This window comes from uncultured Agrobacterium sp. (genome assembly GCF_913777885.1).
Classification (GTDB): Bacteria; Pseudomonadota; Alphaproteobacteria; order Rhizobiales; family Rhizobiaceae; genus Agrobacterium.
Map to the genome: position 1 here is coordinate 225,364 of NZ_CAJYTV010000003.1, position 55,510 is coordinate 280,873.

Genomic DNA, 55,510 nt, shown 5'->3' on the forward strand with positions numbered 1-55,510 from the left:
CGCCAAGAACCGCGTCAAGCTGCTACTCAACCTCTTTCTCGTTGCCTACGGCGCGATCCCGCGTGGCGGCAATGCGGATATCGTTCTCGAAAACCCGGAAGGCGATGCCCGCTTCGAAATCACCGTCAAAGGCCGGATGATGCGCGTGCCTGCCAAATTCGCTTCCATCGCCGCAGGCGCGGAAGAAGAACCGATCGACGCGCATTCCGTTCAGCCTTACTATACGCTGCTGCTTGCCGAAGAGGCCGGAATGGTAATCGAATATAAGGTGCATGAGGACCGCGTGGTCTTCACGGCCTCCATGGCTCAGGCTGCCGAAGCGGCCTGATTGGATAAATGGGTGGGCCACCGTTAAGTTGGCCCATTTCCTTTGCAGTGTAGAAGCGGCGTTGGCTTTAAAGCGATTGCCCTTTCACTGGCATCGTGACGCGCTTGCTGGGCTCGTCAAAACCACTTCACCATCACCTCGTTGGCATAGGACTGTTCGCCAATCCGAAACGCGGTCTGACCGTCCCGCGTGAATCCGAGGCGCTCGTAGAAGACGATGGCGTCCCTATTCTCGCTATTCACGGCGAGCCACACGCCCTTGCATCCTTGCTCACCGCAGAGCTTGAAAGCTTCAGCAAGAAGCCGCTTGCCGATGCCTTTTCCCTTATGCCTCGGCTGAACGTAGAGCGTTGCGATCTCCGTTCCTGGACCGTTATCGGCAGGAGCGGGGCTGCGAAGCGTGACGCGCACGAAGCCGTCCATGCCTTCGCTGTTTTCGGATATCAGGATGATCTCGTTCTTATCATCGATGAGCGTTTCGAATTTTTCCGTGGTGAAGGCCGATAGCGCGTAATCGGCGAAGAATTTCGATACACCGTTTTTAAGATAGGTGCCGATCCAAACCTCGATGGACAGTGCGGCAAGGCTAGAGGCGTCGTCTTTGGACGCCGTGCGAATCATCATCACATCCTCTTCTCCTGCAGCATCGGCCTGAAAAATCGACGTCGAATTTGGCAAAGCGCTATACGTCTATCGAAAAAGCTCTGGCATCCATGGCGCGTCCAACGCAATGCACGGCACTCTATGGTCGCGCTATGCGCGGACAAAACAAAACCCGCCGTTTGCACGGCGGGTTTGTCATGACAATCATGCTTGGGAGGCATGTTGAGGGGATGATCAGGCAGTCTCAAGAAATTCGGCGTTGCCATCCGGCTCGCGAAGCACGTAGCCGCGGCCCCAGACGGTTTCGATGTAGTTCGCGCCGCCTGCCGCGTTTGCAAGCTTCTTGCGCAGTTTGCAGATGAACACGTCGATGATCTTCAGTTCAGGCTCATCCATGCCGCCGTAGAGGTGGTTGAGGAACATTTCCTTGGTGAGCGTGGTGCCCTTGCGGAGCGACAGCAGCTCCAGCATCTGGTATTCCTTACCCGTCAGGTGAACCCGCTGGCCGCCGACTTCAACTGTCTTGGCATCCAGGTTGACGATCAGCTCGCCGGTGGCGATGACCGACTGGGCGTGACCCTTGGAGCGGCGCACGATGGCGTGGATGCGGGCAACAAGCTCGTCCTTGTGGAAGGGCTTGGTCATGTAGTCGTCTGCGCCGAAGCCGAGGCCGCGCACCTTATCTTCGATACCGGCCATGCCCGACAGGATGAGGATCGGTGTCTTGACCTTGGACAGGCGCAGCGTTCTCAAGACCTCATACCCGGACATGTCCGGCAGGTTAAGATCGAGAAGGATAATATCGTAATCGTAGAGCTTTCCAAGATCCACGCCTTCCTCGCCGAGGTCGGTGGTGTAGACGTTGAAACTTTCCGACTTCAACATCAGCTCAATGCTCTGAGCCGTTGCGCTGTCGTCTTCAATAAGTAGAACCCGCATAATTATCCCCTTTGCCGCCCGCGGTCAGTAAATGAATCCCTTTTGCGCGATGCGGATCCAGACGTTGCCTGATTTGCAGGCTGCCACCAAATGGTTAACAAATTCTTCTCTCCTTTGGCAAGGTGTGGAGAATTCATTAAATAGTTCGGGCACTCTGCTGTTTTTCAACGTGAATCCCTCATCGCCAAACATGAACCAACGAATGAGGAAAACCCCGTAAGTGATTCAATCGACTCTACCATTGTCGTGCCCAGTGTTTTTTTGGGCTTGGCATTTACCGACCCTTAAATGATCCGCCTTATCATTAACGATGCCCGTAAATGAAAAGTTAACAGCGCAGTTTTTTTATTAATGTCGGGTAACTTTTGAGAATCATTCCGGCACATGCCGGAGTGGCGGGTTGGTTCCTGTTTGAACCGGGGTCTCGCTATCCATGGAGTATTGAGTATGAAGTCGCGTGACAGCCTAGTTCGCCTGAAGGAATTTCAGGTCAACGAAAAACGTCGTCAGTTGCAACAGCTGCAGTCGATGATGTCCGAATTCGAACGGATGGCCAAGGAATTGGTCCATCAGATCTCTCTCGAAGAAAGCAAGTCCGGGATCACGGACCCCAGTCATTTTGCCTATCCGACTTTTGCCAAGGCCGCACGCCAGCGTGCCGATAACCTGCAGGTTTCGATCCGCGAGTTGAAGATGCAGCAGGAAGCCGCCGAAGCCTCTCTGGAAGAGGTGCAGGCCGAATATGAAAAGGCTGCTGCTCTCGAAAACCGCGATACGGCTGTTCGCGCCCGCGCCTGACGCTCTTTGCGTTAACAAAGGCGCGTTAACCTGACGTCATTGACGGCGGCCAGCTGATCAGGAGGCTGCTTTCAATGACGCTTGTGCTCTTAATCTTAATGATTGCGATCCGCCGGCCGATGCCTGGCGGATTTTTTTATGGCCTGAACTATGCCGTCGTCATTGCTGCGCCGGTGCGCATGATTTGATTGCGCCTCCTTGGCCCGAAGAGGTGCTCATGAGCGCATATGTGCGACGTTGGACGGTTACGACTGCATAGCAAGCGCGGGAGGGGGAGGTGTTACCTGACGCCGGCGTGGCAAAGCGCCTGTGAAGCTCGCAGACCTTTTCGCATGGCGGGTAAACGGCACTCCCAAAAACGAAAACGGCGTCACACCGTCCCGTGTTCACGGGATGGGATGACGCCTGATCCGGATTGGCAGGACGCAACCAAGTGCGCCCGTGCCGAAACGTCTAGTGGCGGTACTGCTGAATCCGCGTGGTGCGCAGGCCAGCAAGGCCATGATCGGCAATCGAAGACTGCCAGGACAGGAATTCCTCCACTGTCAGCGTATAACGTTCACAGGCCTCCTCAAGGCTCAGAAGACCCCCGCGCACGGCGGCGACGACTTCGGCCTTTCGGCGGATGACCCATCGACGTGTGTCGGCGGGCGGCAGATCGGCAATCGTCAGGGGGCTGCCATCGGGGCCGATGACATATTTAACTCGTGGGCGTATCATTTCGGTCATTGGACACTCTACACAAACTCAAGACCATATGCTGCGCACTTTAGGGAGGTACCTTTAAAAATTACCTAAGCAGTTGGAGAGAATTTTTTAACAATTTGAATGATTTCGCCGGGTTTGTTCGTGTTTTGCGAAACATCAGCCCAAAAATGGGCGCTTTGGCGCTGTCCGGACGCCCAAAATTATTTTGCGCGGGGCGCGTTTTTATTGCTCTTGCCGATCGGAGTGAGACGTCCATCCCCTTATCGCGGGGGGGCGCCCCAGGCGATGAAGTCGGGATTGGCGAGCATATCGTCATTGCTGCGGTCGATCTCGTAACGCAGCGGAAGGCCCGCCATATCGAGAGTGATGCCGCCTGCCGCGCGCAGCACCGCATCACCGGCCGCTGTGTCCCACATCATGGTGCGGCTGAAGCGCGGATAAACATCGGCAGCGCCTTCCGCCAACATGCAGAACTTCAGCGAAGAACCTATCGAAATGCTGTCGATCAGACCATTGTCCGCGACGAAAGCTTCCGTCTTCGGGGTGCAGTGCGAACGGCTGATCACCGCGACGGGTAGGGCAGGTTTGGCGCGGCAGCGAATGGAGTGGTTCGATGCCGGTTCGAAGTCGCCCGAGATGAACAGCTTGCGCGCTCTTTCGCCTTCACCCGTCCAGGCGACACCGAGCGCTGGCGCATAGACCACGCCGATTACCGGTTTGCCGCTTCGAATAAGTGCGATGTTGACAGTGAAATCCTGTTTGCCGGAAATGAATTCCTTGGTGCCGTCCAGCGGATCGACGAGAAAGAAATCGCTATCGACTTCAGGCACATGGCCGGTCGTTGCGGCTTCTTCCGCGACCACGGGGATATCGCGATAGTCGCGCGCAAGAGCCGAGAGAATGATGTCTTCGGCGCGCTGATCCGCCTCGGTCACGGGCGAGCAATCATTCTTATAGGTAACGTGCGGACCTGCGGCATGAACCGCCATGATTTCCCTGCCGGCGCTTAAAGCCGCCGCGATCAGACTTTCCAGCATCTTCAATCCTTCGAGCCCGATCCCGTCAGACCGTAGTGGCCGCAATTGGTTTGCGCTTAGATATTCGAGAGCGTCGTTACTCTACGCATTATCTGCAAAGCGTTGGTTACGCCGGAAGACGGTTATGGTCAAATATATCTATTTGGGGGCAAGCAGGACGTTCTGCGCGCTTAAATTTTCGGGCCTGTCTGCCGCTTTCATGAACTTTTTGATGCCGATTGTGGCAATCCACGAGTGAACATCATTTTTTGTGCATATTTCCACCTTTTTGGCTTCACATTTTTAACGAACGCGATAAGGGTTTGCGTCAAGAGGGACAAAAAACGGCAATGAGAGCCCTCATGAAGCAACATAAACGAGACGCGTTCCAATTCGAGAACGTGTCCAGGGGAAAAATATGGAGTATTTTATCCAGCAGCTCATCAACGGGCTGACTCTTGGATCGATCTACGGCCTCATCGCTATTGGCTACACGATGGTCTACGGCATCATCGGCATGATCAACTTCGCCCACGGCGATATCTTCATGCTTGGCGGCTTTGCCGCGCTGATCGTCTTTCTCATTCTCACCTCCTTCATTGCAGGCCTTCCAGTCGCCCTCCTTCTGTTGGTGATGATGGTCGTTGCGATGCTGGTGACGGGCCTGTGGAACTGGGCGATCGAGCGCGTGGCCTATCGTCCGCTGCGTGGCTCTTTCCGCCTCGCGCCGCTGATCACGGCCATCGGCATGTCGATCGTGCTGTCCAACTTCATCCAGGTCACGCAGGGTCCGCGCAACAAGCCGATCCCGCCTATGGTGACCGATACCTATCATTTTGGCGCGATCACCATTTCGCTGAAGCAGCTGTTGATCGTGGCGATCACATCGGTTCTGCTGTTCGCCTTCTGGTACATCGTCAACAAGACACCGCTTGGCCGTGCACAGCGCGCCACGGAGCAGGACCGCAAGATGGCGGCATTGCTCGGCGTCGACGTCGACCGGACGATCTCCGTCACCTTCGTTATGGGCGCCGCGCTCGCTGCCGTCGCCGGTACGATGTACCTGATGTATTACGGCGTCGCCTCGTTCAATGACGGTTTCATCCCCGGCGTCAAGGCCTTCACGGCCGCGGTTCTGGGCGGCATCGGTTCGCTTCCGGGTGCCGTTCTCGGCGGTCTGCTGATCGGTCTGATCGAGTCGCTCTGGTCGGCGTATTTCTCCATCGCCTACAAGGACGTGGCCGCCTTCGGCATCCTGGCCTTCGTGCTGATATTCAAGCCGACTGGCATTCTGGGCCGTCCGGAAGTCGAGAAGGTTTAAGCATATGGCAAATATTCCTTCCGACAACGCCGCCGAGCAGAACGTCATGGCCAGAGCGGTGAAGGAGGCCATCATTGCCGGCTTCGTCTCGCTTGGCATGTTCCTTCTTTATGTCGGCATCGTCACCTATCAGGATATCAACAATCAGTTGGTCTGGGGCACGCGCTGGGGGCTTCTGGCGATCTTCGTCGCAATTGCCGCCGTCGGTCGCTTCATCGTGGTCGGTGTCATCGAGCCGCATCTCGACCGCCGCAAGCTCGCCAAGTCCAAGGCTGGCATTCTGGAAATCTCCGAGGAAAAGAATTTTTTCCACAAGCATTTCCTGAAGATCGCGCTGGTTTTTCTGCTGGCCTATCCCCTCGTTGCCGTCTACTTCAAAGGCGCTCAGGGCTCGCTGATCTTCGTCGACAATTTCGGCATCCAGATTCTCATCTATGTGATGCTGGCCTGGGGTCTGAACATCGTCGTCGGTCTGGCCGGTCTGCTCGATCTCGGCTATGTCGCCTTCTATGCAGTCGGTGCCTATTCCTACGCGCTGCTCTCCAGCTATTTTGGTCTATCCTTCTGGGTGCTTCTGCCGCTTGCGGGTATCCTTGCCGCCTTCTGGGGCGTCATTCTCGGCTTTCCTGTGCTGCGCCTGCGCGGTGACTATCTGGCCATCGTCACACTTGCATTCGGCGAAATCATCCGTCTTGTGCTTCTGAACTGGACGGACGTGACGCGAGGCACCTTCGGGATCTCCGGCATTGCCAAGGCATCGGTGTTCGGCATCTGGTCTTTCGATGTCGGGGCGCCGAACAACTTCACCAAGGCTTTCGGCCTGCCGATGTCGTCGGGTTACTACAAGATCTTCCTCTTCTACGTGATCCTGCTTCTGTGCATGCTGACGGCCTACGTCACCATCAAGCTGCGTCGCATGCCGATCGGTCGTGCCTGGGAAGCGCTGCGCGAGGACGAAATCGCCTGCCGCTCGCTCGGTATCGATACGGTCAAGACCAAGCTTACCGCATTCGCAACGGGTGCGATGTTCGGCGGCTTTGCAGGCTCCTTCTTTGCTGCGCGCCAGGGCTTCGTGTCTCCGGAAAGCTTCGTCTTCCTGGAATCGGCGGTTATTCTGGCGATCGTCGTTCTCGGCGGCATGGGCTCGCTGACCGGTATTGCTATTGCTGCAGTCGTCATGGTCGGCGGTACCGAGCTTCTGCGTGAAATGGAATTCCTGAAGCATGTCTTCGGCCCGGATTTCACGCCTGAACTCTACCGCATGCTGCTCTTCGGCCTAGCGATGGTCATCGTCATGCTGTTCAAACCGCGCGGCTTCGTTGGCTCGCGCGAACCCACGGCCTTCCTGAAAAAACGCAAGTCTGTCTCCGGCAGCTTCACCAAGGAAGGTCACGGCTGATGGCGTCCGGAAACACTGCGATGAACAAGAATACCATCCTGAAGGTCGAACATCTGTCGATGCGCTTCGGCGGTCTGATGGCGATCAACGACCTCTCCTTCGACGTGAAGCGCGGCGATATCACCGCGCTGATCGGCCCGAACGGCGCTGGCAAGACCACCGTGTTCAACTGCATCACCGGTTTCTACAAGCCGACGATGGGGATGATCACCATGGTGCGCAGCAATGGCGAGGAGCACCTGCTCGAGCGGTTGCCGGACTTCGAAGTGACCAAGAAGGCCAAGGTTGCTCGTACCTTCCAGAACATCCGCCTGTTTTCAGGCCTGACGGTTTTGGAAAACCTGCTGGTGGCCCAGCACAACAAGCTCATGAAGGCGTCGGGCTACACCATCCTCGGCCTGCTCGGTCTTCCCGCCTATACGCATGCGGCGGAAGCATCGATCGAAAAGGCCAAGTACTGGCTGGAGAAGGCCGATCTCATCGATCGTGCCGACGATCCGGCGGGCGATCTTTCCTATGGCGCGCAGCGGCGTCTGGAAATTGCCCGTGCCATGTGTACCGAGCCTGAACTTCTTTGCCTCGACGAACCCGCCGCCGGTCTCAACCCGAAGGAATCGTTGGCGCTCAACACCCTGTTGCGCAGCATTCGTGACGAGGGAACTTCGTTGCTCCTGATCGAACATGACATGTCGGTCGTCATGGAAATCTCCGACCACGTCGTGGTGCTCGAATATGGGCAGAAGATTTCCGACGGTACGCCGGATCATGTGAAGAACGATCCAAAGGTCATCGCCGCCTATCTGGGTGTCGAGGATGATGAAGTGGAAGACGTGATTGCAGAAGAACTCAACGGGGGAGCCGTCTGATGTCTGACACTCTCCTGAAAATTCAAGGCGTTGAAACTTACTACGGCAATATCCGCGCTCTTGCTGGCGTGGATGTCGAGGTGAAGAAGGGCGAGATCGTCTCTCTCATCGGCGCCAATGGTGCTGGCAAGTCGACGCTGATGATGACGATCTGCGGCGCGCCACAGGCCCGCCATGGCGAAATCATCTTCGACGGCGAGGACATTACCCGTGTGCCGACGCATATGATTGCGCGCAAGCGCATCGCCCAGTCTCCCGAAGGACGCCGGATTTTCCCGCGCATGTCGGTGCTGGAAAATCTGCAGATGGGCGCCAATCTCGACAACCTGAAATACTTCAAGGAAGACGTCGAGAAGGTCTTCACGATGTTCCCTCGTCTCAAGGAGCGTCAAAGCCAGCGCGGCGGAACGCTTTCGGGCGGCGAGCAGCAGATGCTGTCTATCGGCCGCGCGCTGATGTCGCGTCCAAAGCTTCTGCTACTGGACGAGCCATCGCTCGGTCTGGCTCCTCTGATCGTCAAGGGTATCTTCGAGGCGATCAAGAAGCTCAACCAGGAAGAGGGGCTGACCGTCTTCCTCGTCGAGCAGAATGCTTTTGCCGCCCTCAAGCTTTCGGACCGCGCTTACGTCATGGTCAATGGCAAGGTGACGATGAGCGGTTCCGGCAAGGAGCTTCTTGCCAACCCTGAAGTGCGCGCAGCCTATCTCGAAGGCGGTCGTCACTGACGGTGAAAACTGTGCGGGGATCTCCGATACCCGTGCTTTGACAAAGCGCAAAAATTTTTATGATTTTGTGCCGTTGCCCATGAAAAAGTGCTTGCTTTCGAAGGCGTTGGGCGCAAATCTGCTAAAAGCCTGTCAGACTGCCTAGCTGGTTTGGCGGAGCAAAAACAAACAATAAAGCTTGCCGGAAAACGGTCGAGCGAAAACGGAAAACAGGGCCGTTCGCGATTTCGTCGGCGGCGCTGATTGGGGAAAATATGCAGGGCCTTTTTTTCGAAACCGATAATGGCGTTCGCTATGTCTTGCGCGCGCTTGTCGTTCTTCTCGGCTTCTGGACAGCCTGGCGCACCGGTAAGTCCGTGGCGGAAGGCTGGGGCAACTACTGGCAGGTGGTGATTTACGCACTGCTTCTGGGCTGCGTCATGCGCTTTCTGCACTACGCGCTCTTTGCCGGTCCCCTGCTGAACGGCTTCTACTATCTAATCGATGTCGTGGTTCTCCTCGCCTTCGCAACGGCTGGTTTCCGCATCCGTCGCACGCGCCAGATGGTCGATAACTACTACTGGCTTTATGACCGGACCTCGGCATTTTCCTATAAGAAGAAACATTGACAGACGGGTTTTTCTGAAATCAGAATTCCCTCCTGAGTGGAACAGCTTGGACAGTTAATTTGGGTGCTGGACAGGTCAAGAAAATCAACCCAATCAAAGGAACTGGGAGTAACATAATGAAGAAGTCTCTTCTTTCCGCAGTTGCGCTGACCGCAATGGTCGCGTTCAGCGGTTCGGCATGGGCCGATGTCCTCATCGGCGTCGGTGGTCCATTGACTGGCCCGAACGCTGCTTTCGGCGCTCAGCTCCAGAAGGGTGCGGAACAGGCCGCAGCGGACATCAACGCGGCTGGCGGTATCAATGGCGAGAAGATCAAGATCGTTCTCGGTGACGATGTGTCCGACCCCAAGCAGGGCATCTCTGTTGCCAACAAGTTCGCAGCCGATGGCGTGAAGTTCGTCGTCGGTCACTTCAACTCCGGCGTTTCCATTCCGGCATCTGAAGTCTATGCCGAAAACGGCATTCTCGAAGTGACGCCTGCTGCCACCAACCCGGTTTTCACCGAGCGCGGCCTGTGGAACACCTTCCGCACCTGCGGCCGTGACGACCAGCAGGGCGGCATTGCCGGCAAGTACCTCGCAGACCACTTCAAGGATGCCAAGGTCGCCATCATCCACGACAAGACCCCCTACGGTCAGGGCCTTGCCGATGAAACCAAGAAGGCTGCCAACGCCGCTGGCGTGAAGGAAGTCATCTATGAAGGCGTCAATGTTGGCGACAAGGATTTCTCGGCCCTCATCGCGAAGATGAAGGAAGCCGGCGTTTCCGTCATCTATTGGGGTGGCCTCCACACCGAAGCCGGCCTGATCATCCGTCAGGCAAAGGACCAGGGCCTCAAGGCCAAGCTCGTTTCCGGTGACGGTATCGTCTCCAACGAACTGGCTTCTATTGCAGGCGACGCTGTTGAAGGCACGCTGAACACCTTCGGTCCTGACCCGACCCTGCGCCCTGAAAACAAGGAACTGGTCGAGAAGTTCAAGGCTGCTGGCTTCAATCCTGAAGCTTACACGCTTTACTCCTATGCTGCCGTTCAGACGATTGCAGAAGGTGCAAAGGCTGCCGGTTCTCTCGACGCTGAAGCCGTTGCTGCAGCGCTGAAGAAGGGTACGTTCAAGACTGTTCTCGGCGACATTTCCTTCGACGAAAAGGGTGACCCGAAGCTTCCTGGCTACGTCATGTACGAATGGAAGAAGGGCCCAGACGGCAAGTACAGCTACTTCCAGCAGGGCATGTAATCTACTCTGTCAGTCTGAGATTGATGAAGCCCGGCAGCGATGCCGGGCTTTCATGTTTCTAGGGGCATGCAACGGATTTCATCGTCGCTCAGACCCCCCATGGTCCATTGAGGGACAAGCGCCCGGCTCTTGGCGGGGAGGAGACTGCGCGTCAGAAAGTCTAACTCCAATCCTTTCAATCACAATAATTTAGAAAAATGTGATGATGAGCGGAACTGCCTGCGTTGCGCCACGTTTTCTGCGGCCTCAATTCAGGAGTTCATCAATGAAAAAGCTTGTTGTTTCCGCAGTCCTCGCCGCCGCGACTTTCTTCTCGGTGACGGCACCATCCTTTGCTGAAACCGTGACGGTAACGACGACGCAGCGCGTCATGCGCGAGCCAGTGCGCGAAGAGTACCGCCCTCGTCACTACCGCCACGCACCGCGCGACTGTTTCGTCAAGAAGGAACGCATTCGCCGCCACGGTGAGATCATCGTCCGCAAGACCCGCGTTTGCCGTTAATGGAGTTGCCTGTTCTCCCTTCCGATGCGTGTCGGAGGGGAAACAGGCGTGGCGTTTTAAGAAAAAGACTAGGGTAGGCGGCGATCGTTCCGCCTTCTTTAATTTCATGCTTCGGCTCAACGCAGCAGCAGGTGAGCGCCTTCCTTCCCCAGGGAAGAATTTCTTTCAGCTTGTCGCAGTATCTCAAAGCGCACTCAGCATGAAATCTACCCGTTCCTCAATATTCGTCTTGGGTAAGATGACGACGTCGTATCCCAGATCCTTGTAGTCGCGACACAGCCGCTCATACTCTTCCAGAGCCTCCTCGAACCCGTGACGACGTTCGTTGTCTGTCACGTATATTTCGGGCCAGGGAGGCGTCAGGAACACCTGTGTGTGATAGCGAAACTCGGTCCGTAGCCTCTCGTACCAGTGCCAGTCTGAGAGAGTTCGTAGCGCGGAAGCGGCGTCGATGAGGCTGCGGTCGAAGATCGAGACGCCGGAACGTTCACACGCTGCCTTGTAGTCCTGTTTAGCCAACGCGATCGCCTGCTCAAGGAACGATTTGAGATCGAGCCAGGGGAGGCCGGTGCCTCCCGCGTTCAACTGTTGTTCGACGACCCGTCGGCCTGGCTCTTCCACCGTGGCGAAACCATGGTGTGAAAGTTGTGAGAGCAGTGTGGATTTTCCGCCTCCAGAGCAGCCGGACAGAATGATGAGCTTGTCCATGTTGGTCCTCCTTAAGAATCGGTGTCGTCCCACGCAAGCACGCCCACATAGACGGCGCTGGACAGCGATGCATTGACACTGTGATGACGCGGTCAGGCTTGCAGATGAGTTGCTGTCACTCCGAGAAAGTCGAGATGCCGACCGAGGCAGTCTCAACTATCGTGCAGCACATGGGCCGCCTTTACTGCGGCGGAGGCACGGTTTTCGACGCCGAGTTTGACGTAGATCTGTTCCAGATGCTTGTTGACCGTGCGGGCCGACAGGCCAAGAATCTCGCCGATATCGCGGTTGGATTTGCCCTTGGCGATCCAGACCAGCACTTCCGACTCCCGTGTCGTGAGCGAGAAACGGTCGCGCAGGAGAGCATCGCCGGACTTCTCGTTGGTGGTGGTCAGGCGGAAGAGATACTCGTCGGCGCCGACTGCGCCCAAAAAGGTGAATTGCAGTGAGGGGCGCTCGGCATGGGTGATGACGAGTGGCGTGTCTCGCGCGCTCGTCTGGGTCATCCAGTCGCCGATAGTGCGCGACACGATGTCGAGACCATCATTGCTGCCGGTTGCGGCATTGATGAGGCGGGTGGCCTGCGGTGTCGACCAGAGGATCGTCCCATCGGCGCGCACCGCCAGCAGGTGGCGACCGGCGGCATCAAGCGCCACGCGGGCGCTTTGAGCAGATCTCGCATTGGAGAGGTGGACGCGCAGTCTGGCGCGCAGCTCGTCGATATTGATCGGCTTGCTGAGATAGTCCACACCGCCGCATTCGAGTGCGCGCACCACATGCTCGGTTTCGGTAAGGCCCGTCATGAAGATGACCGGCACCTGCGCCACGGCGGCGTTGGCCTTCAGGCGCAGGCAGGTCTCAAAACCATCGAGCCCCGGCATGACGGCATCGAGAAGGATGAGATCGGGCGTGACGCGCTCGACGATGTTCAGAGCCGCCTGACCGGAGGTCGCGATCAGCACCGAGAAGCCGGACTGTTCCAGAGCCTCGGTAAGGAAGCCCAGCGCTTCCGGGCTGTCATCCACCAAAAGGACGATATCGCGGGGCTGCAATGGTCTATTCATCCGTGCCCCTTGCTTGCGTCAAAACTGTTCAGATAATCGGCATAGCCGGCGAGATCGAAGGCGCGGACGAAGCGGCGTGCCTCTTCGGTGAAGGCCAGATTTTCCGGTTGAGAGGCAAGAGTGTCGAGCTTCGCCTCTATGCCACGAATATAGCCTATTTCGCCAAGCGCTAGCAAATCCTGCAAATGGACTGGCTCCGGTGGGCGGATCGCGCTCGGTTTCTCCTCCTTCGCGGAGAGGTTCACCGGCGGCAGATCGGTGTCATAGACCCATTGCAGGCCAAGATGCACGGCAAGCCGGTCGCAGAGCTTGCGGATATCCACGGGCTTTGCCAGCGCATCATTATGGCCATCCGTACCCGCACCGATGATTGCCGTGTCGCCGATATTGGCCGAAAGCATGATGATGGGAGCGGTCTGGCCTGCGTCACGCAGCCTGTCGACCAGCTGCCAGCCGCTCATGCCCGGCATGGAGATATCGATGAGGAAGGCATCCGGCTGCATCGCTTCCATCAGCGCCAGGCAGTCCGGCCCGCTTTGCGCCGTCAGCACGACGAAATCGAGCGGCGAGAGCACCTCCATCATCAGGTCGCGGTGATCCTCATTGTCATCGACGACGACAACGGTGCGGCGTGGACCGGCATAGGAAACGATTTTCTTTTCCGGCGCGAGTGCCGTGCTAGGCCTGTCGACCGAGGAGAGCATCAGCCGCACCCGGAAGGTCGAGCCGACGTCCTTCTGGCTTTCGACAGAAATCTCGCCACCGAGCGTGTTGGTCAGCAGTTGGGTGATGGTGAGCCCAAGGCCAAGGCCCGGCATGGGCTTGATGCTTTCGGCTTCGCCGCGCTGGAACGGCTCGTAGATGCGGGCGAGATCCTTTTGCGCGATACCGCGCCCGGTATCGGTGACGGTGAAGGTGGCGACCTGGCTGCGATAGCTGACGTCGAAGGTGACGGTGCCTTTGTCGGTGAACTTGATGGCATTGGAGAGCAGGTTAACGAGGATCTGGCGCAGGCGTTTCTCGTCGCTGCGCACATATTGCGGCAGGCCTCGTGCGCGCTCGTGGCGGAAGGCCAGCCCCTTGGCTTGCGCCTGCGGGCGGAACATATCAACGATCTGGTCGAGGAAATCCTGAATGTTGATCTCGTTCGACTGCACCTGCAACCTGCCCGCCTCGATCTTGGAAATATCCAGCAGGCCATCGATCAGGCCAGAGAGGTGATCGGCGGAGCGGCGTATCACCTTGATGGCGGATTGGCGTGGTGCCGGGATGGTTTCATCCCGCTCAAGGATCTGGGCGTAGCCGAGCACGGCATTGAGCGGTGTGCGCAATTCGTGGCTGAGGCCTACCACATAGCGGCTCTTGGCGCGGTTGGCTGCTTCCGCCGTTTCCTTGGCATATTGGAGGGCGGCATCCGTCTTCTGGTGTGCGGCGATTTCTTTCAACAGCAATGTGTTCTGGCGCGAGGATTCTTCCTCCGCCACCACCCGGCTGTCATGGGCCAGCACCAGGAACCAGCAGACGATGCCGGCAATGACGGCAAAGACGAAGAAGACGATGAGAATGGTACGATTGACGACGTCCGCGGTCGCTGGCGTTCCGGTGCCGACCTGATGAGCAATCAGCGCCAGGATGCCGCCAAGAGCTGCGACAGCGAGTGCGGAGAATATGGTGTAGCGACCGAGCCGCGTCGAAAGTTTGACGACGAACTGTTCGGGAAGGAAACTCTTTGCGACCTGTGCCGTCTGGTAGTTCAGCCGGGCTTTCGGTTTGCACATATCGTGGCAGCGGCTGTCCAGCGAACAGCAGAGCGAACAGATCGGACCGGCATAGGCGGGGCACCAGGCCATGTCTTCCGGTTCAAACGGATGCTCGCAGATGGAGCAGGTGATGCTGGAGAGTTCCTTCCACTTCTGGCGCGGCTTGCGTGCCAGATAGAATTTTCCCTTCGTACCCCAGGCGATCAGCGGCGAGGCGATGAAAGCGACGACCAGGGTGATATAGGGCGCGAGCGAGGCTGCGAGCGTGCCGAACAGACCGAAATGGGCGGTAAGCGCAATCGTTGCCGAGAGCGCCATGGCACCGACTCCGACGGGATTGATATCGTAAAGATGCGCCCGCTTGAACTCGATGCCGGGAGGGGCAAGGCCCAGCGGCTTGTTGATGAAGAGATCGGCGGAGATAGTGCAGAGCCATGCCATGGCGACGATGGAAAAGATGCCGAGCGTTTCTTCCAGCAGCCGATAGATGCCAAGCTCCATCAGCAGAAGCGCAATGGCGACATTGAAGACCAGCCAGACGACGCGGCCTGGATGGCTGTGGGTGAGGCGGGAAAAGAAGTTCGACCACGCGAGAGAGCCCGCATAGGCATTCATTACATTGATCTTGAGCTGCGAGACCACGACGAATGCGACCATCAGGACGAGAGCGGCATTCTGGTTGGGGATCATATAGCCGAAGGCGGTGAGGTACATCTGCGCCGGATCGGCGGCGCTGCCCACCGGCACGCCGGAGGACAGCGTCAGCACCACCAGGAAGGAGCCCGCCAAAAGCTTTGGCACGCCCACCACAACCCAGCCGGCACCCGCAAGAAAGACGCCGAGCTTGTGGCGCCACTTGCTTTGACCTTCTGCGGGCAGGAAGCGCAGGAAATCCACCTGTTCGCCGATCTGCGACATCAGCGCCAAGATGACGGCGGAGGCCGCGCCGAACTCGATGAGGTTGAAGGGCGCGACTTCTCCCGGCGCGGCGGAGACATGGTGGATGCCGGAGAATGCCAGCCAGAGATCGAATTTCTGCCAATCCATCAGGGCGATGAAGAGGAAGGGCAGGACGTTGAGGACGATCCAGAAGGGCTGCGTCAGGATCTGAAACTTGCTGATGAGACGCACGCCATGGGTGACGAGCGGAATGACCATGACCGCCGAGATGATGTAGCCGATCCACAGCGGGATGCCGAGCGCTAGCTCCAGCGCGCCGGACATGATCGACGCCTCGATGGCAAAGAGCATGAAGGTGAAGGCGGCGTAGATCAGCGAGGTAATGGTGGAGCCGATATAGCCGAAGCTTGCGCCGCGCGTCAGAAGGTCGATATCGACGCCGTGGCGGATGGCGTAGCGGCTGATCGGCAGGCCGACGAGCAGCATGGCCACCGCAGCAGCAACGATGGCGAAAAAGGCGTTGGTCGTGCCGTAGGAGAGGGTGATGGCGCCGCCGATGGCTTCCAGTGCCAGAAAGGAGATCGCGCCGATGGCGGTGTGGGAAATGCGGCTCGAGGAGAATTGCCGGGCGCTCTTGGCGGTAAATCGCAGCGCGTAATCTTCCAGCGTCTGGTTCGCGACCCAGCGATTATATTCGCGCCTGACGGGGATGATGCGTTGCCGTGCGGCCATGCCAGTGTTTCACAGCCTCCACTAGAGCTTGGTGTCCGTATCTCTCTCCGGCGTCATGGTCGGGCTTGACCCGACCATCCACCAGCGGATGGAAACCTGGATCCTCGGGTCAAGCCTGAGGATGACGAGCGCGCCGCGGTCGTTGAGTCCACGTTGCCCGCAAACGGCAGACGGAAAAATGGCGTCGCCCGGATCGAGCGACGCCACTTGTTTTAGATTAGGCAGCAGCCGACTTTGCTGTCGGGACCTCTGCAATCGTCTTCAGCACGACGGAAGCGATCTGGTACGGGCAGCCCTGGGAGTTCGGACGACGGTCTTCGAGGTAACCACGATAGCCGTTGTTGACGAAGGAGTGCGGAACGCGGATCGATGCGCCACGGTCTGCAACGCCGTAGGAGAACTTGTTCCAAGGAGCGGTTTCGTGCTTGCCGGTCAGGCGCAGGTGGTTGTCCGGACCGTAAACGTCGATGTGCTCTTTCCAGTTCTTTTCGAAGGCAGCCATGAGGGCTTCGAAATATTCCTTGCCGCCAACTTCACGCATGAACTTGGTGGAGAAGTTGCAGTGCATGCCAGAGCCGTTCCAGTCGGTGTCGCCGAGCGGCTTGCAGTGGAATTCGACGTCGATGCCGTACTTTTCGCACAGGCGAAGAAGCAGGTAGCGAGCGATCCAGATCTGGTCGGCGGCACTCTTGGAGCCCTTGCCGAAAACCTGGAATTCCCACTGGCCCTTTGCCACTTCGGCGTTGATGCCTTCGTGGTTGATGCCTGCTTCGAGGCAGAGGTCGAGATGCTCTTCGACGATTTCGCGAGCGATCGAACCAACGTTCTTGTAGCCGACGCCAGTGTAGTACGGGCCCTGCGGAGCTGGGTAGCCCTGCTCTGGAAAGCCGAGCGGGCGGCCATCTTCGTAGAAGAAGTATTCCTGCTCGAAGCCGAACCATGCGCCTTCGTCGTCGAGGATGGTTGCGCGGCTGTTGGACGGATGCGGGGTTACGCCATCCGGCATCATGACTTCGCACATGACGAGCGCGCCGTTGGTGCGGGCTGGGTCAGGGTAGATTGCGACTGGCTTCAGAACGCAGTCAGAGCTGTGGCCTTCGGCCTGCATGGTGGAGGAGCCGTCAAAGCCCCAAAGCGGAAGCTGCTCGAGTGTCGGGAATTCGTCGAATTCCTTGATCTGCGTCTTGCCGCGCAGGTTTGCTACCGGCTTGTAACCATCCAGCCAGATGTACTCGAGTTTGAACTTAGTCATTACGAACCTCTCATGGGTTAAGATGCGAAGCCTTGATTGTTTTCGTCCGGTTACCGGTGGAAAACGCTCTCGCTTTCAAGGGCTGCCGATAGATATGCATGCGCCGTGCCAGTTTGTGCGAGCAGTCGAATCGACGCTTCATTTTTTTAAGCGAAATGGCTGCCGAACCCATTGGTACGGCAAAATCCGGGTTGATGGCGCAAAAGCCGTTTTTCGCGATTTTTGAGAATTATGAAGGCTTTATGAAGTGAAATCGGCTCATTTTCTGCCGAAACTGTAGGCGGAAGGGTCGTTCTGAATGTTTTTTCAGCCGAAAGCGCTAATTTTGAGTGATTAGCTGCATAAAGACTATTCGATTAATCGATGCACAACGGTTGTGCCTAAAAAATAGCCTTTGTGATATTTTTTTAAGCGAATAGGGTGAAATTCGGCTAGAAATCGGCTATTCTTCGGAACGAAGCATAGTGCTGCGGTGTTTTGATCAAAAGAAAGAGGCCGTCATGAGAACCGAACCCAATCTGGAAAGTGCCAAGATTTATCAGTTCCCGGTCGGCGGGCGCGCAGGCTACAGCCGTTTCCGCAAAGACGCTGATATTGCGTCCGCTGAGGCACAGGCACCGCGTGTTGATTTCGACAGCTGGTATCATCAGGACGCCATCGCCCAAGATGACAAGCCCCACAACTAAGGGCTTGTTTCTGCCACGTAACGCCGGTTGCGGTCGTAGCGACCACCGGTGCGCTTCCCACTTGTGCTGATTTCGCCACCCCACCTACGTCAAACGACGTATACGGTTTCGCGGCACCGAGCCCGATAGTCCCCTCCAGCAGCGGTTCAACATGCCGCTGAGGCCTTCACGGCCCAACACGAAGAGGGGTTCTTCCGATGACTTTCAGCAAGATGCTCACGGGCGCGCTGCTTGGCGCCATTTTGTCCACCACCGCATTCCACGGCGCATTTGCCGCTGACGACACGATCAAGATCGGCGTGCTGCACTCGCTCTCCGGCACGATGGCCATTTCGGAAACGACGCTGAAAGACGCCATGCTGATGCTCATCGAAGAGCAGAACAAGAAGGGCGGCGTCCTCGGCAAGAAGCTCGAAGCCGTCGTTGTCGATCCGGCCTCCGACTGGCCGCTCTTTGCCGAAAAGGCGCGTCAGCTGATCAGCCAGGACAAGGTTGCCGCCGTGTTCGGTTGCTGGACGTCGTCTTCGCGCAAATCCGTCCTGCCGGTTTTCGAAGAGTTGAACTCCATCCTCTTCTACCCCGTGCAGTATGAGGGCGAAGAGTCCTCGCGCAACATCTTCTACACCGGTGCGGCACCGAACCAGCAGGCGATCCCCGCCGTCGATTATCTTGCCAGCACCGAAGGTGTGGAGCGCTGGGTTCTGGCCGGTACCGACTATGTCTACCCGCAGACCACCAACAAGATCCTGAAGGCCTACCTGATGTCGAAGGGCGTCAAGGAAGAGGACATCATGATCAACTACACGCCATTCGGGCATTCCGACTGGCAGACGATCGTCTCCGACATCAAGAAGTTCGGCTCTGCCGGCAAGAAGACTGCCGTCGTTTCCACCATCAATGGTGATGCGAACGTTCCCTTCTACAAGGAACTGGCCAACCAGGGCGTGAAGGCCGAAGACATTCCAGTCGTCGCCTTCTCCGTCGGTGAAGAAGAGCTTGCCGGTCTCGATACCACGCCTCTCGTCGGCCACCTTGCTGCCTGGAACTACTTCCAGTCCGTTGATACGCCGGTCAATGCCGAGTTCATCAAGGAATGGCACGCCTTCACCAAGAACGACAAGCGCGTGACCAACGATCCGATGGAAGCCGCCTATATCGGCTTCAACGCCTGGGTGAAGGCCGTCGAGGCTGCCGGCACGACAGATACCGACAAGGTTCTCGACAGCATCATCGGTGTTTCCGTGCCGAACCTGTCTGGCGGTTACGCGACCGTCATGCCGAACCACCACATCACCAAGCCGGTGCTGATCGGTGAAATCCAGTCCGACGGCCAGTTCCAGATCGTCCAGCAGACCGCGCAGGTCGTGGGCGACGAGTGGTCCGATTACCTGCCGGACTCCAAGGACCTGATCTCCGATTGGCGCAAGCCAATGTCCTGCGGCAACTTCAACGTTGCGTCGGGCAAGTGCGGCGGCAAGGGCATGTGATTGGGTGATCCCTCTCGAGGCGCTGATGCGCCTCGACTGGACTCCGGCTCAACTCCGGGGTGAGGGAGACCGGGCAATCGCCCCACACCGCCGTCATCCTCGGCCCTCGGATCAAAGTCCGAGGGTGACCCGAGGATCCACTGTTTACACTCACTCTCTCTAGCGTCGCTGGTTTCTGGCAGACGTGATGGATCCTCGGGTCAAGCCCGAGGATGACGTCGAGAGGGAGGGAGGCTCCAAGGGGGACTTGGGACCATGTTTTTCCGACTGTTGGCCGTGATCGGCCTTTTGTTCAGCCTGACGGCTTCGGCCTTTGCCCAGCAGGGCGATGCCAAGTCCTTGATTGATGCGCTGGGCAAGGCCGACTTCAAGCAGGCTGAAGCGCTGATCGGGCAGATTGCTGCGACCGGCGATGCGCGCGTCGTGCCTGCACTGGAAGCGCTTGCTGCCGGTGAGCTCTATGTTCGCAAGGCCGACAGCCTGGTGTTTCTGACCAAGTCCGTCGGCGATAATCTGACCCTGATCGATCCGGTGACGGGTGAGGCGGTTGGTGAAGCGCCGAAAGCGGCGGTGACAAAGATCAAGGTCAACAATACGCTGCGCCGTGTCACGCGCGCAGCACTCGGCGGTCTGACGCTGCTGAGTCCGGATCGCTCCATCCGGCTTTCGGCAGCCGATGCGGTTTTGAAAGCGCCGAGTGCGGAAAATCTCGGGCTTCTGGAAGCGGCACTTGCGAAAGAAACCGATGCCCAGGTTCGCGCTCGTATGGAAGAAGCGCGCGCGGTATCCGTTCTGACCTCCGACCGCTCCGTCGAAGACAAGCGCAGTGCCATCGACACCATCAAGACCATTGGCGGGCGCGATGCGATCAGCATCCTGATGGCCGCGTCCTCCTCAGTCGATGCCAGCCTGAAGCCCGACCTCGATGGAGCGATCGCCCATATCCAGTCCTCGCTGGCGCTATGGGATGCGGCGCAGAACGTATGGTACGGCCTGTCGCTCGGCTCGGTGCTGCTGCTTGCGGCCATCGGCCTTGCCATCACCTTCGGCGTGATGGGCATCATCAACATGGCGCATGGCGAGATGGTGATGATCGGCGCCTATGCCACGTTTATCGTGCAGGATATCATTCGCAGCCACTTCCCAGGCCTGCTCGACTGGTCGCTCGCCATTGCGCTGCCTGTCGCTTTTCTGGCTACCGGGTTCGTCGGTCTCGTCATCGAGCGCGGTGTCATTCGCTTTCTCTATGGCCGTCCGCTGGAAACGCTGCTTGCCACCTGGGGCATTTCGCTGATCCTGCAACAGGGCGTGCGCTCCATCTTCGGCCCGACGAACCGTGAGGTCGGCAGCCCAAGCTGGATGTCCGGCTCCTTCAGCGTCGGCTATCTGAACTTCACCTGGAACCGCGTCTGGATCGTCTGCTTCTCGCTGTCGGTGTTCTTCGCCCTGCTCCTTGTGTTGAAGCGGTCCTCCTTCGGCCTGCAGATGCGCGCCGTGACCCAGAACCGGCGTATGGCCTCTTCCATGGGTATCCGCACACCCTGGGTCGATGCCTTCACCTTTGCGCTGGGTTCCGGCGTTGCCGGTCTTGCCGGTGTCGCCCTCAGCCAGATCGACAATGTGTCGCCCAATCTTGGCCAGAGCTACATTATCGACAGCTTCATGGTCGTGGTCTTCGGCGGTGTCGGCAATCTCTGGGGAACGCTGGTCGGCGCGCTGTCGCTTGGTGTCCTCAACAAGTTCCTGGAGCCGACCGTCGGTGCCGTTCTCGGCAAAATCCTCGTCCTCGTCCTCATCATCCTGTTCATCCAGAAGCGGCCACGCGGTCTCTTCGCACTCAAGGGAAGGGCGATCGAAGCATGATTACCGGCTTTCTCCTTCGCGCTCTCGACCGCCGCATCTCGATTGCCATCGGCATCATTCTGGCCGTGGCGCTCATCGTTCCAGCACTGAACCTGCTCTTGCCGACCGGCAACCCGCTGCACGTGCCGACCTATATGATGTCGATGCTCGGAAAGTATCTGGCCTATGCGTTGCTCGCGCTGGCACTCGATCTAGTCTGGGGCTATTGCGGCATTCTCTCGCTCGGCCACGGCGCCTTCTTCGCGCTCGGCGGCTATGCCATGGGCATGTATCTGATGCGCCAGATCGGCTCGCGCGGCGTCTATGGCGATCCGGTGCTTCCCGATTTCATGGTGTTCCTTAACTGGAAGGAACTGCCATGGTTCTGGCACGGCTTCGACATGTTCTGGTTCGCCATGCTGATGGTGCTGGTCGTGCCCGGTCTGCTTGCCTTCATCTTCGGTTGGTTTGCCTACCGCTCTCGCGTCAACGGCGTCTATCTGTCGATCATCACCCAGGCCATGACCTATGCGCTGCTGCTTGCCTTCTTCCGCAACGACATGGGCTTTGGCGGCAATAACGGCCTGACAGACTTCAAGGACATCCTCGGTTTCTCCGTGCAGTCGAGCGGCACACGTGCGGTGCTCTTTGCCATGACGGCACTGATGCTGGCGCTGTCGCTGATAATTGCATCAGGCATCGTCAATTCCAAATTCGGCAAGGTGCTGGTGGGTGTGCGCGATGCCGAAAGCCGCGTTCGCTTCCTTGGCTTTCGCGTCGAAAACATCAAGCTCTTCACCTTCGTGGTTTCGGCGATGATGGCAGGTATTGCCGGCGCGCTCTTCGTGCCGCAGGTGGGCATCATCAATCCAGGCGAATTCGCGCCTGCCAACTCCATTGAGGTGGTCGTCTGGACGGCGGTCGGCGGCCGCGGCACGCTGATCGGGCCGATCATCGGCGCACTGCTGGTGAATGGCGGCAAGAGCTATTTTACCGGTGCCTTTCCAGAATTCTGGCTGTTTGCGCTCGGCGGCCTCTTCATTGCCGTGACGCTGTTCTTCCCCAAGGGTATTGTCGGCACCATCCAGCATCATTGGGCGGGCCGTCGCGGCAAGAGTGCAAAGCCGAAAGACAACCCGGCAAAGCCCGGCAATGACGATGCGGTGGCGCATCAGGCAGCGGAGTGAGGCGGATATGAACACGATTTCCGATACAAGAGCGAAAAGCCTGCTTTACCTCGACGGAGTTTCCGTTTCCTTCGATGGCTTCCGGGCGCTGAACTCGCTCTCCTTCGTGGTCGAGCCGGGCGAGCTGCGCGCCATCATCGGACCCAACGGTGCGGGCAAGACGACGATGATGGATATCATCACCGGCAAGACGCGGCCCGATAGCGGCACGGTGCTATTCGAAGACCAGATTGACCTTACCAAAAAGGACGAGGCCGATATCGCCCAGCTCGGCATTGGGCGCAAATTCCAGAAGCCGACCGTGTTCGAAAGCCACACGGTCTGGGACAATCTGGAACTGGCGCTTAACCGCAAGCGCGGTGTCTTTGCCACCTTGTTCTATCGGCTGACGACGGACGATAAATCACGCATCGAGGAAATACTTTCCACGGTGCGCCTCGGCCATCGCCGTAACGATCTGGCGGCGAACCTTTCGCACGGGCAGAAGCAGTGGCTGGAAATCGGCATGCTCTTGGCGCAGGAGCCGAAGCTTCTTCTGGTGGACGAGCCGGTAGCGGGCATGACGGACGCCGAGACGGCGGAAACGGCGGTGCTGTTGAAGGAAATCGCCAAGACCCGTTCCGTGGTGGTGGTGGAACACGACATGGGCTTCATCCGCGAGCTTGGCGTCAAGGTGACATGCCTTGCCGAAGGCTCCGTGCTGGCCGAGGGATCGATCGATTTCGTTTCGAACGATCCGAAGGTCATTGAGAATTATCTGGGGCGGTGAACATGCTAAGCGTCGAAAACATCAATCTCCATTATGGCGCGGCGCAGGCTTTGCGTGGCATTTCGCTGAATGCTGAGATGGGGAAGATCACCTGCGTTCTGGGCCGTAATGGTGTGGGCAAGAGCTCGCTGCTGCGTGCCGTCACCGGGCAGCATGCCATCAGCGGCGGTGCGATTACCTTTGGTGGAGAGAGCTTGAACGGGCTTGCGCCCTATCAGCGAGCCAAGCGCGGGGTCGGCTATGTGCCGCAGGGGCGTGAAATCTTTCCGTTGCTGACGGTGCAGGAAAATCTGGAGAGCGGATATGCGCCTCTGCCCCGAAAGGAGCGGTTTATTCCTGACGATATTTTCAGCCTGTTTCCGGTTCTGCAAAGCATGTTGTCACGCCGCGGCGGCGATCTTTCCGGTGGGCAGCAGCAGCAGCTGGCGATCGGTCGGGCACTCGTGACGCGTCCGAAGATCCTGGTCCTGGACGAGCCGACCGAAGGCATTCAGCCCTCGATCATCAAGGATATTGGCCGGGCGATCAAATACTTAAGGGATTCAACCGGCATGGCGATCCTGCTGGTTGAGCAATATCTGGATTTCTGCCGCGAGCTTGCCGACTATGTCTACATCATGGACCGGGGTGAGGTGGTGCATCAAGGTGCGGCGGAAACGCTCGACACGCCGGAAGCGCGGCGGCATTTGACAGTATAGTTGCTGCGGATTTGCTCACGCCGTAATAAAAACCTCGTGATAAAGTGAACAGCCATGCGCTCAAGCATGGCTTTCATGCGGGCTTTTACATTTCATTCACCAAAATCCTGTGTTATTGGCACCATGAATGCTGCTTGCAAGACACACCCGTGAGGTCTTTTGCACGCCGCCACCGTCGATCCCTTACATTCCGCGAATTTTCCGGCATCTTGTCGGGGAACTGTGCCAATCAAAGGCGTGCCGATGAATTTGACTGTTGCTGGCCGGATGTTCCGGTTCACATTTCCTGCCAAAACGCTGTTTGCAGGTTTTGCAATCCTCACAAGCATGAGCGCCGCTGCATCGGCATCGATGTGCGGTCAGGCTGTGAAACCGGGGCGGCATGAGTTTTCGCTCATGTCACAGGGTTCAGAACGCGAGGGCGTCTATTTCGTTCCATCCTCTTATGATGGATCGAAGCCGGTACCGGTCGTTTTCGATTTTCATGGCAGCAACAGCAACCCGAATGGCCAACTGGACCGTAGCGGCTGGGACAAGGTCGCCGAGCGCACGGGCGTGATGGTCGTGGCACTGCAGGGCAGTCTCGACGGAGAATTGCCGAATACACATGCCTGGAACGTGCCGGGTGTGACCACCAGGCCGGGCGGGCTGGATGAGGTGTCCTTCATTCGCGATGCAGTCTCCATGGTAAAATCCAAGTTCTGTGTCGATGAAGAGCGCTTCTATGGCTCCGGCTATTCCGGCGGCGGGCGCATGCTGTCGCAGTATCTGTGCAGCGGCAGCAATGATTTTGCCGCGGCGGGCTTCGTGGCCTCGTTACGTGCTGGCGTCCCGGTCGAAGCCGAAGGCCGCTGGCGTCCGGATATGGCAAGCTGCACGCCTGCCAAGCCCATGTCGATCATCGCGTTCGCCGGCACGAAGGATCCTGCCAATCCCTATCAGGGTGGCGGAAAGCCTTACTGGCAGTATGGCGGCGAGACGGCGCTGAAGCGTTGGGCCGAGCTCGATGGCTGCAAGGGCGCGGTGAAAAGCAAGTCGCTCGGTAATTTCACCGTCAATTCCTACGATGTCTGCAAGAGCGGTTCGCGCATCCATTCCTATGTAATCGACGCCTGGGATCACGCCTGGCCACGCGCCACGATGAAATCGGAAGTGATTGCAACGTCTGCTGTTTTGACCCGCAAGCCCGGCAGCGACGTAACGCCGAAGGCGCAGCCTGCGGTCGACCGCAAAACTGCGGGTGATGAGAGCGCAAGACAGGTTGATGCCGCCGAAAGAATGTGGGATTTCTTCCAGAATACGGAAGGGCAGATGGTTGTCGACGCAACGTCGAAGACGGATTGCTCTGTGAAAGCGGTTTCCGCATCCGCGAAGCCCTCGGAGACGACGTGCAGCAGCCAGTCCTTGAAAGCCTCAGCCAACCCCGTCCGCAGCGCGCCCGTGGCCGAGGACGCATTGTAACCAAAGCCCTGAATGGCCGCAGCCGTCTGGACGAACTGTTTCAGGAAGGCTGCGCCAAGATCAGGCTTCCCGACACCTTTTCCAATGAAATGGAAGCCATTCTCATCAACTCCTCCGGCGGTTTGACCGGGGGAGACGAGTTGGAATGGCAGGCACATGCCAAGGCCGATACCAGCCTAGTCGTGACGACGCAGGCCTGCGAAAAGGTCTACAAGGCCGCTGCCGGCACGGCGGCTGTCTCCGTCCACGTCACGGCGGAGGAAAATACCCGGCTCCATTGGCTTCCCCAGGAAACAATTCTTTTCGACCGCGCCTCGCTGACCCGAAGGCTGGATGCCGATCTGCACGCCTCATCCGAATTCCTCGCCGTCGAGGCGGTCTTGCTCGGTCGCCAGGCCATGGGTGAAGCAATGGAGGAGGGGTTGTTTCGGGACCGCTGGCGCATTCGCCACGGCGGCAAGCTCATCCATGCGGAGGAGCTTTTCCTCGACGGACGCATTGCCGACCTGACGCAGCATTCATCGGTGCTATGTGGCCGCGTCGCCTTTGCCACCATTCTCTATATCGGCCCGCTGGCTGAGGCCTTGCTGCCTAAAATCAGGGCGTTTGCCGGAGAAAGCGGCGGCGCCAGCGAATGGCAGGGAAAGCTCGTCGTTCGGCTATCTGCTGCGGACGGATTCTCCTTAAGAAAAATGCTTTTTCCCATCATTTCGCTCTTGCGAAATGGCGCGCCAGTGCCGAAAGTCTGGAATCTGTGACGCTGGCGCAGCGACTGTAGAACCGTCTGGAATTTCAGTTAAGTGCCTGTGCAGCTACGATGAATTGAAGCGTGCCCTTTTTCGTTGAGGGACCACGCCGCGCTGGAATGGGACGACGATGAACCTTACTCCCCGGGAAAAAGACAAGCTCCTGATCTCCATGGCCGCCATGGTGGCGCGCCGACGGCTCGAACGCGGCGTGAAACTCAACTATCCCGAGGCGATCGCGCTGATCACCGACTATGTGGTGGAAGGCGCGCGCGATGGCCGCGCCGTAGCCGAACTGATGGAAGCGGGCGCGCATGTGATTTCACGCGACCAGGTCATGGAAGGCATCGCCGAGATGATCCATGACGTGCAGGTGGAAGCCACTTTCCCGGACGGCACCAAGCTCGTTACCGTGCATGAGCCGATCCGTTAAGGCCGACCAATTTTGTTTTATGCATTTGCCAAGGCAAAACCGCTCAGGCTTTTGCTGGACACGCTGAAGGGAGAACCGCGATGATACCAGGCGAGATCATTGCTGCCGAGGGCACGATAGAGCTCAATGCCGGCCAGCCGACGATCACCATCGAGGTTGCCAATTCCGGTGACCGTCCGGTTCAGGTTGGCAGCCACTACCATTTCTTCGAAACCAATGCCGGGCTGATCTTCGAACGTGACAAGGCACGCGGTATGCGGCTCGATATTCCAGCCGGTACGGCGGTACGTTTCGAGCCGGGGCAGAAGCGCGAGGTAACGCTGGTGCCGCTTTCCGGCAAGCGCGAGGTTTACGGGTTTCGCCAGCAGGTCATGGGAAAGCTCTGATGTCGAAGCGCTCGTTCCTCAGTCTGTCGGCGTCCGTTTTTCTGGTGGGCGTGGGTGGCGCGACAGGCGCATTCTCCCAGGAAGACAAGGTGAATTGCGCCAATCCGCAAACGCAGATGGAAATGACCCAGTGCGCCGGTGAAGACTATGACAAGGCCGACAAGGACTTGAATGTCCAGTACCAGAAGCTTCGCAAGCTTGTGGCAGAGCGCGACAAAAGTGCTGATGAGAGCACCAAGGGTGCCGTCGATGCGCTTGTTGCCGCCCAGCGCGCATGGGTTGCCTTTCGCGATGCCAATTGTGACTTCGAAGGATTTCAGGCGCGTGGCGGTTCCATGGAGCCGCAACTGGTCGCGTCCTGCCTTGCCGATATGAGCCGCAAGCGCACGGATGAACTGCGCGCACTTTCGGAAGGTTTCTGATCGAGAAATGGGCCGCAGGATCATGATTGTTGGAAATGGAGAGGTGCCGGACGGGGTGGCGGATGTCATCGACCGTGCGGACATCGTCATTCGCTTCAATCATTGCCGCTCGCTCGGCGCAGGCGGTAGGCGCACCGATGTCGTTGCCGTTTGCAATACCGGCCGTCCGGGACGCGAGATGACCCAGGAGCTGCATTGGCGCGAAAGCCCGGGCGTCGTGTCTGCTACGGCGATCTGGTGCGTCCGCGACCCGGCGAAGTTCAGCGAAATGGAGCCGGACATTCGCCGCGACCGCCCTGAACTTGAGGATTTCTGCGTCGATTACAGCGTGGGCTTTGCGGCGATCGCTGCCGAGACCGGAAAGACGCATCTTATCATAGACAGGCAGGTGCATGATCGTCTGGACGGTGAGTTGAGATCCCTCTCATCGCAGAATTATGTGTGCCCGAGCAGCGGGCTCGTGACCATTCGCCATATGCTCGACAGGATGGTGGAGGGAGACGAGGTGTCTATTGCCGGTTTTGGTCATCAAGGTTGGGACGGGCATCCCTTTATTGCCGAAAAACAGTTGGTCGATCTGCTGGTCGGTCAGGGACGACTGAAAAGACTGCCTTCCGTATCGAAATTCTCTGTCTCCGAAGGAGCCTGAACCCATGTCCTACAAGATTTCCCGCGCCGCCTATGCCAGCATGTTCGGTCCGACCACCGGCGACAAGGTGCGCCTGGCCGATACGGAACTGTTCATCGAGATCGAGAAGGATTTCACCACCTATGGCGAAGAGGTGAAATTCGGCGGCGGCAAGGTTATTCGTGATGGCATGGGCCAGAGCCAGGCTACCCGTGCTGAAGGCGCGGTGGACACGGTGATCACCAATGTGGTGATCGTCGATCACTCCGGCGTCTACAAGGCCGATGTGGGCTTGAAGGACGGTCGCATTCACGGCATCGGCAAGGCGGGCAACCCGGATACGCAGCCGGGCGTCACCATCATCGTCGGACCTTCGACGGAGGCGATTGCCGGCGAGGGCAAGATCCTGACCGCTGGCGGCATGGACGCCCACATTCATTACATCTGCCCGCAGCAGATCGAAGAAGCGCTGATGAGCGGCGTCACCTGCATGCTGGGCGGCGGCTCGGGTCCGGCACACGGAACGCTTGCCACCACCTGTACCGGCGCATGGCATATCGAACGGATGATCGAAAGCTTCGACGGCTTCCCGATGAACCTGGCGCTTGCCGGCAAGGGCAATGCCTCGCTGCCGAAGCCGCTGGAAGAAATGATCCTCGCCGGTGCTTCCTCGCTGAAGCTGCATGAGGACTGGGGCACGACGCCTGCCGCTATCGACAATTGCCTGACGGTAGCCGATGCCTTCGACGTGCAGGTGATGATCCACACCGATACGCTGAACGAAAGCGGCTTCGTCGAAGATACGGTTGCTGCCATCAAGGGCCGCACCATCCACGCTTTCCACACGGAAGGTGCGGGTGGCGGTCACGCGCCGGATATCATCAAGATCTGCGGCAACCCCAACGTCATTCCGTCTTCCACCAATCCGACGCGCCCATATACGGTGAACACGCTGGCCGAGCATCTGGATATGCTGATGGTCTGCCACCATCTGTCGCCGTCAATCCCGGAAGACATCGCCTTTGCCGAAAGCCGCATCCGCAAGGAAACGATTGCGGCGGAAGATATTCTGCACGATCTCGGCGCCTTCTCGATCATTTCCTCCGATAGCCAGGCGATGGGCCGTGTCGGCGAAGTCGCCATCCGTACCTGGCAGACGGCTGACAAGATGAAGCGCCAGCGTGGTCGCCTGAAGGAAGAGACGGGCGAGAACGACAATTTCCGCGTTCGCCGTTACATTGCCAAATACACGATCAACCCGGCCATTGCCCATGGCGTGAGCCACGAGATTGGCTCGGTCGAAGTCGGCAAGCGCGCCGATCTGGTTTTGTGGTCGCCTGCCTTCTTCGGCGTGAAGCCGGAGATGGTGCTGCTCGGCGGCTCGATTGCGGCAGCTCCGATGGGCGATCCGAACGCGTCGATCCCCACGCCGCAGCCGATGCATTATCGCCCGATGTTTGCCGCTTACGGCAAGCTGCGCACCAATTCCTCCGTCACCTTCGTTTCGCAGGCCTCGCTCGATGGCGGCTTGGCCCAGCGTCTCGGCGTGGCCAAGAATCTGGTGGCAGTGAAGAATGTCCGCGGCGGTATCTCGAAGGCTTCGATGATCCACAATACGCTGACCCCGCATATCGAAGTGGACCCTGAAACCTACGAGGTGCGCGCTGATGGCGAGCTACTGACCTGTGAACCGGCAACAGTGCTGCCCATGGCGCAGCGCTACTTCCTGTTCTGATTGGGTTTTGGCCACAAGCGCGGTCGTCACAAAAGCGTGTAGCGGCTTTGCGCCGACGACTGCGATGGCACAAGGACCTGAAGGCTGTAAGCGAATCTGACAGATCGCTCTACGTCTGCGTACATCCCCGGTAAAAACGGCTTCGCCTGTCACACCCCAGCCCTTGTCTCCACGTATTCTCGATGGACGGAGCGGGATCTTGCTCGACGCTGTCTGAGGGATTTCGTGAAATCAGGCCGGTTTCATAGTGCGTAAACCTGAGCCCCTTTGCTGATCGTTTTACCCGTTCAATATGCGCGGGTGACAGAAAGAGGAGGGCCGAGAGCTTTGCATTCAGGCCTCCGTCATTCGCATTCAACAATTTTTTTGCGGATCGTTCCCGCGCTTGTCTCGTTCATGACGGGGCGTGAGGGAATATCGTACATCCGCTTTTTTAAGATAAAGCGGATGTACTCTCACGCCATTAAGTGAATAAAAGATGATTAAACTTTTACTATATGCATTATCGATGCTGCAACCTTTTCTCCCTATCGGTTGCTCATTGGAGGTTGGAGATTGATGGCGGACGGATTCGCAAAATTTATCTCGCTCGACATGAGCGTCAGCGACCCTGCCGGAGGGCAGTCGCTGCGCGGCTTCGCGCTAAAAATGGTGTTTATTTCGATATCCTTGTCCATCGTGGTCAGTCTCGCCGTGATCTGCATTGGCAATGCCTTGAGGATACTGCCTCTTCCGGTGATCGATGCAGTCTTCTACAGCGTGGCCATGGGTTGGATCGTCGGAGGTCTGGTTGCAGGAATCCTCTGTACGGTGCTCGGGCGCGCCATTCGCGATCTGCGCGAGTCCCAGGCGGAATTCGAGCGCCTCAGTAAAACCGACACGTTGTCGGGACTTGCAAACCGGCGCGCCTTCAATCAGGTGTTCGAAGATATTACCGGCGATGCCTCGCTTGCCATCTTCGACCTCGACCGCTTCAAGTCGATCAACGACAATTTCGGCCATGGCGCCGGCGACATGGTGATCAAGCGCGTCGCTTCGGCGATCGAGGACGTCTTTGGCGATTTTCATTGCGTCGCAAGGCTTGGCGGCGAAGAATTCGGCGTCATCGTCTGCGGAGGGGACCGGAAGGATCGTGTTGCGCTGATCGAGCTGGCGCGCGTGCGGGTTGCCTGTCTCTCGGTCAACTTCGAAGGACATCTTTTGCAGACCACGGTATCTGTCGGCGTGGCGGAAATAGAGGCTAATCGTTCCAAGCACGATACTTTCGCGATAGCGGACAAGGCGCTCTACAGCGCCAAGGCCGCCGGGCGCAACCGCCTTTGCCATGGCGATGCATCCCATTTGCGCAGGGAGATCGACAGTGGTCTGGCGAGGCCATTGCAGGCTGCATCCTGAAACATTGCGCTCTGTAGCGCGATTGCCAGATGGCCCGCAGTCAGCGGCTTGCAATCCACCGCTCCATCCGGCAAGACTTGATGCTTCAGGATCACATTCAGACCGGAAGCTTCATGTTACGCGTTCAATCCTATCTTCCTGCCGGCACGCCCGGCGATGAGCCGAGCGGCTACGTCACTCTGGCTCATGATCAACGGCATCTGCGGCGCAAGCTCCTGCATCTCCAGAATGACGAGATGGTCATGCTGGACCTGAAGGAAGCCGTTCTCTTTGCCCATGGCGATTTGCTCGTCGTTGAAAATGGCGATCTGGTCGAGGTGCGGGCAGCAGATGAGAAGCTGTTCGAAGTCACGGCAAAGAACCCGCTGCGCTTGATCGAACTCGCATGGCATCTGGGCAACCGGCATTTGTCTGCGCAGATCGAAGAGGACCGGATTCTCATCTTACGCGACCACGTCATCCGCGCCATGCTGGAAGGCCTGGGCGCGACGGTTCGCGATGTGGAGGAACCTTTCCAGCCTGCGCGCGGGGCCTATCATGCGCATGGCGGCCATTCGCATGGGGGACACTCCCACGGTGATCACGCCCATCATCATCACGACTGACGCATGACAGCGAAACGCAATGTCGACAGCCTGCTGAGGTTGATGGCCTGGATGTCTCCGGCTTTTCCCGTGGGGGCGTTCTCCTATTCCGGTGGGCTGGAAAGCGCTGTGGAGGACCGACGGGTTTCCAATGCCGCCGGGCTCGACGAATGGATCGCTCTGTCGCTTCGATGCGGCACGCTCTGGAACGATGCAGTCATGCTGTGTCAGGCCTGGAAAGGCTTTGAAGACCGCGCCGTGCTGGACGAGATCGCGGCCTTATCTCGGGCTCTTGCGGGCTCCGCGGAGCGTTATCGTGAAACGGTTCTGCTGGGTGATGCCTTTGTCGGCGCAGCGCGCGCCTGGCCGTCGTCGGTCTTCGAGCGGCTACCCCAAACTCCCACCTATCCCGTTGCCATAGGCGCAGTGGCCGCTGCCCACGATATCGGACTGGAAGACGTTCTCGCTGCCTATCTTCACGCGGGACTATCGCAATTGATTTCGGCGGGCATCCGTCTTGGCGTCGCAGGGCAGACGGACGGCGTGGCCATCATGGCAAGGCTGGAGGAGATGGTGGCGGATGTCGCAGGCCGTGCCGGTTCAACCACCTTGGATGATCTCGGATCGGCCACGATCATGGCTGATACCGCACCCATGCGGCACGAAGTACAGGCCACGCGGCTTTTCCGCTCCTGACCACTTCGCTTCTATTTTGCTGTTGATGGGGTGGGCTTGAGGCCGCTATTGTCGGCAAAACACATCCGGAAGGGGAAGCAGATGAAATCGGGAAATGGCCCGCTCAGAGTCGGTATCGGGGGGCCTGTCGGTTCCGGCAAGACGGCACTGACGGAGAAGCTTTGCAAGGCGATGAGCGCAGAATTTTCGGTCGCGGTCGTAACAAACGATATCTACACCAAGGAAGATGCCGAAGCGCTGGTGCGAATGCAGGCGCTGCCATCGGAGCGAATCGTCGGTGTCGAGACAGGCGGATGCCCGCACACAGCAATCCGTGAGGATGCGACGATCAATCTACAGGCGATTGCCGGTCTGAATGAGCGCTTTCCCGATCTCGATGTCGTCTTCATCGAATCGGGCGGTGACAATCTCGCCGCGACCTTCTCGCCGGATCTGGCGGATATCACGATTTACGTCATCTCGGTTTGCCAAGGCGAGGAAATCCCGCGCAAAGGCGGCCCAGGCATTACCCGATCCGATCTTCTGGTGATCAACAAGAAGGATCTGGCGCCCTATGTTGGCGCCGATCTTGATGTGATGGACAATGACGCTACGCGCATGCGCAAGGATATGCCGTTCTTTTTTACCGATATGAAGCGTGGAGAGGGTATCGACCGCATCGTCGGTTTTCTGAAGCAGCAGGGCGGATTGTAAAAAAGTCGCTTGGGGAGGGGCGGTTCGCCAGGACAGTCCCCCGCTCAAAAAGCGGGTCGTGATCTAGCTCTTCAAGCCCTTGTTATCTCGCATGTCGGCGCCGCAAAGCGGCTGCACACCGTGGTGCGACATGCTCCAAGGCTGGTCTTGAAAATCAAAGCCTGTTCAGGGCAGCGGGGTCGTCGATGTGAATGACGCGGCCGCGCACGCTGACGCCGCAGCTTTTGAGCGTGGAGAAGGCGCGCGACAGTGCTTCCGGCGCCAGGCCGAGTTTGCCCGCCAGGACGCTTTTCTGGAAAGGCAGGCGAAGGGAGTAGGATCCGTTATCCGAAGGCGCCTGCGTCATTAAATAATGCGCTACCCGCTGAGGAGCGGTTTGCAGCCGGTCATTGGCAACGCAGTCCATGACCTTGAGATTGTTCTTCGAGAGCGTTTGAATAACGGCCCGTGCGACGGTCGGATCGGCCTCCAGCATAGCCCTTATTCTGGCAAGCTCCAGCCGGGCCAGCATGCAGCATTCGGTTGTCTGGGCGCTGTAGCGATTGCCGCCGGTTTCGAAGATCATGCAATCATTGAAAGTCTCACCCGGACCGCAGATGCGGATATCGGCTTCGCGACCATCCCTGCTGGCGCGGAAAAGCCGCACATGGCCGGTCAGAACGTAATAGAGAAAATCCGTCGTTCCGGCCTCGGTGAACAGCATATGGCGGGCTGGTAGCGTCAGCAGCGACGCGGCATCGATCACCGACCTTGCAGACGCCTCGCTCATGGACGACAGAAGATCGCTGCGAATGAGAAGGGATTTGTCCCTACTGGTGAGTTTCTCGGTTCTATTCACGCTCGGCCCTCCAAACCATACCCTCCTTCATGTCCTCTCGGCCCGTTGACTGTGAGAAGCGCGAAGTTCGGCTATGGATGTTGTCATGGAAAGAGAATAGCGCGCTCGGCGAAGCTCAAATTGATTTCGATCAAACTTTGACAAAAATCATGATGGGGCCGTCTTAATCAGTACGTCGCGGTGGTCCCCAGCGTTGCAGATAGAAAATCATGTCGCGCAGAACGCCTTATTTTGCGCGACATGATCGAAGTCTGGAAAACGTCACTCCGCCGCGAGAGGCGGAAGTCGAAGCACATTGTCGGATTTGCCAGTGCGGGCATCCTTTGGTGTGTTTTTCTCCACTGCTGAAATCCGCTCGTCCATGGCAGCGATTGCCTGGCTGTTTTCTCGCGCGACGTTCGACAGTTCTTCCGATGACAGGATCGGATGCTCTTCCTCTTTCTTGCCGACGAAGCGGCCAAACAGGTGGGCGAGCAGACCAGAGAGATCGTCCATGATCAGGAAGAAAGCCGGGACGACGATGAGCGACAGAACCGTCGAGACGATGATGCCGCCGATCACGGCGATTGCCATCGGGGCGCGGAAGGAGCCGCCTTCGCCGACGCCGAGAGCGGATGGCAGCATGCCAGCCGACATGGCGATCGAGGTCATGATGATCGGGCGGGCACGCTTGCGGCCCGCCTCCACCATGGCGTGAACGCGCTCCATGCCGTGACGGCGCATCTCGATGGCGAAATCGACGAGGAGGATGGCGTTCTTGGTGACGATGCCCATCAGCATCAGAATGCCGATGAGAACGGGCATGGAGAGCGCATTCTGCGTGACGATCAGCGCCACAGCCACGCCGCCGATCGCAAGCGGCAGCGAGAAGAGAATGGTGAAGGGCTGGATCACGTCCTTGAAGAGCAGGATGAGAACCACGAGCACCAGAAGCAGGCCAAGCAGCATGGCGTTGACGAAGCCCTGCTGCATTTCGCCCTGCACCTTGGCATCACCGCTTTCCGCCAGACGGACGGTGGGCGGAAGCTGCGTTTCTTCGACGATCCGCTTGAACTCAGCCGTCGACGTATCGAGGGCTGTGCCGAAAGGCACGTCGGAGCCGATGGCGACGACGCGGCTTCGGTCATTGCGCTTGATCGAGCTTGGGCCTTCCGCGTAGTCGATATCGGCAACGCTATAGAGGGGAACCGTGGCCCCGGACGCAGTCTTGATCTTCAGTGCGCGGATGGCAGCCAGATCGCGCCTGACATCAAGCGATGTCTGGACACGGATCGGGATTTGCCGGTCATCGAGTGAGATCTTCGTCAACTGCGCATCGATATCGCCGATAGTGGCAACGCGTACGGTCTGCGAGATCTGCTGCGGCGTAATGCCGAGGCGGGCGATCTGGTCCTTGCGAGGGCGTATCTGCAATTCGGGGCGCGGCAGTGCGCCCTCGGAGCTGACATTGGCAAGGATCGGCGAAGCGCGCAGGCGCGTTTCCAGGATGCCGACTGCCTTGTTCAAATCCTCCTCGCTGGAGGAGAGGAAGTTGAAGGTCAGTTCGCGCTCGCCACGGTCGTTGAGCTTTATGATGCGCACGTCCGGAATGCCGTGGATGCTGGCAAAAATATCGCGTTCCACATCCCATTGCGGTCGGGTTCTGCCATTATCTTCGACCTTTGGCAGATAAGACCCAATGAGCGGGAGAGAGCCGAGGCCATCATTGACGACGGTTTTCAGCAGAGAGTGGTCGATCTTCTTCAGGATGACGCGCACCGTTGCGCGGCGCAGTTCCAGATCGCCTTTTGGCGAAGCGCCGCCGAGGATGAAGACGCTTTCGACGCCATCGATGCCCTTGATCGCGTTGTTGATCTTGGCGGTCGTGGCGTCCGTCTCATCCAGCGTTGCATTCGGCGGAAGCTCGATGGACAGAACGACGCGTGAGGAGTCGTCCGGCGGCAGGAAGCTGCCGGGAACTTGGGCAAGAAGCATCAGCGATGCAACAAGGAAGCCGATCGCACCTAGCAGCGTCAGATAACGCGCCCACCATTTGCGCGTCGTTCCCGTTACCATGCGCGTATAGGCCTTCATCAGGCGACCGTCATTGTCGTGATGATCGTCGACGGCATCGTCGGCGCGCATGAGGTACGCAGCCATCAGCGGCGTGATCAGGCGCGCGACCATCAGCGAGAAGAAGACGGAGAAGGCGACGGTGAGGCCGAACTGAATGAAGTACTGACCGGGAATGCCCGGCATGAACGAGACCGGCACGAAGACGGCGATGATGGTGAAACTGGTGGCGATCACCGCAAGGCCGATTTCATCTGCAGCTTCGAGCGCTGCGCGATAGGGCGTCTTGCCCATCTTGATGTGTCGCGAGATGTTTTCCACCTCCACGATCGCATCGTCGACGAGAATACCGGTGGCGAGCGTCAGCGCCAGGAAGCTGACGAGGTTCAGCGAGAAGCCGAGCAGATCCATCACCCAGAAGGTGGGTATGGCCGACAGCGGCAGGGCCACGGCGGCAATGAGGGTGGCGCGCCAGTTGCGCAGGAAGAGCAAAACCACGATGACGGCGAGGATCGAGCCTTCCATCAGCGTATGGAGAGCGGCTTCGTAATTGCCGTAGGTGAAGTAAACGGAATCATCCACCATCTGGATGGCGACATCCGGATGGTCGGTGCGAACCTTGTCGAGGTTCTGCGCTACGGTCTCGGCCACCGTCACTTCGCTGGCGCCCTTGGCGCGGAAGACGGCGAAGGTGACGGCCGGGTTGCCGTTGAAGCGCGAGAAGGATTTTGGCTCTTCGTACGTATCGGTTACCCGTCCGAGTTCCGATAGTTTGACGAAGTTTCCGTTGGGCAGAGCGATCGTGGTGCTGGAAAGCTCCGCCACGTTGCGCGCGTCGCCCAGTGTGCGGATCGTCTGTTCGTTGCCGCCCACTTGTCCTCGACCGGAGCCGAGATCGATATTGGTGCCGCGCAGCTGGTTGTTCACCTCGGCTGCGGTAATGCCATAGGCATCGAGTTTCGACGGGTTGAGCGACACACGCACTTCGCGATCGGCGCCGCCGTAGCGGTCGATCTTGCCGACGCCTGGCTGCCCCTGGAGTGCGCGCTTGATCGTGTCATCGACGAACCAGGAGAGTTCCTCCAGCGTCATGTTCGGCGAGGAGACCGCAAAGGTCTGAATCGCCTGGCCTTCGACGTCGATCTTGCTGACGACGGGTTCTTCGATGCCGGCGGGCAGATTGGAGCGAATCTTGTCGATCGCGTCCTTGGTATCCTGCACGGCCTCCTCTGTCGGCTTTTCGATACGGAAGAGAACAGTCGTCAGCGACTGGCCGTCGGTGACGGTGGATTGGATTTCATCGATGCCGCTGATCGAGGCGACGGCATCTTCCACTTCCTTCGTCACCTGCGCCTCTAGCTCGGAGGGCGAGGCGCCGCTCTGCGTCACCGTGATGGCAACGACAGGAACGTCGATATTGGGGAAGCGTGTAATCGGCAGGTCGTAGAATGCCTTGATGCCGAGGAAAATCAGCAGCGCGAATGCAAGCAGCGGCGCAATCGGATTGCGGATGGACCATGCAGAGAAGTTCATGGTTTTGCCTTCGCTTTAGTTCGAGGCCGCGGCAGCAGCCGGGACCGGGTTGATCTTGTCACCGTCGCGGACGAACGCGCCTGCCTTCTCCACGACCTTATCGCCGAGCGACAGGCCCTGCTTGATTTCCACGAAGCCTGAATCCTGAATGCCGGTCTCGATCTTCACCTGCTTGACGACGCCATTTTCCACCCTGCGCGTGGTGGAGCCTTCGCGACCGGAGATGACCGCCGACAAGGGGAGGGCAAGCGCATTGGCAGAGGCAACGATGATATCGGCGTTCGCATACATGCCCGCTCGCGCAGGGCTATTGGCCGGCAGTACGATGTGAACCGAGCCAAGGCGCGTCGTTGGATCGACGGTCGGTGAGACGATGCGTACTGTGCCCTCGATCTTGCGATTGCCACCGGCGACCGTCAGGCTTGCCTTCTGGCCGACTTCGATCTTCTGAATGTCGGTTTCCGACAGTTCGGCGACGAGTTCGATCGCGCCATCCTTGATGACCGTGAAAAGCGGATTGCCCGACCCGGTGGCGATGGCGCCGATGCGGGCATTCTTGGCGGAGATGATGCCTGCAACGGGCGTCTTCACGCCGGTGCGCGCAAGCTTCAGATCAATATCCTCGATCTGCGCATCCACCACCTTGATATCGGCCTCGCCGACCGTCACGGTCTGCCTGGCGGCTTCCAGCCGGGCTTTGGCCACATCTGCAGCCGCTGCGGTCTGCTCGACTTGAGACACGGAGCCCGAGCCGGATTGACCGAGGCGGGCGGCGCGGTCCTTCTGGCGGACGGCGTCATCCAGATTGGCCTGGGCTTCGATGACCTGCGCCTTGCTCTGCGCTACAGCCGCTTGCGCCTTTGCCTTGTTGGCTTCCAGCTGGCTCTTCTGCAAAACCAGGCTGTCGCGGGAAAGCTCGGCCAGAACCGCACCCGCTTCCACCTTGTCACCAACATCGACATTGAGCCTATCGACGGCAAGGCCTTCGACCTGTGGCTGCACGTAAATTTCGTCCACCGGGCGAATGGTGCCGGTGGCAATCACGCGGTCCACAAGATCGCGCTTCGCGACTTCCGTTACCACGATGGAGGGCAGGTTATTGCGGCTTGCCTGCACGGGCTCGCCCTCTGCCCATGCCACCGTCTGGAGAGCCGAGCCGAGAAGAAGAAGGGCAGTAAAACCTGCAATCGGTGCGATGCGCATAATGTGTCCGTCCAAAGTGGGTCGCGTGATGCTCGTGCGCCATCATCGGCGCCGTTTATCCCAAGCGAGAAGTGCATGCGATATTCGTTAGACCGTTATACGATATCGGCGTCCATCCGGTTTTCCGAACCTTGATTTCGACGATACTGCACCAGCGTGTCCCATCCCCCTGGCGCAAGCTTGGTAAGAGCTCTTGTACAGGGAATTTAAATGCGCAATCGCTACTTTTCAATCCGTGTAGCCAGAGGTTCGGCTATACATTTATGAATAATGGCTCGCGATCGGGATCGACAGTTACGGGCTGAGATCGCTGGTCGTTACGTGTTTTTCCCAAGGCGGACCATCTTGACGAGAAAACATGACGATTATCATCAACTTTATTCTTTACTCCAAAACTCATCTTTAATATCGTGGCGGCAAGAACCGGCGGAGGGTCGGGTTTCAACAGCAAGGTGAGGCATGGCGCGGAAAGAGAAAAAGAAGGCAGTGCGGGGCAAGCAGGATGATCGCTCTCAATCGCCAGAGACATCCTTGCAGCAGCAGGCATCGTCCGGTCCGAAAAGCTTTCTCTATGTCGGCGGGCGCGATTGCCAGGTGGCGCATCTGCGTCAGATCGCCAGCAATTTCGATGCCGAACTGATCCATCATGACGGGGGGTTGCGCGAAGCGGTGTCCCGCATTGACACGCTGTTGCCTTCGGTCGACTGCGTCTTCTGCCCCATCGACTGTATCAGCCACGACGCGTGTCTGCGCGTCAAATCCGGCTGCAAGAAGTTCGGCAAGACGTTTATCCCGCTGCGCAACGGTAGCAAGTCGAGCCTTGAGCGGGCGCTGCAGACGATGAATGAGCGCGGTGCGAATTAAGGGATGATGCGGCCCCGGATGAGGTCTGCAGGTACCCCTACTATCGAGTCGTAAAAATAGTGGATCCTCGCCTCAAGGGCGAGGATGACGGAGGAGAGGTCTGAGGCTGATCGCGCCCACCTCTACGTGGCGAAACATGGTTTCTACAAAGCGTTCCTGCGGATGACTTCGCTCAACCAGTGATACGACGCTTTCGGAATGCGCTGCAGTGTCGGGTAATCGACATAGACCAGACCGAAGCGCTTGGAGTAGCCGCGGCCCCATTCGAAATTGTCCATCAGCGACCAGGCGAAATAGCCCCGGATATCGTGGCCTTCTTCCAGCGCGTCGAGCAGGACGTTCAGATATCCTTCGAAATAGGCGATGCGATCCTTGTCGATGACCTTGCGGTCAGGGCCGAGAGCGTCCGGATATGACGCGCCATTTTCCGTGATGTAGATCGTCGGCTTGTTATAGCGCTCGCTGGTGTCGCGGATCTGTTCAAGGAATGCCTGCGGATCGACGACCCAGTTGACGTCTGTCAGCGGCCCCATGCAGGTAGGCGGCGCGGTTTCTGCGACGCCGAAGGTCGTGTTCTTGTTGGGGCCGACGAAGACAGGATTATAGTGGTTGAGCCCGAAGAAATCCATTGTCTGGCTGATGTCGGCCATGTCGTCGCCGATGATCAGCGGCTCCATTTCCCTAGCGATCGGCTCTGGGTAGGTGCCGAGCCACAGCGGATCGACGGTAACGCGGCGCCACAGGCAGTCGCCCAGAATGCGGGCTTCCTCGTGAGCAGCGTCGTCATAATGCGGGCGAACGGGACCAAGCGAGACGATGTTGCCGACCTCTGCCTTTGGTGCTTCCGCGCGCACGGCCTTGACCGAGTAACCATGGGCGAGGTTCAGCGTGTGGATGGCTTTCAGGCTGTCCTCATAGGACTGCTTGCCCGGCGCGTGACGGCCGACATTATAGGCGACCCAGGGAATGACATTCGGTTCGTTGATCGGGGCAAAGCGTTTGACGCGATCACCGAAGTGGCGAGCAATCGTCGCGGCATAATCGGCAAAGATCTTGGGCGTCTCGCGTGAGCGCCAGCCGCCCTTTTCTTCCACCGCCACCGGCATGTCCCAATGATGAAGGCAGATCCACGGCTCGATGCCTTCATACAGGAGAAGGTCGATAACGCGGTCGTAAAAATCAAGCCCGCGCTGGTTCACCTGACCCGACCCCTCCGGGAAAATGCGCGGCCATGCGGTCGACAGTCTATAGGCACCGACGCCGAGACCGCTCATCAGGCCAATATCTTCCGGATAGCGGTGGTAATGGTCGCAGGCGATGTCGGCGGTTTCGCCATTGGTGGTGCGGCCCGGCGTGTGGGCATAGACATCCCATACGCTCTGGCCGCGGCCATCCTTGTTGACGGCGCCTTCGGTCTGGAAGGCGGAGGCGGCGACGCCCCAGAGAAAGTCCTTGGGAAAAGAACGCGTCATGACAGATGCTCATTATCGATGAAGGAGGCTTGCGGCGTGTCCCGCATGGGCTGCGGGACACGTGTGTTCTTGGGAGGAGAGTTGCACTCAGTTGCCGGTGCTGACATTCCAGAAATAGGGCCAGGGCGATGGCGTGAAGTCCTTGAGCGTCTTCTTCTTCGAACTCAGCGCATTGAAATCACCGACCTTGTAAACCGGGGCTTCCTCATAGAAGACCTTCTGAATTTCGGCGAAGAGGGCCTTGCGCTTTTCCGGGTCGGACTCCGCAATGAAGGGCTCGACTGCGGCGGCCTTGGCAGGCGTCGACCACCAGCCGGGATAGCTGTCGGACATCCAGCCATTAAGAATCGGCTCTGGCGGGAACGGGCCGTGGGTGATGAAGATATCCCACAGTTTCGGGTCGGCGCGGCGGGTTGTGAGCGTTGCCCAGTCGAACACGCCAAGCTCGACCTTGAAGCCGGCGGCCTTCAGATATTCGGCTGCGACCTGCGCCATCTTGTAATGGAATTCATACTGGCGGCTGGTCAGGATGCGGATTGGCTTTTCGCCGTCATAGCCGGCTTTTTTGGCCATGGCTGCCGCAGCTTCGGGGTCGCCCGCGCCATAGCGCTCGATGCCTTCTTCCGTGTGCCATGTGTAGCCTTGTGGATAGAGCGCGCCATCGACGGCGAAGAATTCCGGATTGCCGAAGGCGGCCAGCAGCATGTCTTCCGGGTTCAGCGCGGCCTGGATGGCGTGACGCATCTCCTTATTGGCAAGCACGCCTTCCTTGGTGTTCATCACCATAACCGGCGCACCATAGGGCTTCAGCACCACAGGCTCGGAAGCCTGCGACGCCTTCAGACGGTCGAAGGTTTCAGGCGGTAGAGAATCGGCATAGTCGAACTGCCCGGAGACGGCACCTTCGAGGCGGGTGTTGGCATCTGGAACCGGCACGAAGCGGACTTCATCGAGGATCGCCTTGCGCGCACCACCAAAACCGTTGGCCGCTTCGGACCGCGACTGGTAGCCATCGAAGCGGACCAACTGGATATATTGGTCTGCCTTGCGTTCTTTCAGCATGTAAGGGCCGGTGCCGATGATTTTCGTCAATGGGTCTTCGGCAAGATTTGCCTTCGGCATGATGACGGCGGCGGAGTTGTTGAAGGCCAGAAGCGACAGCAGGGGTGCATAGGGCTTGTTCAGCACGATCTGGATGGCGTCATCGCCCTTGGCGGTAACCGAAGTCAGATAGGGTGCGACCTGCTTGCCGCGCGATGCGATCTTTGCCCAACGCTCGATCGAGGCGACGACATCGGCCGACGTCATGGTGGCGCCGTCATGGAACTTGATGCCCTTGCGCAGGACGATGTCATAGGTCTTGCCGTCGGCGGAGACCGTCGGCATGCCCTCGGCCAGCAGCGGAACGACATTCCATTCGGCATCGAATGTGAAGAGCGTCTCGAAGATATGCTGCGTGATCATGCCCACCAGATCTGCCGTCGACGCCATTGGGTCGAGTGTGGGCGGTTCGCCGATGGTGGCGACATTGACGACGCCGCTGGCGAGGGTGGGTGTGGAAATGGCCGGCAAGAACAGCAAGGAGGCTGCGAGCAGAGTGCGTTTAAGCATGACGTTCCCTCTATTAAATCCATAATAATGGAATATGCATTCTTATTGCGTCATACTGTAGCGGGATGATTTGCGTTGTCAAATGCGTTTGCGCAGCAAAGCTGCGTGCAAGAAACATTGGTAGGGCTCGACGAAAATCGATGTGATGCGGCATGCGTCTCGTGGCGGAAACGCGCCAAACCGTCGCCGTCAACCGCGAGTCGTGCCTCGAGCGAAGTTACCGGCGGTGAGGGTAGGAGATGTGCCGTTGCCTGGCTGCGTCGCTCGGGCTTAAGCTGCTTCCAGAAGGCCTGCTATATGCCGGAGCTTATCCAGATCTTCTTCGATCATCGATGTTGCCTCAGCGCGCTTTATTGCGCTTCTCGAATGGTGAAGGGCAATGCGTCTGAATTCGGGGTGGCGAAATCCGGAAAGCGTGATGAACGCTTTCTGCAATCGAATGCCCACTTCAAGGATCGCGGCGCCATCCCGGGCAAGCGGAATGAAGAGATCATCAAAGACATCTTCGAGCCTGATGGGCGCGACATGCAGACGTGGATATTGCACATCGATATCGTCAGCGTGTTCATCCCAGACGGCCAGCACGCGCATGTATCTCGAAATCAGATCGATCGCAGTTCCGGAATCGTTGATCGCTTGCGACAATGACCGGGACGCAATTTCAGCCAGAACCGCAGCACCGAAACGGGGATCCTGGTCAAAGGACCGCACGTCGCCGATCGTGAACGCGGAGGCTATGCGCTTTTGGACCTCTTCATCAACATCGCCGACGATCCATGCCAGGGGAATATTCGGCGCAACAAGCTTACCCGCGATGGCCACCACTGCAATGTCGACGTCGAATTCTTCCGAGATTTGCCCCAGCACGCCACCATCCACATGCTGGACGTAGCCGACCTTTGGCTGGTGGACGGGCGTGTTTGGCGCGCCGAGCCTCGGATCATTCTCCTCCAGTTCTTTCCCGCCAAGGCAGGGACTTTTTATCCAGGCCCGAAGGGCTTCTATGGTCGCTTTTTCGACGCGCTCGGTCGTTTCAGTAACGCGGCCGAGGCGTGAGAGATGATCGATCCACCGGAGCAAGGTGACGATGATGAGAATGATGACGCCGATCGTCACGACGAAAAGAATGACGCGCCCCTGGTCGCCATATACACCGGTCGCCAGCGCGATGATGCCGACGAGACTGAAGAGGAACGAGCCGACGAAGGTGGCCAGCACGTTTTGTGTCGTGCTGTCTTCCATCACGAGCTTGGTGGCCCGCGGCGTGACATTGTTGGTTGCTGCCGAATAGGCGGCGACCATCGTGCTCAAGGAGAAGGTAGTGACCGTCAGCATGCTCGACGCGATGATGCCGAGGATCTTGTCGACAGCGTCAGCGCCGATCTTCGCCGGAAGATCTGCAGGAATGTAAGAGGAAAAGGCAACGGCGAGAAGCGCGGATGCGACGCCTCCGAGTGAAAACAGAGTGGCCCTGAACCATATCCGCCGGACAATCTGGTTGATCCACCACTGCCATTTCGATGTCATTTAGCCCCCGCTCCATTGCAGCCCGATCGTCCGTCGCCGCCGGCTTGAATACTCTGTTGGAGCGATAACGAGGTTACGCAAACGGCGTTCCGTCTCTAGCGCAGCCGGCGCTGATGGCCTGCCGCGGCGGCTCTCGTCGTCAGGTCAGTCGCGCGCGGTCTTGAAGAAGGCCGAAAGTGAAAGCACCAGCCAGCCGAAAATCATGCCAAGCCCGCCAGCAGGTGCTGCCATGGGAAAAAGGCTTGCGCCGGTGAAATGCTTCGACACCAGATCACCGGCGAAAAGTGCGGTGCCCAGACCCAGAAGAATGGCAGAGGGCAGGGCGGTTTTAATACGGTCCCAGCCGAGATGGAGGCCAAGCAGCACCGGCGCATGGGCTAGACACATGGCAGACGCGTTGCCAAGCATATAGGTGGCGCCGGTGTGGGTGGCGGCCGCAGCAAGTGCAACGCCGGATGCGCCGAGCAGGCCGCCCAGAAACAGCGTCGCGGCTCTCAAAATACCATCTTTCATTGCTCGCCTTCCTCCCGGTTCTGCATGTGGAAGGCCAGTTTCTCGACCGGTCCCCAGATGATTTCGCGCAACTTCGGGTTCTCGATTGTTTCATCCATCGCGCGTCGGAAGCACAGCAGCCACTCGTCGCGCTCCGTTGCGCCAATGGGTGCAACGAAATGGCGGCGGCGCAGCATTGGGTGGCCGTGTTTTTCCACATAAACGGGCGGTCCACCGAGATAGCCGGTGAGGTAATCGTAGAACTTGCTTTCGCTGCCGGTCAAATCCGGCGGGTGGATAGCGCGGCAATGCGCAGCTTCCGGAAGGGTATCCATCAGCTCATAGAAGCGCCTCGTCAGGGCGCGAACCGTCGCGTCGCCACCAATGGCTTCGTAGAGAGTGATCGTTTCGTCTGCCAAGCCGTGCCGCCTCCGTCTGATCCGCTTTCTGGCGCGTAACCACGCAAAGTGCAATCGTAAAGGCGGTGGATGCGGCAATTTGCGTCGCCGCATCCGGGTGATGGGTTGAACGGATCAGCCGAAATTGCGGATGAGATCCAGTCCTTGATTGAGCAACGCATTGGCCTCGTCTTCATTGGCCGCTTCCACATAGCAGCGCATTTCCGGCGCATTGCCGGACGGGCGGAAGTGGATGGTGTTGCCATTAGTCAATGTGACCCGCAACCCGTCGATATCGCTCGTGGACTGGACTTGGCCGACCGGGCGCAGGAACTGCTCGAGATTGCTGCGCGAGGCACGCAGATGCTCCATCAGCGCCGAGCTTTTCTCCTGAGCGAAATTCTGCAGGCGGTCGGCTGCGGCGACAGGCAGACTATAGGCTGCGGCAATCTGCGAGAGTTTTTTCTTCTCCAAAGCTTTCAATTGCAGCGTTGCGAGGATCGGCAGGAAGCAGTCTCGGGTTGGCAACGGCGCGATGATCTTGCCATGCAGGGTAAAGGGGGTTCCGGTCAGGAAACCGCCATTGGCTTCGAAGCCGACGATGCGATCGCTTCCCTCGCCGAGCGCGTCCGCCATACCGGCAATGACGAAGGGCGAACCCACCTTGGTGCGGACAACCTTGAACTCGCCTGCAGCTTCGATACCGGAATTGGAGGTAACCGGTGTAACGACGACCTGTGCCTTCAGGAAGTTGGCAGTGATAAGCCCGATCAGATCGCCACGCAACGGTGTGCCGGTTTCATCCGCCAGAAGGGGTCGATCACCATCGCCATCGGCAGATACGATCGCGTCCAACCCATGCTCGGGCGCCCAGGCTTTCAACTTCTCCAGCGTTTCAGGAGAAACGGCTTCGGTGTCCACCGGAATGAAACTTTCGGAACGACCGAGCGCAATGACCTCTGCGCCATAATGCGCCAGTACATCGACAAATAGATCCCGCGCCACCGTGCTGTGCTGATAAACGCCAATCTTCAAGCCTTGCAGCGCATTTCCCGGCAGGAGGCCGATGTTGCGCTCGAGAAAGAGCCGGGTCGCTTCGGTGGCTCGGGTTTGGGCAGCGCCTTTTTCTTCCGTCAGTTCGTCCTGCTTCAGGTTTGCAGCCAGATCGGCAATTGCTGTTTCATCCTGCTTGTCGATTTCGCCATCGGGACGGTAGAATTTGATGCCGTTCCGGTCTGCCGGGATATGCGAGCCGGTGATCATCAGCGCAGCCGCCTTGAGAGACACGCCATAAAGCGCAAGGGCAGGTGTGGGCAGCGCGCCACAATCGATCGGCTTCAAACCAGCACCCTCTAGCGCTGCGATACAGCTTGACGCGATGGCGGGGCTGGAGTCGCGAAAATCCTGGCCGATCAGGATCGGATCGCCAGGTTGCGCCAACCCAGCGTTCAGCAGGTGCCGGGCAAAGGCCGTGGCGTAGAGGGAAGAGGCCTTACCCTTCAAATCTTCCGAAAGACCGCGCAAACCGCTCGTTCCAAACTTCAGACTCATCTGACAAAGCTCCTTATGCTGTAACTGTCGGCGGGCTGTTTATGAGAGGCCCTCGCCATCCCTAACGCCAAACGTCCGGCATTGATCCCGCTCCATCGCCTAAAGGGTGGTATTCTATTGCCGCTGACGTTGGAAGGGTCTGTTTTCTTGTCGCCATAGCAGTCATGCGCCAAGCTTGGTGTCGTTCGATCCATGTTCTATACCGGCGAGTGACGTTCACGGGATAGGATAAAATGGACACTGTATCGATCGACAATCGTGGCGATTTCGGCCTCTGGGCTATTGAGCGCGCCAAGGCGATTATCGCGGTGGAGGCTTCCGAGCTTGCCATTGCATCGCGCGATGGCAAGGAGGAGGACATTCGCGAGGCGGCAAATGCGCTGGGTGCGGCAATCTCCGCAGCCCTGCTTGAAGTTTATGACGGGTTGGTGCCCGAGGAGTGATCGGCGCCTCGAATGCCTGAATAGCGCAGCGCGATAAAAGCGGTGAGACAGGCGACGGCGAAAGCATTGAGGTTGAAGAGTTTGCCCAGATCCTGCGCGCTCCAGAGGTGAAGCGCATCGCCGATCAGATACCGGGTGGCCAGGAAGCCGGCAAAGACGAAGCCCGTCAGGCCGATCTGCCAGAGTTTTTCGCTCGCCCTGAAGGACAGTGCTACCAGCATGATGCAGGCGGCGAAGAATAGCTCGGTCCCCGATCCGGTGCCGAAAAGTTTCGTTTCGAACACGGTATCGATCGTCCCGATGACCGGCAGTGCGATCCTTGCTGCGAGTGCCGAACGCTTGGCGATAAATGGGATGGCGAGGAAGAAGGGCATGGAGAGGACGCTGATCCACGCCGACTCGACGCCGTTGCCCACCACCCACCAGATCGTTGGCGGGTAGAATGGCTTGTTGGCGACGATAACCCAGGCAACCGTTACCGTGGCCGCCGTGAGGGCGTCTTGTCTGCCATTTCGACCGGACGGCATCATTTGCCGACCGGTTTCAGCAAGTAGTGTCCGACGCCCCAAACCTGACCCTGGTCGTGGCCGAAGAGCCCGGCGGTCGCGAGGAAAAACAATCTCCAGCGCCGATGCCAGAGCGCGGCGTCCTTTCCATAGACCCGTTGAAGGATCGGCCTGATACGCTCAGATTCGCGGTCGAAATTGGCAAGCCAGTCCATGGCCGTGCGGCGATAATGGGTGCCGGACCAACGCCACTCCGCCTCCACCGCGTACACATCGCCAAACCGATGCGGCAGGTCGTGCGCCGGCATGATACCGCCGGTGAAGAAGTGATGCGCGATCCAGTCGGCTGGATCGTCCGGATTGAAACGGTAGGAGCGGTTCTTGTGGGTGAAGACATGGATGAACAAACGGCCATCCGTCTTCAGCCAGCTGTTGGTGCGTTCAAACAGCGCCCGCCAGTTGGACATGTGTTCGAACATTTCCACCGAAACGATACGGTCGTAGATGCCCGATGGCGCGAAATCATTCATGTCGGCAGTGATGATGGTCAGGTTGGTCAGACCCTGCCGCTCGGCCTCTCCAACGATATAGGCACGCTGGGAGGAGGAATTTGAAACGGAGGTGATGCGGGAATTGGGAAATTGCCGCGCCAGATAGAGTGAAAGCGAACCCCATCCGCAGCCAAGTTCGAGGATATCCATTCCGTCGTAGATATCGGCGTGCTTGACGGTTTCTGCCAGGGCGGCGGTTTCGGCATCTGCCAGCGTCGTGGTGTCGCTCGGATAGTAGCAGCAGGAATATTTGCGCTGCGGACCAAGGACCAGCGAGAAGAATTCGGCCGGAACCTCGTAATGCTGTCGATTGGCCTCATCCGTATGGGTTGCGACCGGGAAGTCCGCCATGTCTCGGGCAAAGGCCAGTTCGTCGCCGTCCGGTACCTTTTCAAGTCGGCGCTTGGTGCGGTTGCAGAGGAAGTCGATGCCGGTCAGTGTCAGACTATCGGAAAGAGGTGCCTTTTCCGCAGCGTTGATGGCGAATGCCAACATATTCATGTCATGCCTCCTCTTTGCGTGGTCCGGGGAAAAACGCGTTGACGCGACGCTGAAGCGCGCGAAACTTTTCGCCGCGCGAGCGCAGCATGTGATCTTCGAGCGGCGGTATGCCCGATGCATGGACGAGCAACCAATACATCAGCGCGGGCGCCAAAAGTGCCGCCCAGGCGAAGGGCGAGGGGCCAGTCAGAGCCAGAAGTGGCCATGAACACCAGTAGAGCCATTCAAAGAAATAATTGGGGTGGCGGGAGTATCGCCAGAAACCTTCTTCGCACACTTCCGTCTTCGCTTCAGGCTTCTTGCGAAAACGCGAGAGCTGCCGGTCGGAAAGCGCTTCGCCCGCGACAGCGAGAAGTCCGATCACAACTGCCACGAGATCGAGCGAATGCGGGAAGGACGCCGTATTGAATGCCGCCAGATAAATGGCGAGCACCAGAATAAACCCAGCTAAAGCCTGAATTTGGAGGAAAAGAAAGAGACGTTTAGAAGCGCTGCCTCCCCATTCCTCTATGAGCTTGGCATAGCGCGGATCTTCGCCACCACCCTTCGTTCGAAAGCCGATATGGCTTCCCAAACGAATGGACCAGACAACGATCAGAAGAAACGCTGCGAGCCTGCGCTGCGTCGTGCCGGAGGCAATCAGGATCGCGATTATGCCGCCGATGCCGATCGCAAAGGACCAAATCGTGTCGATCCAGCCGCTGGCGCCGGTGCGGCGCTGCACGGCCCAGGCCGCTACCATGGCAAGCGAGAGGCCAATGGCGATGAGAAACAGGAAGAGGACATCCATCGAAAGGTGCTTTCCGTGATCGAGCCTATATCATCCAAATCTACGGATGAGCGGTGTCTGCGGTTTCCTCGCGGAAGAAAAAAATTCTTGTCCGGTTTCTTGTGATCCGAAACCGTGGTCGGCGCGTTGTTCTCGTCATCACCCGGCGCAGACTGCGTATAGTAAGAGGATTTCAGCATGAAAACAGCTCTGAAACTGTCCATACTTGCCCTTGTTATCAGCACCAGCAGTGCATTTGCCGACACTATCGAAGGTCAATGGGCAAGAGGCGACGGCAACGCCAAGGTCAAGATTGCACCCTGCGGCTCCGATATCTGCGCGGTCAACACCTGGATCAAACCCGGCACGCCCAAGGAAAAAACCGGCGACAAGCTGGTCATGAGCATCAAGCCGACATCCGGCGGCGGGTATTCCGGTACCGCTTTCGATCCGCAACGCGACCTCACCTATAAGCTGACCGTATCGGTGAAAGGCAACAGCATGACGACCAAAGGGTGCGTCCTTGCGGGCATCTTGTGCAAGGGTGTCAACTGGACGCGCATCAACTGATCCGGAACGCTTCCGGCGAGATTGCCTGAAACCTGTGCGGTCTCGCCTGTCCTTCCATCCATATCTATCCCGTCTCGGGCTTCAGGAGTTCCCATGAAACGCTTCGTCATCGCCTACATAGCAACCATGGTCTTTTTTCTGGCCATTGATGCGGTATGGCTAAGTACGATGGCCGATATCCTGTACCGTCCGCTGCTCGGCGACCTTCTTGCGCCGCAATTCCGGCTCGCCCCCGCCGTGCTGTTCTATCTGATCTATTGCGGAGCACTCACCTTCTTTGCAGTTTTGCCGGGCCTGGAACGGGCAAGCCTGAGTGTCGCTCTGCGAAACGGCGCCTTTTTCGGCTTTGCCGCCTACGGCACCTACGATCTCACCAATCAGGCGACCCTCGTAACCTGGCCAACGACACTGACGATCGCGGACCTGATCTGGGGATCCGTCCTGTCTGCGGCTACTGCCTTTGGCTCCTGCTGGCTCACGGGAAAAATGAACCGACGCTCCACCCATTGACGAGACCTGCCATTTCCATCTCGCCTTTCGAGAGAGCCGGGTTTAAACCCTCATAAGACCTTTTTCTTCAGGACCATCATGCCCAACACTTTGCTGCCGATGCTTGGAACGGTTCTTGCCATGAGCGTGATGACGCCTGCCATTGCAGCAGCGGATAGTCTAGCAAAGGGTGAGGCTAGGGTCGATGTTGGCGGCTTCGAGCTGAACAGCATCATCGTGCCTGCGGGGAAGCAAGCCGATCTGCCGCCAATCGTCTTTATCCATGGGGCCAGCACAAGCCTTTACGATCCGCTTTATGCGTTCGGCGAGCCGCTGAAAGGTCGTGCGACGCTGCTGTTTGTCGACAGGCCGGGGCATGGCCTTTCCGATATCGGCCCGAAGGAGAACATTCTTCCGGATGCGCAGGCCGATGCCATTGCCCAGGCGATGAAGAAGCGCGGCATTCGCAAGGCGATCATCGTCGGTCATTCCTTCGGAGGGGCGATCACCGCGGCCTTTGCGCTTCGCCACAAGGATATGGTGGAGGGTCTGGTGTTCCTGTCGCCTGCGCTCTACCCTTGGCCGGGTGGGATCAGCTGGTATTATGATGCGGCGCGCGCGCCTGTGGCCGGGGTGTTCTTCAGCACGCTGATTGCGCCACCTGCCGGGCTTCTCGCGCTGAACAGTGCGGTGAAGGGGGTCTTTGCGCCAAACCCGATGCCTTCCGATTACGTCTCCAAGACCAAGGCGTATCGTGCGCTTCGCCCTGCGGCCTTCCGCCACAACGCCCAGGAAGTAGGCGCGTTGAATGGCTGGGCAAAAGACGCCTCCGCGCATTACAAGGACATCAGAGCAAAAACGATCATCATCGCCGGAGACAAGGACGGAGTCGTCTCGACCGAGATCCACTCCAAGCATCTGGCGCGCGATGTGCCGGGCGCAGAGCTCGTCGTCGTTCACAATCTCGGGCATAAATCGGATTATGTCGCACGCGACCTTGTCATAGCTGCGCTGGAAAAGATCGCCGGTAAACCGCGCAATCTCAAGGCTATTGCCAGGACGCTCGAAAGCAAGATCGCGAGCGACAAAGGCACGCTGTAGCGGCTCCCATCTGTTTCAGGGGGAACATCCCGCCTTGCCGATCTCCATTTCATGCGCTATGCCTCTATTCAATAATTCAAGGATTATTGAAATATGGATATGCATCAGGCTCTGTCATCGTTTGCGGCACTGTCGCAGGAAACCCGGCTCGGTATCGTGCGTGCGCTTGTGGTGGCCGGGGAAGAAGGACTTGCGGCTGGCAGAATTGCCGAACGCATGGGTGTGTCTGCCACCAATGTCTCGTTCCATTTAAAGGAACTGGAGCGGTCCGGCTTGATTGTCCGGCAGCGCGTGTCGCGCTTCATCGTCTATCGTGCCAATTACGAAACGTTGGCCGACCTAGTCACATTTCTCATGGAAGACTGCTGCGCCGGCCATTCTGCAATCCGGCAGAGTGTTCAGCCTAGTGAAAACCGTTGCCGGTCTGCTGCGGGGGTGAATGTCGGTGGTTGAGTCAAGAGTCTCGGCATCGATTGTTTCGGCGCTCGGCCTGACGCAAATCCTCGGTTATGGCACGCTCTATTACAGCTTCAGTATACTGGCCCCGGGAATGGCAGAGGATCTGGAGCTGTCGCTGGCGCAAGTCTTCGGGGTTTTCTCTGTTTCCCTGTTCATCGGCGGACTATCGGCGATTTACATTGGCCGGCAAATGGATCGCCTGGGAGCGGCAACCATTATGGCGGCGGGGTCTGCACTGGCATCACTCATGCTCGTACTCTGCGCCGCAGCGCCTTCGGTCGCCACCTTTGCGATTGCGATCATCCTGCTGGAGGTTTCGTCCGGTATGGTGCAGTATCAGGCGGCCTTCGCGACGTTGGTCGAGAGCGATGCTCATAGCGCCTCACGCAGCATCACCTATCTGACGCTTATCGGGGGCTTTGCCTCGACGATCTTCTGGCCGATTACCACGGTCCTTGCCAACCATCTTTCATGGCGTGAGGTCTATCTCGTTTTTGCCGCGCTCAATCTTCTTGTCTGCATGCCGCTGCATGTCTGGATCAGGAGCCGAAGCAAAACTGCGCGTGGCGCGCCTTGTCGTGCGCGACCAACCGTTGTGGGGGCGGTGCCTGCTCATCGGCGCGAGCGGACCCTGCTGATCGTTTCCATTGCTTTCGCGCTTTTAGGATTTACGCTCTCGGCAATGCTGGTGCATCTGGTGCCCATGCTGGGGTCGCTTGGACTGGGTGCTGCAGCGGTAGTGATCGGCTCCCTCTTTGGGCCGGCACAGGTTCTTAGCCGTCTGATCAATATGGTTTTCGGAAAGCGCCTGTCGCCACCCGGGCTTGCTGTCCTATCGGCAGGCTTGATCGTTTCCGGCGTCGTGATCCTGCTTGCGAGTGCGGACTGGTTGCCGGGTGCGGTAGCCTTTGCCATCTGTCTGGGCCTCGGTTCCGGCATCAACAGCATCGCCCAAGGCAGCCTGCCTCTCTATCTCGCCGGGTCGCAGGGATATGGCGCGCTCACCGGCAAGCTGACCGCCGCCCGTCTGGCGGTCGGCGCTGTCGCGCCGTTCGCCTTTGCCGCTGCCATGGAAAATGTCGGCTTGAGCTTTGCGCTGGCCGTCAATGCGGGCCTCGGGGCCATCAGCATTGCCGCCTTCATCGTGGTTGCGCGCTCATGCCGGGCTTAACCGGCACAAGCGCCGCGGCCGGTCAAATGGAGTTCAGCGACACCCGCTTCTCGAGCGCGGCCGCTTCTTCCTTTCGCTCGCTATAACGGCTGGTCAGATAGGAGGAAGCATCGCGTGTAAGAAGGGTGAACTTCACCAGTTCCTCGCAGACATCGACGACGCGGTCGTAATAGGAGGAAGGTTTCATCCGCCCCTCAGCATCGAACTCCTGAAAGGCCTTGGCGACGGAGGATTGGTTGGGGATCGTGATCATCCGCATCCAGCGGCCAAGAATACGCATCTGGTTGACGGCGTTGAAGGACTGGCTCCCGCCGGATACTTCCATCACCGCCAGGGTCTTGCCCTGGGTTGGACGAACGGAACCGAGCGACAAGGGAATCCAGTCGATCTGCGATTTCATGATGCCGGTCATGGCGCCGTGACGTTCCGGGCTGATCCACACCTGCCCCTCCGACCATTGGGAAAGGTCACGAAGCTCCTGCACTTTCGGGTGGCTGGCTGGTGCTTCATCCGGAAGCGGTAGTCCCGCGGGATCGAATAGCCGGACCTCGCATCCCAGCTGTTCCAGCAGGCGACGGACTTCGAAGGCGAGAAGCCTGCTATAGGACACCTCCCTCAGCGAGCCGTAAAGGATCAATATCCTTGGCCTATGCGTGGACATGGCAGGCCGCAGGGCTTCTGCATCGATCGGATGAAGATGTTCGCGGTTCAACGCGGGCAGGGGCTCAGACAACGCGCTTTCCCTCCTGGTCGAGAACCTTTTCTCCATCCTCCTTGGTGAACGCGCCCTTGTGGCTATCGGGCAGGATATCGAGCACCACTTCAGATGGGCGGCACAGTCTTGTGCCGAGCGGCGTGATCACGAAAGGCCGATTGATGAGGATCGGCTCTTTCACCATCGCATCCAGCAACTGTTCGTCGCTCAAGGTAGAGTCATCCAGCCCGAGCTCAGCATGGGGCGTTCCCTTTTCCCGGATCGCGTCCCTGACCGTTAGCCCCGCATCGGCAATCATGGTCTTCAGTTCTGCGCGTGACGGCGGAGTTTCGAGATACTCGACGACGGTGGGTTCGATACCGGCATTCCGGATCATGGCCAGCGTGTTGCGCGACGTGCCACAGGATGGGTTGTGGTAGATAGTGACATGCATGATTATGTGCCTTCGGTTCGGGTTTTCTTTGAAACGGATGAGGCGCTTTCGTACCAGCCCTTCGAGCGGTTCACGATCCAGACGACGGAGAGCATGACGGGTACCTCGATGAGGACACCGACGACGGTGGCAAGTGCCGCACCTGATTGGAAACCGAACAGGCTGATGGCTGCTGCTACCGCCAGCTCGAAGAAATTGCTGGCGCCGATCAGGGCCGATGGCCCCGCCACGCAGTGCTGCTCGCCCGATACTCGATTGAGAAGATAGGCTAAGCCGGAATTGAAGTAGACCTGTATCAGGATCGGGATCGCAAGAAGTCCGATGATCGCAGGCTGCTTGACGATCTGTTCGCCCTGAAAGCCGAAGAGAAGGACGAGCGTTGCCAGCAGCGCGACCAGGGAAAGCGGCTGCAGCCGGGCAAGCCAGGCATCCAGCGCCCTCGTCGTTCCGTCAGCGGTCAGCACCTTGCGAAGCACTTGCGCAATGGCAACCGGGATAAGGATATAAAGAACGACCGAGATGGTCAGCGTATCCCAGGGCACGGTAATGGAGGAGAGGCCGAGAAGTAGGCCGACGATCGGCGCGAAGGCGATGATCATGATGGCGTCATTCAGCGCCACCTGCGACAGGGTGAAATGCGGCTCGCCCTTCGTCAGATTCGACCAGACGAAAACCATTGCCGTGCAGGGCGCCGCAGCAAGGATGATCAAACCCGCAATATAGGATTGGATCTGATCTGCCGGCAGCATCGGGCGAAACAGCCAGCCGATGAACAGCCAGCCGAGAAGCGCCATGGAGAACGGCTTGATCGCCCAGTTGATGAACAGCGTCACGCCGATGCCGCGCCAGTAGCGCCCGACCTTTGACATAGAGCCGAAATCGATTTTCAGCAGCATCGGGATGATCATCAACCAGATCAGCAAGGCGATGGGTATATTGACCTTGGCGAT

The 55,510-nt window shown here is 58.5% G+C and carries 57 protein-coding genes (2 of these 57 running past the window's edge); 34 read left to right on the forward strand and 23 right to left on the reverse strand.

Features of this window, described 5'->3' with window-relative positions; genetic code table 11:
- Positions 1 to 328: the end of a histidine phosphotransferase ChpT gene (gene chpT / locus QZ869_RS02070; protein ID WP_296036345.1), read on the forward strand. It extends 332 nt beyond the left edge of the window; the window shows 328 of its 660 coding nt (coding positions 333-660); its start codon lies beyond the left edge, outside the window; the stop codon is at positions 326 to 328.
- Positions 329 to 444: 116 nt separating this feature from the next.
- Here chpT and QZ869_RS02075 read toward each other — a convergent pair whose 3' ends face one another.
- Complete coding sequence (locus tag QZ869_RS02075; RefSeq protein ID WP_296036347.1) at positions 445 to 951, reverse strand: GNAT family N-acetyltransferase; 507 nt, start codon at positions 949 to 951, stop codon at positions 445 to 447.
- Positions 952 to 1,164: 213 nt separating this feature from the next.
- On the reverse strand, positions 1,165 to 1,869 hold the full coding sequence (gene ctrA, locus QZ869_RS02080; RefSeq protein WP_113267004.1) for a response regulator transcription factor CtrA: 705 nt from the start codon (positions 1,867 to 1,869) through the stop codon (positions 1,165 to 1,167).
- A gap of 447 nt (positions 1,870 to 2,316) precedes the next feature.
- Between ctrA and QZ869_RS02085 the strand changes: the two genes are divergently transcribed.
- On the forward strand, positions 2,317 to 2,667 hold the full coding sequence (locus QZ869_RS02085) for a flagellar export protein FliJ (protein ID WP_296020159.1): 351 nt from the start codon (positions 2,317 to 2,319) through the stop codon (positions 2,665 to 2,667).
- A gap of 453 nt (positions 2,668 to 3,120) precedes the next feature.
- On the opposite strand, the gene QZ869_RS02090 is transcribed toward QZ869_RS02085, so the two are convergent.
- Positions 3,121 to 3,396, reverse strand: a complete 276-nt coding sequence (locus QZ869_RS02090; protein ID WP_062426213.1) for a DUF1153 domain-containing protein — start codon at positions 3,394 to 3,396, stop codon at positions 3,121 to 3,123.
- A 239-nt stretch (positions 3,397 to 3,635) separates the two neighbouring features.
- Positions 3,636 to 4,412: a 3'(2'),5'-bisphosphate nucleotidase CysQ gene (gene cysQ, locus QZ869_RS02095; RefSeq protein WP_296036349.1), complete on the reverse strand. Its 777-nt coding sequence runs from the start codon at positions 4,410 to 4,412 to the stop codon at positions 3,636 to 3,638.
- A 397-nt stretch (positions 4,413 to 4,809) separates the two neighbouring features.
- Here cysQ and QZ869_RS02100 point away from each other — a divergent pair, with 397 nt between their 5' ends.
- The 7 genes from QZ869_RS02100 (at position 4,810) to QZ869_RS02130 (ending at position 11,047) form a co-directional block, all read left to right on the forward strand.
- Entirely contained in the window at positions 4,810 to 5,712 is a 903-nt protein-coding gene (locus QZ869_RS02100) for a branched-chain amino acid ABC transporter permease (RefSeq protein ID WP_296020151.1), read from the forward strand.
- Between the two features lie 4 nt (positions 5,713 to 5,716).
- Positions 5,717 to 7,111: a high-affinity branched-chain amino acid ABC transporter permease LivM gene (gene livM / locus QZ869_RS02105; RefSeq protein ID WP_296020148.1), complete on the forward strand. Its 1,395-nt coding sequence runs from the start codon at positions 5,717 to 5,719 to the stop codon at positions 7,109 to 7,111.
- On the forward strand, positions 7,111 to 7,977 hold the full coding sequence (locus QZ869_RS02110) for an ABC transporter ATP-binding protein (protein WP_296020145.1): 867 nt from the start codon (positions 7,111 to 7,113) through the stop codon (positions 7,975 to 7,977). The genes livM and QZ869_RS02110 overlap by 1 nt, the downstream gene beginning before the upstream one ends.
- Positions 7,977 to 8,702: an ABC transporter ATP-binding protein gene (locus QZ869_RS02115; protein WP_296020142.1), complete on the forward strand. Its 726-nt coding sequence runs from the start codon at positions 7,977 to 7,979 to the stop codon at positions 8,700 to 8,702. The genes QZ869_RS02110 and QZ869_RS02115 overlap by 1 nt, the downstream gene beginning before the upstream one ends.
- Before the next feature lie 254 nt (positions 8,703 to 8,956).
- Positions 8,957 to 9,310 (forward strand): DUF6867 family protein, encoded by a 354-nt coding sequence (locus tag QZ869_RS02120; protein ID WP_296096765.1) that lies wholly within the window; start codon positions 8,957 to 8,959, stop codon positions 9,308 to 9,310.
- Between the two features lie 116 nt (positions 9,311 to 9,426).
- Positions 9,427 to 10,545, forward strand: coding sequence for a branched-chain amino acid ABC transporter substrate-binding protein (locus QZ869_RS02125; protein ID WP_296020137.1), 1,119 nt, complete (start codon positions 9,427 to 9,429; stop codon positions 10,543 to 10,545).
- A 265-nt stretch (positions 10,546 to 10,810) separates the two neighbouring features.
- Positions 10,811 to 11,047 carry a hypothetical protein gene (locus QZ869_RS02130; RefSeq protein WP_296020134.1) on the forward strand — a complete coding sequence of 79 codons (237 nt, stop codon included), beginning with the start codon at positions 10,811 to 10,813 and terminating at the stop codon, positions 11,045 to 11,047.
- Positions 11,048 to 11,230: 183 nt separating this feature from the next.
- Here the strand turns inward: QZ869_RS02130 and QZ869_RS02135 are convergent, their stop codons facing one another.
- The 4 genes from QZ869_RS02135 to QZ869_RS02150 form a co-directional block, all read right to left on the reverse strand.
- On the reverse strand, positions 11,231 to 11,755 hold the full coding sequence (locus QZ869_RS02135) for an AAA family ATPase (RefSeq protein WP_296102229.1): 525 nt from the start codon (positions 11,753 to 11,755) through the stop codon (positions 11,231 to 11,233).
- Positions 11,756 to 11,907: 152 nt separating this feature from the next.
- Complete coding sequence (locus tag QZ869_RS02140) at positions 11,908 to 12,819, reverse strand: response regulator (RefSeq protein ID WP_296102230.1); 912 nt, start codon at positions 12,817 to 12,819, stop codon at positions 11,908 to 11,910.
- Entirely contained in the window at positions 12,816 to 16,211 is a 3,396-nt protein-coding gene (locus QZ869_RS02145) for an ATP-binding protein (RefSeq protein WP_296102232.1), read from the reverse strand. Before QZ869_RS02145 ends, QZ869_RS02140 begins: the two co-directional genes overlap by 4 nt.
- A gap of 217 nt (positions 16,212 to 16,428) precedes the next feature.
- Positions 16,429 to 17,463, reverse strand: a complete 1,035-nt coding sequence (locus QZ869_RS02150) for a glutamine synthetase beta-grasp domain-containing protein (RefSeq protein WP_062426224.1) — start codon at positions 17,461 to 17,463, stop codon at positions 16,429 to 16,431.
- Between the two features lie 98 nt (positions 17,464 to 17,561).
- Between QZ869_RS02150 and QZ869_RS02155 the strand changes: the two genes are divergently transcribed.
- The 18 genes from QZ869_RS02155 to ureG all read left to right on the forward strand — a co-directional run bounded on the left by QZ869_RS02155 (position 17,562) and on the right by ureG (position 33,311).
- Positions 17,562 to 17,714: a hypothetical protein gene (locus QZ869_RS02155; protein ID WP_296020124.1), complete on the forward strand. Its 153-nt coding sequence runs from the start codon at positions 17,562 to 17,564 to the stop codon at positions 17,712 to 17,714.
- A 249-nt stretch (positions 17,715 to 17,963) separates the two neighbouring features.
- Positions 17,964 to 18,149 (forward strand): DUF2735 domain-containing protein, encoded by a 186-nt coding sequence (locus tag QZ869_RS02160; RefSeq protein WP_296020121.1) that lies wholly within the window; start codon positions 17,964 to 17,966, stop codon positions 18,147 to 18,149.
- Positions 18,150 to 18,346: 197 nt separating this feature from the next.
- Positions 18,347 to 19,636 carry an urea ABC transporter substrate-binding protein gene (gene urtA, locus QZ869_RS02165; protein ID WP_296102236.1) on the forward strand — a complete coding sequence of 430 codons (1,290 nt, stop codon included), beginning with the start codon at positions 18,347 to 18,349 and terminating at the stop codon, positions 19,634 to 19,636.
- A 255-nt stretch (positions 19,637 to 19,891) separates the two neighbouring features.
- Positions 19,892 to 21,499, forward strand: a complete 1,608-nt coding sequence (gene urtB / locus QZ869_RS02170) for an urea ABC transporter permease subunit UrtB (RefSeq protein ID WP_296102238.1) — start codon at positions 19,892 to 19,894, stop codon at positions 21,497 to 21,499.
- Complete coding sequence (gene urtC / locus QZ869_RS02175; protein ID WP_296102240.1) at positions 21,496 to 22,665, forward strand: urea ABC transporter permease subunit UrtC; 1,170 nt, start codon at positions 21,496 to 21,498, stop codon at positions 22,663 to 22,665. The genes urtB and urtC overlap by 4 nt, the downstream gene beginning before the upstream one ends.
- 7 nt (positions 22,666 to 22,672) lie before the next feature.
- Entirely contained in the window at positions 22,673 to 23,434 is a 762-nt protein-coding gene (gene urtD, locus QZ869_RS02180; protein ID WP_296102242.1) for an urea ABC transporter ATP-binding protein UrtD, read from the forward strand.
- Between the two features lie 2 nt (positions 23,435 to 23,436).
- Complete coding sequence (gene urtE, locus QZ869_RS02185) at positions 23,437 to 24,132, forward strand: urea ABC transporter ATP-binding subunit UrtE (protein ID WP_296102244.1); 696 nt, start codon at positions 23,437 to 23,439, stop codon at positions 24,130 to 24,132.
- Positions 24,133 to 24,375: 243 nt separating this feature from the next.
- Positions 24,376 to 25,593 carry a polyhydroxybutyrate depolymerase gene (locus QZ869_RS02190; RefSeq protein ID WP_296102246.1) on the forward strand — a complete coding sequence of 406 codons (1,218 nt, stop codon included), beginning with the start codon at positions 24,376 to 24,378 and terminating at the stop codon, positions 25,591 to 25,593.
- A complete protein-coding gene (locus QZ869_RS02195; protein ID WP_367115304.1) occupies positions 25,521 to 26,351 on the forward strand; it encodes an urease accessory protein UreD in 831 nt (276 codons plus the stop codon). The genes QZ869_RS02190 and QZ869_RS02195 overlap by 73 nt, the downstream gene beginning before the upstream one ends.
- 118 nt (positions 26,352 to 26,469) lie before the next feature.
- Complete coding sequence (locus QZ869_RS02200; protein ID WP_062426232.1) at positions 26,470 to 26,772, forward strand: urease subunit gamma; 303 nt, start codon at positions 26,470 to 26,472, stop codon at positions 26,770 to 26,772.
- 80 nt (positions 26,773 to 26,852) lie between these two features.
- The gene (locus QZ869_RS02205; protein ID WP_296020099.1) at positions 26,853 to 27,158 is read left to right on the forward strand and encodes an urease subunit beta; all 306 of its coding nucleotides are present in this window, start codon (positions 26,853 to 26,855) and stop codon (positions 27,156 to 27,158) included.
- On the forward strand, positions 27,158 to 27,580 hold the full coding sequence (locus tag QZ869_RS02210; RefSeq protein ID WP_296102249.1) for a lysozyme inhibitor LprI family protein: 423 nt from the start codon (positions 27,158 to 27,160) through the stop codon (positions 27,578 to 27,580). Before QZ869_RS02205 ends, QZ869_RS02210 begins: the two co-directional genes overlap by 1 nt.
- 22 nt (positions 27,581 to 27,602) lie before the next feature.
- Positions 27,603 to 28,229, forward strand: coding sequence for a Urease operon accessory protein (locus tag QZ869_RS02215; RefSeq protein WP_296102250.1), 627 nt, complete (start codon positions 27,603 to 27,605; stop codon positions 28,227 to 28,229).
- A 4-nt stretch (positions 28,230 to 28,233) separates the two neighbouring features.
- A complete protein-coding gene (ureC, locus tag QZ869_RS02220) occupies positions 28,234 to 29,943 on the forward strand; it encodes an urease subunit alpha (RefSeq protein WP_296102251.1) in 1,710 nt (569 codons plus the stop codon).
- Between the two features lie 558 nt (positions 29,944 to 30,501).
- Positions 30,502 to 31,338: a GGDEF domain-containing protein gene (locus QZ869_RS02225; RefSeq protein WP_296102252.1), complete on the forward strand. Its 837-nt coding sequence runs from the start codon at positions 30,502 to 30,504 to the stop codon at positions 31,336 to 31,338.
- Between the two features lie 113 nt (positions 31,339 to 31,451).
- Complete coding sequence (ureE, locus tag QZ869_RS02230; RefSeq protein ID WP_296102548.1) at positions 31,452 to 31,943, forward strand: urease accessory protein UreE; 492 nt, start codon at positions 31,452 to 31,454, stop codon at positions 31,941 to 31,943.
- A 3-nt stretch (positions 31,944 to 31,946) separates the two neighbouring features.
- A complete protein-coding gene (locus QZ869_RS02235; protein ID WP_296102254.1) occupies positions 31,947 to 32,618 on the forward strand; it encodes an urease accessory protein UreF in 672 nt (223 codons plus the stop codon).
- Between the two features lie 81 nt (positions 32,619 to 32,699).
- Positions 32,700 to 33,311 (forward strand): urease accessory protein UreG, encoded by a 612-nt coding sequence (gene ureG, locus QZ869_RS02240; RefSeq protein WP_296102256.1) that lies wholly within the window; start codon positions 32,700 to 32,702, stop codon positions 33,309 to 33,311.
- 154 nt (positions 33,312 to 33,465) lie between these two features.
- Here ureG and QZ869_RS02245 read toward each other — a convergent pair whose 3' ends face one another.
- From QZ869_RS02245 to QZ869_RS02255, 3 genes are all read right to left on the reverse strand, one after another.
- Positions 33,466 to 34,149 (reverse strand): cyclic nucleotide-binding domain-containing protein, encoded by a 684-nt coding sequence (locus QZ869_RS02245; RefSeq protein WP_296073931.1) that lies wholly within the window; start codon positions 34,147 to 34,149, stop codon positions 33,466 to 33,468.
- 261 nt (positions 34,150 to 34,410) lie between these two features.
- Positions 34,411 to 37,734, reverse strand: coding sequence for an efflux RND transporter permease subunit (locus QZ869_RS02250; RefSeq protein WP_296102258.1), 3,324 nt, complete (start codon positions 37,732 to 37,734; stop codon positions 34,411 to 34,413).
- Between the two features lie 15 nt (positions 37,735 to 37,749).
- Positions 37,750 to 38,937 carry an efflux RND transporter periplasmic adaptor subunit gene (locus QZ869_RS02255; protein WP_296020071.1) on the reverse strand — a complete coding sequence of 396 codons (1,188 nt, stop codon included), beginning with the start codon at positions 38,935 to 38,937 and terminating at the stop codon, positions 37,750 to 37,752.
- 459 nt (positions 38,938 to 39,396) lie between these two features.
- Between QZ869_RS02255 and QZ869_RS02260 the strand changes: the two genes are divergently transcribed.
- Positions 39,397 to 39,801: a DUF2325 domain-containing protein gene (locus tag QZ869_RS02260; RefSeq protein ID WP_296020068.1), complete on the forward strand. Its 405-nt coding sequence runs from the start codon at positions 39,397 to 39,399 to the stop codon at positions 39,799 to 39,801.
- A gap of 143 nt (positions 39,802 to 39,944) precedes the next feature.
- Here the strand turns inward: QZ869_RS02260 and QZ869_RS02265 are convergent, their stop codons facing one another.
- From QZ869_RS02265 to QZ869_RS02290, 6 genes are all read right to left on the reverse strand, one after another.
- Positions 39,945 to 41,273: a GH1 family beta-glucosidase gene (locus tag QZ869_RS02265; protein ID WP_296102260.1), complete on the reverse strand. Its 1,329-nt coding sequence runs from the start codon at positions 41,271 to 41,273 to the stop codon at positions 39,945 to 39,947.
- An 87-nt stretch (positions 41,274 to 41,360) separates the two neighbouring features.
- Positions 41,361 to 42,884, reverse strand: coding sequence for an ABC transporter substrate-binding protein (locus QZ869_RS02270; protein WP_296102262.1), 1,524 nt, complete (start codon positions 42,882 to 42,884; stop codon positions 41,361 to 41,363).
- Positions 42,885 to 43,154: 270 nt separating this feature from the next.
- Entirely contained in the window at positions 43,155 to 44,411 is a 1,257-nt protein-coding gene (locus QZ869_RS02275; RefSeq protein WP_296102264.1) for a DUF2254 domain-containing protein, read from the reverse strand.
- 144 nt (positions 44,412 to 44,555) lie between these two features.
- Positions 44,556 to 44,924: a DUF423 domain-containing protein gene (locus QZ869_RS02280; protein ID WP_296102265.1), complete on the reverse strand. Its 369-nt coding sequence runs from the start codon at positions 44,922 to 44,924 to the stop codon at positions 44,556 to 44,558.
- A complete protein-coding gene (locus QZ869_RS02285) occupies positions 44,921 to 45,322 on the reverse strand; it encodes a group II truncated hemoglobin (protein WP_296102266.1) in 402 nt (133 codons plus the stop codon). The genes QZ869_RS02280 and QZ869_RS02285 overlap by 4 nt, the downstream gene beginning before the upstream one ends.
- A 114-nt stretch (positions 45,323 to 45,436) precedes the next feature.
- On the reverse strand, positions 45,437 to 46,852 hold the full coding sequence (locus tag QZ869_RS02290; RefSeq protein WP_296102267.1) for a phosphomannomutase: 1,416 nt from the start codon (positions 46,850 to 46,852) through the stop codon (positions 45,437 to 45,439).
- A gap of 233 nt (positions 46,853 to 47,085) precedes the next feature.
- Between QZ869_RS02290 and QZ869_RS02295 the strand changes: the two genes are divergently transcribed.
- Positions 47,086 to 47,295 carry a hypothetical protein gene (locus QZ869_RS02295; RefSeq protein ID WP_296020052.1) on the forward strand — a complete coding sequence of 70 codons (210 nt, stop codon included), beginning with the start codon at positions 47,086 to 47,088 and terminating at the stop codon, positions 47,293 to 47,295.
- On the opposite strand, the gene QZ869_RS02300 is transcribed toward QZ869_RS02295, so the two are convergent.
- The 3 genes from QZ869_RS02300 to QZ869_RS02310 are packed head-to-tail and all read right to left on the reverse strand — an operon-like array spanning position 47,268 to position 49,643.
- The gene (locus QZ869_RS02300) at positions 47,268 to 47,825 is read right to left on the reverse strand and encodes a hypothetical protein (RefSeq protein ID WP_367115305.1); all 558 of its coding nucleotides are present in this window, start codon (positions 47,823 to 47,825) and stop codon (positions 47,268 to 47,270) included. The genes QZ869_RS02295 and QZ869_RS02300 overlap by 28 nt on opposite strands.
- Positions 47,822 to 48,853, reverse strand: a complete 1,032-nt coding sequence (locus tag QZ869_RS02305; protein WP_296102269.1) for a cyclopropane-fatty-acyl-phospholipid synthase family protein — start codon at positions 48,851 to 48,853, stop codon at positions 47,822 to 47,824. The genes QZ869_RS02300 and QZ869_RS02305 overlap by 4 nt, the downstream gene beginning before the upstream one ends.
- Position 48,854: 1 nt before the next feature.
- Positions 48,855 to 49,643 carry a DUF1295 domain-containing protein gene (locus QZ869_RS02310; protein WP_296102271.1) on the reverse strand — a complete coding sequence of 263 codons (789 nt, stop codon included), beginning with the start codon at positions 49,641 to 49,643 and terminating at the stop codon, positions 48,855 to 48,857.
- A gap of 177 nt (positions 49,644 to 49,820) precedes the next feature.
- On the opposite strand from QZ869_RS02310, the gene QZ869_RS02315 reads away from it, so the two are divergent.
- The 5 genes from QZ869_RS02315 to arsK all read left to right on the forward strand — a co-directional run bounded on the left by QZ869_RS02315 (position 49,821) and on the right by arsK (position 53,412).
- Positions 49,821 to 50,192 (forward strand): DUF2147 domain-containing protein, encoded by a 372-nt coding sequence (locus QZ869_RS02315; RefSeq protein WP_296020042.1) that lies wholly within the window; start codon positions 49,821 to 49,823, stop codon positions 50,190 to 50,192.
- A 93-nt stretch (positions 50,193 to 50,285) separates the two neighbouring features.
- Positions 50,286 to 50,702 (forward strand): DUF2177 family protein, encoded by a 417-nt coding sequence (locus QZ869_RS02320; protein WP_296020040.1) that lies wholly within the window; start codon positions 50,286 to 50,288, stop codon positions 50,700 to 50,702.
- A 78-nt stretch (positions 50,703 to 50,780) separates the two neighbouring features.
- Positions 50,781 to 51,782 carry an alpha/beta hydrolase gene (locus tag QZ869_RS02325; protein WP_296102273.1) on the forward strand — a complete coding sequence of 334 codons (1,002 nt, stop codon included), beginning with the start codon at positions 50,781 to 50,783 and terminating at the stop codon, positions 51,780 to 51,782.
- Between the two features lie 93 nt (positions 51,783 to 51,875).
- Positions 51,876 to 52,235, forward strand: a complete 360-nt coding sequence (locus QZ869_RS02330; RefSeq protein ID WP_296102275.1) for a helix-turn-helix transcriptional regulator — start codon at positions 51,876 to 51,878, stop codon at positions 52,233 to 52,235.
- A complete protein-coding gene (arsK, locus tag QZ869_RS02335; RefSeq protein ID WP_296040670.1) occupies positions 52,222 to 53,412 on the forward strand; it encodes an arsenite efflux MFS transporter ArsK in 1,191 nt (396 codons plus the stop codon). Before QZ869_RS02330 ends, arsK begins: the two co-directional genes overlap by 14 nt.
- 22 nt (positions 53,413 to 53,434) lie before the next feature.
- On the opposite strand, the gene arsH is transcribed toward arsK, so the two are convergent.
- The 3 genes in view from arsH to arsB are tightly spaced (at most 2 nt apart) and all read right to left on the reverse strand, a layout consistent with a single transcriptional unit that may run on beyond the window.
- Positions 53,435 to 54,181: an arsenical resistance protein ArsH gene (arsH, locus tag QZ869_RS02340; protein WP_296102277.1), complete on the reverse strand. Its 747-nt coding sequence runs from the start codon at positions 54,179 to 54,181 to the stop codon at positions 53,435 to 53,437.
- On the reverse strand, positions 54,138 to 54,560 hold the full coding sequence (gene arsC / locus QZ869_RS02345) for an arsenate reductase (glutaredoxin) (RefSeq protein WP_296102278.1): 423 nt from the start codon (positions 54,558 to 54,560) through the stop codon (positions 54,138 to 54,140). The genes arsH and arsC overlap by 44 nt, the downstream gene beginning before the upstream one ends.
- Before the next feature lie 2 nt (positions 54,561 to 54,562).
- Positions 54,563 to 55,510 carry the 3' portion of an ACR3 family arsenite efflux transporter gene (gene arsB / locus QZ869_RS02350; protein WP_296040662.1) on the reverse strand. It continues 111 nt past the right edge of the window, so only the last 948 of its 1,059 coding nucleotides appear in the window; its start codon lies off the right edge, out of view — the gene reads right to left on this strand; its stop codon occupies positions 54,563 to 54,565.

Coding starts and splice junctions, on each gene's coding strand:
- urtB (WP_296102238.1), top strand. CDS start 19,892: ATGTTTTTCCGACTGTTGGCCGTGATCGGCCTTTTGTTCAGCCTGACG.
- QZ869_RS02160 (WP_296020121.1), top strand. CDS start 17,964: ATGAGAACCGAACCCAATCTGGAAAGTGCCAAGATTTATCAGTTCCCG.
- QZ869_RS02090 (WP_062426213.1), bottom strand. CDS start 3,396: ATGACCGAAATGATACGCCCACGAGTTAAATATGTCATCGGCCCCGAT.
- QZ869_RS02100 (WP_296020151.1), top strand. CDS start 4,810: ATGGAGTATTTTATCCAGCAGCTCATCAACGGGCTGACTCTTGGATCG.
- ureE (WP_296102548.1), top strand. CDS start 31,452: ATGTTACGCGTTCAATCCTATCTTCCTGCCGGCACGCCCGGCGATGAG.
- QZ869_RS02215 (WP_296102250.1), top strand. CDS start 27,603: ATGATTGTTGGAAATGGAGAGGTGCCGGACGGGGTGGCGGATGTCATC.
- urtE (WP_296102244.1), top strand. CDS start 23,437: ATGCTAAGCGTCGAAAACATCAATCTCCATTATGGCGCGGCGCAGGCT.
- QZ869_RS02325 (WP_296102273.1), top strand. CDS start 50,781: ATGCCCAACACTTTGCTGCCGATGCTTGGAACGGTTCTTGCCATGAGC.
- QZ869_RS02290 (WP_296102267.1), bottom strand. CDS start 46,852: ATGAGTCTGAAGTTTGGAACGAGCGGTTTGCGCGGTCTTTCGGAAGAT.
- QZ869_RS02190 (WP_296102246.1), top strand. CDS start 24,376: ATGAATTTGACTGTTGCTGGCCGGATGTTCCGGTTCACATTTCCTGCC.
- QZ869_RS02085 (WP_296020159.1), top strand. CDS start 2,317: ATGAAGTCGCGTGACAGCCTAGTTCGCCTGAAGGAATTTCAGGTCAAC.
- QZ869_RS02255 (WP_296020071.1), bottom strand. CDS start 38,937: ATGCGCATCGCACCGATTGCAGGTTTTACTGCCCTTCTTCTTCTCGGC.
- cysQ (WP_296036349.1), bottom strand. CDS start 4,412: ATGCTGGAAAGTCTGATCGCGGCGGCTTTAAGCGCCGGCAGGGAAATC.
- arsH (WP_296102277.1), bottom strand. CDS start 54,181: ATGGAGAAAAGGTTCTCGACCAGGAGGGAAAGCGCGTTGTCTGAGCCC.
- QZ869_RS02120 (WP_296096765.1), top strand. CDS start 8,957: ATGCAGGGCCTTTTTTTCGAAACCGATAATGGCGTTCGCTATGTCTTG.
- ureG (WP_296102256.1), top strand. CDS start 32,700: ATGAAATCGGGAAATGGCCCGCTCAGAGTCGGTATCGGGGGGCCTGTC.
- QZ869_RS02115 (WP_296020142.1), top strand. CDS start 7,977: ATGTCTGACACTCTCCTGAAAATTCAAGGCGTTGAAACTTACTACGGC.
- urtC (WP_296102240.1), top strand. CDS start 21,496: ATGATTACCGGCTTTCTCCTTCGCGCTCTCGACCGCCGCATCTCGATT.
- QZ869_RS02200 (WP_062426232.1), top strand. CDS start 26,470: ATGAACCTTACTCCCCGGGAAAAAGACAAGCTCCTGATCTCCATGGCC.
- arsC (WP_296102278.1), bottom strand. CDS start 54,560: ATGCATGTCACTATCTACCACAACCCATCCTGTGGCACGTCGCGCAAC.
- QZ869_RS02210 (WP_296102249.1), top strand. CDS start 27,158: ATGTCGAAGCGCTCGTTCCTCAGTCTGTCGGCGTCCGTTTTTCTGGTG.
- QZ869_RS02295 (WP_296020052.1), top strand. CDS start 47,086: ATGGACACTGTATCGATCGACAATCGTGGCGATTTCGGCCTCTGGGCT.
- QZ869_RS02275 (WP_296102264.1), bottom strand. CDS start 44,411: ATGACATCGAAATGGCAGTGGTGGATCAACCAGATTGTCCGGCGGATA.
- QZ869_RS02135 (WP_296102229.1), bottom strand. CDS start 11,755: ATGGACAAGCTCATCATTCTGTCCGGCTGCTCTGGAGGCGGAAAATCC.
- QZ869_RS02130 (WP_296020134.1), top strand. CDS start 10,811: ATGAAAAAGCTTGTTGTTTCCGCAGTCCTCGCCGCCGCGACTTTCTTC.
- urtA (WP_296102236.1), top strand. CDS start 18,347: ATGACTTTCAGCAAGATGCTCACGGGCGCGCTGCTTGGCGCCATTTTG.
- ureC (WP_296102251.1), top strand. CDS start 28,234: ATGTCCTACAAGATTTCCCGCGCCGCCTATGCCAGCATGTTCGGTCCG.
- QZ869_RS02250 (WP_296102258.1), bottom strand. CDS start 37,734: ATGAACTTCTCTGCATGGTCCATCCGCAATCCGATTGCGCCGCTGCTT.
- QZ869_RS02235 (WP_296102254.1), top strand. CDS start 31,947: ATGACAGCGAAACGCAATGTCGACAGCCTGCTGAGGTTGATGGCCTGG.
- QZ869_RS02305 (WP_296102269.1), bottom strand. CDS start 48,853: ATGAATATGTTGGCATTCGCCATCAACGCTGCGGAAAAGGCACCTCTT.
- QZ869_RS02315 (WP_296020042.1), top strand. CDS start 49,821: ATGAAAACAGCTCTGAAACTGTCCATACTTGCCCTTGTTATCAGCACC.
- QZ869_RS02280 (WP_296102265.1), bottom strand. CDS start 44,924: ATGAAAGATGGTATTTTGAGAGCCGCGACGCTGTTTCTGGGCGGCCTG.
- QZ869_RS02145 (WP_296102232.1), bottom strand. CDS start 16,211: ATGGCCGCACGGCAACGCATCATCCCCGTCAGGCGCGAATATAATCGC.
- QZ869_RS02320 (WP_296020040.1), top strand. CDS start 50,286: ATGAAACGCTTCGTCATCGCCTACATAGCAACCATGGTCTTTTTTCTG.
- QZ869_RS02205 (WP_296020099.1), top strand. CDS start 26,853: ATGATACCAGGCGAGATCATTGCTGCCGAGGGCACGATAGAGCTCAAT.
- QZ869_RS02330 (WP_296102275.1), top strand. CDS start 51,876: ATGGATATGCATCAGGCTCTGTCATCGTTTGCGGCACTGTCGCAGGAA.
- QZ869_RS02140 (WP_296102230.1), bottom strand. CDS start 12,819: ATGAATAGACCATTGCAGCCCCGCGATATCGTCCTTTTGGTGGATGAC.
- livM (WP_296020148.1), top strand. CDS start 5,717: ATGGCAAATATTCCTTCCGACAACGCCGCCGAGCAGAACGTCATGGCC.
- ctrA (WP_113267004.1), bottom strand. CDS start 1,869: ATGCGGGTTCTACTTATTGAAGACGACAGCGCAACGGCTCAGAGCATT.
- QZ869_RS02125 (WP_296020137.1), top strand. CDS start 9,427: ATGAAGAAGTCTCTTCTTTCCGCAGTTGCGCTGACCGCAATGGTCGCG.
- QZ869_RS02310 (WP_296102271.1), bottom strand. CDS start 49,643: ATGGATGTCCTCTTCCTGTTTCTCATCGCCATTGGCCTCTCGCTTGCC.
- QZ869_RS02155 (WP_296020124.1), top strand. CDS start 17,562: ATGCGCCGTGCCAGTTTGTGCGAGCAGTCGAATCGACGCTTCATTTTT.
- QZ869_RS02270 (WP_296102262.1), bottom strand. CDS start 42,884: ATGCTTAAACGCACTCTGCTCGCAGCCTCCTTGCTGTTCTTGCCGGCC.
- QZ869_RS02075 (WP_296036347.1), bottom strand. CDS start 951: ATGATGATTCGCACGGCGTCCAAAGACGACGCCTCTAGCCTTGCCGCA.
- QZ869_RS02110 (WP_296020145.1), top strand. CDS start 7,111: ATGGCGTCCGGAAACACTGCGATGAACAAGAATACCATCCTGAAGGTC.
- QZ869_RS02260 (WP_296020068.1), top strand. CDS start 39,397: ATGGCGCGGAAAGAGAAAAAGAAGGCAGTGCGGGGCAAGCAGGATGAT.
- QZ869_RS02150 (WP_062426224.1), bottom strand. CDS start 17,463: ATGACTAAGTTCAAACTCGAGTACATCTGGCTGGATGGTTACAAGCCG.
- QZ869_RS02265 (WP_296102260.1), bottom strand. CDS start 41,273: ATGACGCGTTCTTTTCCCAAGGACTTTCTCTGGGGCGTCGCCGCCTCC.
- arsK (WP_296040670.1), top strand. CDS start 52,222: ATGTCGGTGGTTGAGTCAAGAGTCTCGGCATCGATTGTTTCGGCGCTC.
- QZ869_RS02300 (WP_367115305.1), bottom strand. CDS start 47,825: ATGATGCCGTCCGGTCGAAATGGCAGACAAGACGCCCTCACGGCGGCC.
- QZ869_RS02225 (WP_296102252.1), top strand. CDS start 30,502: ATGGCGGACGGATTCGCAAAATTTATCTCGCTCGACATGAGCGTCAGC.
- urtD (WP_296102242.1), top strand. CDS start 22,673: ATGAACACGATTTCCGATACAAGAGCGAAAAGCCTGCTTTACCTCGAC.